The sequence below is a fragment of the Hymenobacter sp. B1770 genome (genome assembly GCF_049896385.1).
GTDB lineage: Bacteria > Bacteroidota > Bacteroidia > Cytophagales > Hymenobacteraceae > Hymenobacter.
On sequence record NZ_JAFCUF010000009.1, the window covers coordinates 56,301 to 110,457 of the forward strand.

The window sequence follows — 54,157 nt, forward strand, 5'->3', positions numbered from 1 at the left end:
TACTACCTCAACGCCGACTATGCCAACGAAGGCACTACCTGGCTCACCGGCGACAAAGAATACACCGAGTACGAAACCACCATTGCCCGTAAGATTGTAGAGGCCGGTATCGAAAAGCAGGTTTTCCTCGCCCGGAAAGGTGATGTTTTCATCTGGCACGCCAACCTGATGCACGGCGGCGAGCCTCACCACGATAAGGCCCAGACTCGGAAAAGCATGGTGTTCCATTATTTCAGTCGGGCCCACATCTGCTACCACGAAATCACGCAGCGGCCTGCTTTAATGGGCTAGTTATTTTTTAGCTGTATAATTTAGAAACGTCCTGCCCAAACGAGCAAAGCTGTTTGCTCCGTTCTGCAGTGTACGCAGGCCTGTAAAACCCTACCCCAGCACCATTTTATAGTGCTGAATATTAGCTTCCTCAAACATCTCCCCTTCTTTCTTGAAGCCATGCCTTTCGTAGAACGGAATGGCGCGCAGCTGCGCATTGAGGTAAACTTCTGCGTCGGGGTGTTCTGCTTCCACGTCGGCCAGCACGGCGTGTAGTAGCGCGGCTCCGATTTCCTGATTGCGGAAATCAGCCAGCACGGCAAAGCGCTCCAGCTTCACCCCGTTTTCGGTTTCGCGCCAGCGGGCGGCGCCGGCGGGCGTGCCATCGGCGGCACGGGCCAGATAGTGGCGAGCGTCGGTGCGGTCGTGCACGTCGTGCTCTTTGGAAGCGGGCACCCCTTGCTCTTCCTGAAAAACTTTTTCGCGGATGGTGAAAGCGGCGTCGAGGTCACGCAGGTCGGTGACGCGGTAGGCAATGGCGGACATGGCACAAAAGAAGTCATCCTGCGCTGGAAAAGAACCTTACCGGAGTGAATGACAAGTTCACCTTCGATAACGGCCTTTCCCAACGCAGGATGACATTGAAAATTAATTAGAGCGGCTGCTCCTGATTCACGGGCAGCTCGGCTACAGGCACTTCGGACTGTTGCTGCTGTAGCTCCAGCAGGCGGCGTTCGTGGCGCTCGTCGCGGCGCTGGCCGCTTTGTTGAGCCTGGCGGCTCATTTCGTCGGTATCGAACTTGTCGTAGGCTTCCACAATTTCCTTCACCAAACGGTGACGTACCACGTCTTCCGACGTCATTTCGACGTAGCCGATGCCCTGCACATTCTTCAGAATGTCCAGCGCCTGCATCAGGCCCGACTTCTGGCGGGTGGGCAAGTCAATCTGGCTACGGTCCCCGTTCACCATCACCTTGGCGGTGGGGCCCATGCGGGTCAGGAACATCTTAAGCTGCGAGGGCGTGGTGTTCTGGGCTTCGTCGAGGAGCACGAAGGCGTTGTTCAGCGTCCGGCCGCGCATGTAGGCGAGCGGGGCGATTTCGATGATTTTGTTTTCCTGGAAGAACTTCAGCTTTTCGGCCGGAATCATGTCTTCCAAGGCATCGTAGATGGGCCGCAGGTAGGGGTCCACCTTTTCCTTCATGTCGCCGGGCAGGAAACCGAGGCTTTCGCCGGCCTCCACCACGGGGCGGGAGATGATGATTTTCTTTACCTCCTTGTTCTTAAGAGCCCGCACAGCCAGGGCCACCGAAATGTAGGTTTTGCCGGTACCGGCCGGGCCCAGCGTGAAGGTCAGGTCGTGCGCCATCACGGCATCAACCAGCTTCTGCTGGTTGGGGGTTTTGGCTTTGATGACGCCGCCTTTGGCGCCAAACAGAATAACGTCGGGGGAGGCGGCCAGCACGCGGCCTTCGGCCTCCTCGCTGGTTGCGGAAAGGTACTGATTGACGGTCTTGTCGGTAATCTGACCGTACTGGTGGTAGTGCTCGATGAGCGAGGAAAGCAGGTCGTTGATGCGGGCAATGACTTCCGTCTGGCCCTGGATTTTTATTTCATTGCCTCGGCTGATGATTTTCGACCCGGGAAAGGCCGCAGCCAGCTGGCGAATGTTCTGATTGTCCGGGCCAAGGAAATCGACCAAGGACATGTTTTCGAGGATGATGATTTTTTCGACCAAGTGGGAAGAGAGGGGGAAAAGAAGTAGGGTAACAAAAAAGGGCCCGTTTTCACCCTAAACCGGCTACTTTTGCCCCGGTTCGAGTGAATGAACAATACTACGAAAAACTGCGGAACAAGGGCATGGGGTTAATAACACTGCTGACTGATTTTGGCTACCGCGACCATTACGTGGCGGCGCTGAAAGCGCGGCTGTTGCAGCTGGCTCCTACTACAACTGTGGTGGATATCAGCCACGGCGTCGAACCCTTCAACATCGCGCACGCCGTTCACGTTCTCCAATCGGTTTTTCGGGATTTCCCTCTGGGCACGGTGCACGTCATTGGGGTCGACGACCATGGCGCCGGACCCGAACCAGGCTGGCAGGCTGCGCTTTTCCAGGGCCATTACTTCGTGGCCGGCGACAACGGCATTATTGCCCTGCTTACCAATAGTGCCCCCGAAGAGCTGGTGGCCCTACCGGCAGCGGTCACCTCCTCGCCTACCCGCGATGTGCTGCTGCCCGCCGCCGTGACCCTCGCTCAGGGCGAGGCACTCTCCAGCCTGGGCCCGCTCATCACCACCTTTCACCAGCTAAACAACCGGCAGTTGCGCCTCCAGGACCACCGCGTTACGGGCCACGTGGCTCACGTAGACCACTACGGCAACCTGGTTACCAACATTTCCCGCACCGCTGTCGACGCCGTGGGCCATGGCCGGAACTTTGCCGTGCACTTCGGCCGCGATGTGGTGAAAGAAGTGCACCCGCACTTTTCGGCCGCTCCTCCCGGCGAGGCCGTGGCCGTGTTCAACAGTCAGGACTGCTTATGCCTGGGCATTTGCCAAGGCAATGCGTCGGAGCTGCTGGGCCTGCATTTTGATTCGCAGATAGACGTACGGTTCCAAGTAGAATAACTGAATTCCAATACAAGCACGAATTCTAAATCGGCAATCATTCGTTCATAACAAGGAACGTCATGCTGAGCTTGCCGAAGCATCTCTACTGCGCTACTAATCCTCTTACTTGGGTTTAGTATTGCGGTAGAGATGCTTCGGCAAGCTCAGCATGACGTTCTTTTTGCCAGCGCTGTAAAGGACCAGTGTTGTTAGATACCGGCGCTAACTCTTACTACTAACTATTTCAGCGCCCCTTTCAAGTCGCTGGTAGCCAAGTTTTGCGCATCTTTTGCTTCGGGTACCACGGCGGCCATGCCGAAGAATTCGTGGGTGGTGCCGTCGTAGAGCTTGTAGTTGACTTTTACACCGGCTGCTTCAAGCTTTTCGGCCAGCGTTTTGCCCTCGCTCAGCAGTGGGTCATACTCAGCGGCGATGATGGTAGTGGGCGGCAAGCCCTTCAAGTTAGCCGCTACCAGGTTGATGCGTGGGTCTTTGCCATCGGCGGGGGTGCGCAGGTAGTGCTTAAAGAACCATTCCATCCCGGCCTTATTCAGGGGCATGGTTTCGGTGTTGCTCTGATAAGAAGGTGTATTCGTGGCCGAGCCAGCAATGGGGTACACCAACAGCTGGTATTTGGGCAGAGCCACTTTCTGGTCGCGCGCCATCATGCTCACGGCGCAGGCCAGGTTGCCGCCGGCACTTTCGCCAGCCAGAGCCACCCGGTTTGGGTCGCCTTTGATGCTGGCGGCGTTTTGCAGCACCCACTTGTAGGCCCCAAACGAGTCGTTGTGGGCGGTGGGAAATTTATTCTCGGGGGCTTGGCGGTAAGCCACAGACACCACTACGGCGCCGGTTTGCTCACAAAGCGCCTGGGCCGAAGCGCCATACGTATCGAGGTTGGCAATTACCCAGCCGCCGCCGTGGTAATACACCACCACCGGATAAGGCGCCGTGCCGCCCTTGGGCGTGTAGATGCGCGCCTTTACTCCGGGCATCAGGGCTTTGCTCATCGTGTCGCAGTTCATGGGCGGGGCGGCAATGTTGCTGACCCGCATTTGCTTCATGGCTGCCTCGGTGGGGCCGGCTTGCTTGCGTGCCTGTGCCGGAGTCAGTTCAGCCAGCGGCTTGGAATTGAAGCTTTTAAGCTGTTCGATAACGGCCTGCATCTCAGGCTCTAGTTTAGGACCCCAGGCTGGCTTCTCGCCGATTGGTTTCACAGAACCGGTTCCGCTGTTCGCATCACTGCCTTCGACGGGGACGCCCGTAGCCGTTTGTTCGGTTTCGGCAGTGGAAGATGGGCTATTACAGCTGCTCAGAAACAGCCCGCCCATCAGGGCCGGAGCAAGCAGCCAGCTTAGTGATGTTGGCTTGATTTGAAATGATTTCATGAAAAAGATGAGTTTGAAGATGGATAATGTTCAGCTTAGAACAAGCTGTACGGGGCCACATGCCCTTAGTTGGCATTATTACCTTTTTATCTTGCACTTAGCATTTTGGGATTTAACTCTAACAGCTAAAAGATGCCGACCCATACGGCTATCTGTCAATCTACTATAGTGTATTTAGCTCGCTAAATGACTGATACCCTACTATTGGGTCCACTTATATTTTCCTTATAGCTGAGCTTATACGGCAGCACTTAATACCGATGCTAACCCACTCAGAGCGAGCAGTCGCTCGCCACTGCCTAGCTCCAACAGAAAGCCCAGCTTCATAACAGAAGCTGGGCTTTCTGTTGGAGCTAGGCAGTGGCCTTAAGGAATGGTTGGGCTAAATAACTTAAACCTAACCTCCCGGCTACCTTTTGTTATCTAAAGACTAGTAATGCTACTAGCGGGTGCCCGCGTCGGTTGCCATGGTATCGGTAGCCGTAGTTGCGGAGCTATCCGAAGCTTCATTCATATCGCTGGGAACTACGGTGGCGGTTTTGTCAGCTTCGGTGGCGGTGGGCTCGCTGTTGCACGAGCTTAATAGCAGGCTGCCAGCTAAAGCAGGAACGAACAGCCAAGCCAGCGCTTTGGAGGAGAAATGCGTGGTACGAATCATAAAATTGAAAACGAGTAAAGAATAGAGAGAGAACTGTAAGAATCAGTGAATACGTAAGAATGCCCGCTTGTGGCTGAAACTAAACCGCTCTGAAGCCGAACCGTACCTTCGTGCCTGCACTATTCCTTTTCAGCTGCATGTTGCTTCGCATCGTTCGCATGACTTTCGACCCGGCCCAGACGGCCGAGTTCTTAACTATTTTTCGGGACTCTGAAGCCCGCATTCGCCAGCAGCCCGGCTGCCGCCATCTCGAGCTGTGGCAGGATGCCGACAACCCGGCCATCTACTGCACCTATAGCCAATGGGATGATGCGGCCGCGCTCGATACCTACCGCAAATCGGCCCTTTTTGGGGAAGTGTGGCCGGCTACCAAGCGGCTGTTCGCCGCGCCGCCCGTGGCCTTTTCGGTCGCTCAGGTGTTGTAGCCGTACTAGCTAACTCTTGCATTCCTGCCGTGTTCCCTGCCCATGCCAACCGACTACTTCGCCTTCTACGGCCTGCCCGAGTCTTTCCAGCCCGACGAAGCCGCCCTCAAGCGTCTTTACTACGCCAAAAGCCGCGAAACTCACCCGGATTTTCACGCCACTTCCTCGGCCGAGAACCAAGCCGACATGCTGCAGCAGGCCACCCTCAACACCGATGCCTACCGCACCCTGAGCGACCCCGACAAGCGCATGGCCTACATCCTGCGCCAGCACGGCCTGCTGGAAGAGGGCAAGCAAGAGCAGCTCCCGCCCGATTTTCTGATGGATATGATGGACCTCAACGAGCAGCTCATGGACCTCGAAACCGACCTTAATGCCGACACAGTGGCCCAAGTTGCGGCCGAAGTGCAGGCCCTGACCGACACGCTGGATGCCGGCATCCAGCCCGTACTGGCTGGCTATGAGGGCCTACCAAGCGACCACCGGCCGGCTGCCCTCCAGCAGATCCGCACCTACTACCTAAAAAAGCGGTATCTGTTGCGCATACAGCAGCAAGTTGCTACCTTTGCAGCCCGCTCCTGATACCGGCAGAGCGGAATCGTTCTAGATTTGCCCAGATGGCGGAACCGGTAGACGCGTTGGTCTCAAACACCAATACCGCAAGGTGTGCCGGTTCGACTCCGGCTCTGGGTACTAGGAAGGTCTAACGACCACCCCCAATTCAAGCCTCAAAAGCTGTAAATCTGTTCGCAGATGCAGTTTTTGAGGCTTTTTTGCGTTCCGCCCAAATGGCATTTACCAACGCTTGTACCTGGACTTACCAACGACTTTCTGCCACCTCCTCTGCCACCTATTTTCTAACCCCCATGAAAATTTCATTTGAGTTGCGGAATGACAAACAGGATAAGACGGGCACGGTGCCCATCTACGTAGTGGCTTGTTTTGACGGGGTGCGGCTGCGCTGCTCGACGAAGGAACGGTGCGAGCCCCGGCATTGGAACGAGAAGGAACAGGAGTTCCGGCGGTCGTTTCCCGGCTATACCTCGGCCAACCTGGGGCTACAGGCCTTAGTGCGCCGGCTGGAAGACAAGTACCGGGAGCTGCGGGCGGCGAACATTGCGCCGAGTGTGGCCCTGATGCGGGAGGTAGTGAATCCGTCGGCCGTGGTAGTGAAAGAGGAACCCGCGCTCGTGGCGCGCTTCATGGAATTTCGAGACGTGCTGGCCGGACGGGGGTATGCCTTTCACACGCTGCGCCATTATAAGACGGCTTGTAATCATTTGGAGACGTTTTTGACCAAGACCAAGCGCAAGGGGCTGCTACTGGCTGGCTACACTTCGGCAGTGCACGACGACTATGTGAGTTACTTGCGGACGGTCTGCGGCTTGTCGGCCAACGGAGTGTACACGTTGCTGAAGGACTTGAAAACGTTTTTGCGGCATGCGCAGGACGAGCGGGGGCTAACGCTGGGCCTGGACTTGAAGCGGCTGGAGGTGAAGTACACCGACCAAGCGAAGACGTATCTGACCGGGGCTGATTTGGCGGCGCTGGTGGCGGTGAAGCTCTCGAAGACGCTGGAGCCGGCGCGGGACGTGTTCTTGTTTTGCTGCTACACGGGCCTGCGCTACTCGGACGTGGCGGCGCTGCACGCGGGCAACCTGCATTTGTTGGGGGCTAATGGCGACGGGGACCGGGTGCTGCGGCTGATACAAACCAAGACGCGGGCCACAGTGAGCATTTACCTGAGCAAGCTGGCGGCGGAAATACTGGACCGGTACGCGACGCCGGAACGCCAATTTGAGGGGGCGCGGCTGCTGCCGGTGTTGGCTAACCAGCCGATGAACCGGTATTTGAAGAAAATAACGCAGCTGGCGGGGCTGTCACGGCCAGTGGAGGTGGTGAGCACGGCCGGCGGGCAGGTGGTGAAAACCGCCGTGCCGCTGCACGAGCTGGTGACCATGCACACGGCTCGCCACACATTTGCGGTACAAAGCCTGCTGCGCGGCATGCCGGTGACGGTGCTGCAGCGGGTGATGGGCCACGCCAAGATTCAAAATACCATGCGCTACGCGCAGGTGGTGGAAGAACTGCAGCACCAGGCCATGCGGGCGGCCTGGGATGGGCCAGCGATGACGGCAGCCAGCGCCACCCTGGATGGGGCGGTTTGCACGGTGATGGTGGCTTGATGCTATAGAAACGCAGAAGTGACAATGCCCGGCCGGAGTGACTTCCTGGCCGGGCATTTTGGTGATTGCGTGGCTGTCGAGGTGGCTACGAGGTGGCTACGAGGTGGCTCGGAGTACGCTCCGAGGTGCCTAGCCCTGCGGTTGCCGCTAGCGGGTGCTGGGGCCGTTAACTACGCAGACCGATGGTTGATGGCGGCGCTTACCTCGGCGGCGTCGAGGCCGGTGAGGCGGCAGAAGTCTTGCACGGTGACGAGGGCCCCGGCGGGTTTGCCGGCGGCCTGGCGGGCTCGGCGCACGAGCCGCTTGGCGGAGTCGTAGCTGCGGCCGGTGAGGGTGGCCACGTCTTTCGGGTAGAGGCAAATGCGGGGCACGGGACTGAGGCGGGGTAGGTGGGAGCTAACCGGGCTATCCGGGGCACTGCGGTTGGATTGTCAAATTTACTTGAAGTATTTCGACTCCACAAACAGCGCCCGGGCTATGATTGCGGGTTTTGGTGCTGGCCGCTATTGGCACTTCAAGCGCAATCAACAACTTACTTTTCACAATGGCACAACAAACAGGAATTTTGGGCCTGCAGGGCACGGTGGGCGGGCTGGTCTTCCGCAAGGATGGCTCGGTTTCGCAGAAGCCGGCCAGCAACAAGGCGGCCTTCGCCAGCGCCCCGAGCCGGGCGCGAACCCGCGAGAACGCGGCCGAATTTGGCTTGGCAGCCAGCTACAGCAAGGTGCTGCGCGACTCGTTGCGGGTGGCCATCGCCGCGGCCAGCGACAGCCGCCTGGCCTCGCGCCTGACCAAGGCCATGCGCGAGGTTATCGGGCTCGACGACACCAACGACCGAGGCCAGCGGGTGTTCGACTCGACCAATTCGGCGCCGCTGCTGGGCTTCAACTTCAACGCGGGCGCCGGCATTGGGCAAACCATGTACTTCCCCTACGAAGTGAGCGGCAACGGTGCGGACGTGACGATGAGCATTCCGGCACTGAATCCGGTTTCGGACGTGGCCGCGCCGCAGGGGGCCACCCACTTCGAGGTGGTGTTTGCCGCTTCATCGCTGGACATGGAGCTGCTGACTTTCACCAACGCCGTAGTGGCGGCTCCGCTGGGCGTGCTGCCCATCAACAGTGCTCCCCTGGCCAACCAGGCGGTGGTGGCCAGCTTCCCGGCGGCTCCGCCCGCGGCCAACCTGGTGGTGGGCGTGGTAGGCATCAATTTTTACCAGCAGGTGAACGGGAAATTGTACCCGCTTAATAACAACAGCACCAACCCGCTGGCCATTGGGTACGTGGCCTAAGTCGCGGCAATGATGCTTGAAACGGCTGGCCTCCTACGGCTGGCCGTTTCTCTTTTCTTTTCAACTTCTAAATCTTCTTCATTATGGCACTTACGGCCTATCAAACCCAATTCAAGCGGCGCATGAAGCGCGCTATCAAGCTTCGCGCTAAAGCCGACCAAAAGGCCCGGCGCTATACCCAGTTGCTGGCCGATGCCATTGGTGCTGCTGAGGACGCGGCCATGCAGATGAACGCGCTGAACCAGATTTATAACGTGGACGTGAGTACCTACACCTTGCTGACGCAGGCGCTGCACGCAAACAGCGGGCAGGAAGTGCTGGTGGACCACCTGGCACAAAGCACGCCGGGCGAGGAGCTGGTTATCTTCAACCAGGTGCCGGACGGCAACGGCGGGCAAGAGCTGCCGTCTAACCCGCTGTTTGGGGAGCTGGTGACGGGCATTCCGATAATCTCGCCTCCGCAAGTTGACGTGCTGCAGGCGTAGCGATGAGTCGCTCTAAAATGAAAAGCCCCGTTTGCAATGCGCAAGCGAGGCTTTTTTCGTGCCAAGGGCGGCGCTTTTAGAGGCCAGGTGGCGAAACAATCAACCGGACTGGCGGTTCGTGGCCGGGCAGACCTTGCTTGTTACGCCTACTAGATGTTGCTTATTACCCCTATAACTGATGGATACTTACCGCAGTCTTATCCCCGAAAACGACGGCCAGCGCTTGGCAGCTTTGCGCGCCTACAACGTGTTGGGGACTGCCCCGGACGGGGTGTTTGACGAAATCGTGCGGCTGACGGCCAAGCTCTTCGGCGTGCCGGTGGCGTTGATTTCGTTGGTGGAGCAGGACCGGGTGGAGTTCAAGGCCAACTATGGGTTGGGCGGGGTGCAGCAGGTGCCCCGCACCGACAGCATATGCTCGGTGGCGGTGCTGCGGGACGAAACGACCGTGTTTGAGAACCTGCACGAAAGCCCCTGCCTGCTGACCAACCCGGCGGCCGCGGAGCTGAACAACTTCGGCTTTTACGCGGGGCACCCGCTGGCCACCCGCGAGGGCCTGAACATCGGGGCGCTGTGCGTGCTGGACCGCAAGCCGAGGGCGGTGTCGGGCCCGGAGCGGGAGCGGCTGGCCACCATGGCCGGCCTGGTGGTGCAGCTTTTTGACCTGCGGGCCCTGCTGGAGCGGCAGCCGGCCACGGGCGTGGCCACCTGGCTGCTCATTTACCGCAGCATTGAAGAGTCACTGGTGCGCATTGACACGCTGCGGGAGCTGGCGCAGTGGGAAGAATCGGACGAAACAGAAGCAGCGCGGCGCTACCGGGCTGCGGTGGACGAGGAGGCGGAGCGGGTGCTGCAGGCCTTGCAGGCGGAGCTGGAAAGCGTGCGGAAGCGGCTGAGCTAAGCCCGGTGCGTGGGGCTGGGTGCGGGGTGCGGGAATTCTAAACCCACGCCTTCCCGGCGCGTACTGTTGATAGAAATCTATTGCTCATGGCCCTGCAAACCCTTTACGACGCGCCGACGCTCACTATCTCCTACGACCACGTCAACAACTGGCTGTACCTGGACTGGCACGGCGCCCTGGACGACGAGTCGGTGATGGCCGGCGCCCTCAAGCTGCTGGAGCTGCTCAAGCAGGAAAATTGCCGCAAGGTGCTGAACGACAACACCCACATCACGGGCCTGTGGGCCGACGCCGCCCAGTGGGGCAGCGACGTGTTTTTCCCGATGTTGCACGAGGCCGGGTGTCGGTACTTTTCGTGGGTGTATTCGCCGGAGCGCTATAGCCAGCTGTCGGCGCAGTTGGCTGTTGAGCACACCACAGCTGGCATCACCATCATGACTTTTCAGACGTTGGACACGGCGGCCGAGTGGCTGCAGCGCATGTAAGCATGCGTACGGCTGTGTTTTTGCCGGTAACTTTGGTACTTACTTATTCCTATGGCCCCTTCGCACTCTGCTCCCGGCACTTTTTACACCTTGTGGCAACTGCCCGAGTACTATCTGCTCCTGGCGCCGGACTTAACCATCTTGGACGCCACTGACCGGTTCCTGGCCGTGACCATGAAAGAGCGAGAGGCCATCGTGGGCCGCGGCGTGTTCGACGTGTTTCCGCGCGACGAGCAGAACGCGTGGAAAGTGTTTGTCGACTCGGTGGACCACGTGCGCGACACGGGCACGTCCCACGAAATGACCCGCATTCGCTACGACCTCCCGCGCCCCGCCGAACAGGGCGGCGGCCTGGAGGAGCGGTACTGGGAAACCACCAACTACCCGCAGCTCGACGCGCAGGGCAACGTGCAGGCCATCCTGATTAAAACCCGCGACGTGACCGCGCAGCACTTTGCCGAAAAGAACGCCCAAACGATGGAGCACAACCTGCGGGAAATCCAGGAGCGCTCGGATTTTATCATCGAGTCGTTGCCGGTGATGGCGTGGACCACCCGCGCCGACGGGTCGGCGGACTACTTCAACCAGCGTTGGCTCACGTTCACGGGCCGGGAACTGGCGCAGGAACTCGAGTCGGGCTGGCTGGAGAGCGTGCACCCCGACGACCGGGCCGCGACCGGCGCGGCGTGGCAACGGGCATACGAGTCGGGTGAATCGTACCAGACGGAGTACCGCCTGCGCTGCGCCGACGGCGACTACCGCTGGGTGCTGGCCCGCGGCATTCCGCGCCGCGATGCGCAGGGCCGGGTGACCATGTGGGTGGGCTGCTCAGCCGACATCCACGACCAAAAAGCTTTGGTGGCCGAACTGCTGCAAGCCAACGAGGAGCAGGCGGCCCTCTCCGACCAAGCCTACCAGGCCCACCAATTGGCCGTGAGCCAGCGCGAGTCGTTCTACGCCTTGTTCATGCAGGCCCCGGCGTTTATTGGGATGCTGCGCGGGCCCGAGCACCGGTACGAGTTCGTGAACCCGCCGTACTACGAGCTGTTTCCGGGCCGGGAGCTGCTGGGGCGGACCATCGCCGAAGCCGTGCCCGAAGTTGTGGAGCAGGGCTTCGGCGCCCTGTTCGACCAGGTGTACCAGACCGGCGAGCCGTGGGTGGGCAACGAGGTGCTGTTTCAGGTGCAGCGCCGCGACACGGGCCTTGTGGAGGACGCGTACTTCAACGCGACGCTCCAAGCCTTGCGGGAGAACGGCGCTATCGTGGGCGTCTCGTCGTTTGCCTTCGAGGTAACTGAGCTGGTGCGCGCGCGCCAGAAGCTGGAGCAACTGCTCAACGACACGACTACCTCCTGAGCGAGCGGTGATGATGGATACTAATTCCCTCGATTTTCAGCAGGCGCGGATTAAGCAGATTCTGTTTAAGTCGCAGCTGCGCTCGGTGCTCTACGGCGTGCGCGAGGCCGACGACGCCTTGTTTTCGCCACAGGGCAACGCGCTGGGGCAGTGGCTGAGCACCGTTATTAAGCCCAAGTTCCCGCTGCGGCCCGAGGTGCGCGAGGCCGAGCGCCTGCTGCAGGACATGCTCCGCACGGGGCACGACCTGGCCGCGCAGTACCGCCGCGGCCACATTGAGGAAGCCCGCCAGGGCCTGACGCGGATTGACCGCATTGGCGAGCAACTGGTGACCGTGCTGCAGCAGCTGGGGCAGGACGCGGGGCGGTTGGGAACAGCGGCTTAACACCGCGCTTTGCCTCCAGGGTTGCGGGGCCTGATGACGGAGGGATGTTCAGCGAAAGCCCTGAGCAGGCGGGTGTACTTTTTACGGCCCTGCTCGAGGAGGCTGGGCGTGGCGGTTAGTTCAACGCGCAAATCGGCGTGCGGGGCCTTCTTCTGCACGTTGATGATGAGGAAGCGCGTGGCCCCGAGTACGGCGAGGTACAGGGCGGCCTGTCGGTCGTAGTCGTTCTGCTCGATGGTAAAGAGGAATTGGGCCAGGTCGGACGCGTGCGTCAGCTCGGCCAGGGTTTATATTATAAGGTTGTGGCAGAAGTGTTGGCAGCGGACGGCGGCCAGCGCTTTGACCAGGGGGCCAGTTGCAGCGCTAGTTGGTGTGGGCGGAGTGATGGGGTTCCAGGGTGGCGGCGTGAAAATGGCTGCCAGCCAGCAACGGCGGACTGGAGCTGCCGCCCAATCCGCTGTTTGGGGAGTTGATAGCGGGTACGCCGATTCTGTCGCCTCCGCAGGTTGACCTTCTGCAGGCATAGCACAAGCTTCCTTCACATAAAAAGCCCCATTTGCATCCTGCAAGCGGAGCTTTTTGCTAGGGTTGGGCCAGCTTTTCCAGGGCCTGCTTGAACTCGGGGGTGTCGTACTCGGCCATGCCGTCGTGGCGGGCGGCTACTTGACCGTCGGGACCAAGGACGACGGTGGAGGGAATCGAGCTGGAATTGAACGGGGCGGGCAGCGGCCCAGTGGGGAAGTAAACCGGGAAGGTGTACCCCCGGCGTTGGACCAGCGCCCGGGCCTTGGCGGGGTTCTCGTCCAATGAAATCATGACGAAGGCCACCTGGGCCGGGTCCATTTTCTGGTAGAGAGCGTGGATGCCGGGCATCTCCGCCACGCAGGGCGGGCACCAGCTGGCCCACAGGTTCACGAAAACGACCTTGCCTTTTAGGTCGCTCAAGTTGACGGACTGGCCGGCTAGGGTGACCAGCGGCAGCTGGTGGGGGTACGTCTGGTTGCCGGCCAGTTGCCCGGGCATTTTAGCGGGAGAAGCAGGGACCTCGGCTTTCCACAGGCCCGTGGCCAGCAGGCCGCGCTGCAGGCCACCGAGCACCGGGGTGCGGAGGTCGGTGAGCATGACCACGGCAAACAGGGCCAGGGGCAGCCACTGCACTATATTCATGCGGCTCATGGGCAGATATGATGAACGTGAGGGAACAAATGTAGGGGCCACCCTTGTATGAATGAACAAATGTTCATAAGTTTGTACGAGTAATGAGCACTTCCCTTTCCTTCGGTCCGGTTGACATGAATCTCACCAGTGAGAAGATGGAAAAGGTGGCCTTTATTCTCAAGACCACGGCCCACCCCACCCGCATTGCCATCGTGCAACTGCTGGCAGCCACCGAAAGCCTCTCGGTGACGGACATCAGCGAGAAGCTGAACGTAGAACAGAGCCTGCTTTCGCACCACCTCTCGGGCATGAAGCTCAAGGGCATTTTGAGCTCGCACCGCGACGGCAAAAACATCTACTACGCGCTGAAAATGCGCGAAGTCATCGACGTGATTCAGTGCCTGGCCGCGTGCACCTTTTTGTAAGGTGCGCGGCTTTTTTTAGCGCAATACATGAACAACCTTTCATAATTTCATACGTCACCCTCCCTCCCCATGTTGGAATACCTCGGCTATTTCGCAGCCATCTTCATTGGCCTTTCCCTGGGCATTATAGGCGGGGGCGGCTCCATTCTCACGGTGCCGGTGCTGGTGTATTTGATGGGCGTGAGCCCGATACTGAGCACGGCCTACTCGCTGTTCGTGGTGGGCTCCACCTCGGTGGTGGGCGCCTCGGGCTACTTCCGCAAGGGCCTGGTGTCCATTCCCACGGCGCTGGTGTTTCTGCTGCCGTCGCTGGCAGCGGTGTTTCTGGTGCGCAAAGTCCTGATGCCGGCCATCCCCCTTGAGCTGTTCACGTTGGGCAGCATCGTCTTCACCAAGGATTTGCTGGTGCTGGTGGCTTTCGCGGTGCTCATGGTGGTGGCGGCCACGTCGATGATTCGCAGCAAGCCGACCGCTGCCGGATTGGACGACGAAGCGGGTCCTGGTGCGCCGCTTAACTACCCCTTGGTTCTGGTCATTGGTCTGGTGGTGGGCATACTCACCGGCTTTGTGGGCGCGGGCGGCGGCTTCCTGATTATTCCGGCCCTGGTGCTGGGCGCCCGCCTGCCCATGAAGCGGGCGGTGGGCACCTCGCTGGCCATCATCGCCCTGAACTCGCTTATCGGCTTCACCGGCGATTTGAGCGCGGGCACGCCCATCGCCTGGTCGTTTTTGCTCGGCTTTCTGGCTTTTGCCCTCGGCGGCATCGTGCTGGGCACCTACCTGGCCCGCTTTATTCCGGGCGCCAAGCTCAAGCCGGCGTTCGGCTGGTTCACGCTGGCCATGGGCACCTTCATTCTGGTGCGCGAGCTGGTGTTTCACTAAGCGCGCCTCCCCTTTGCTACCCAACATTTCACCCCAACCCACTCGTTGTCATGAAAATCGAACAGTTTGAAGACCAGGGCCTGTCGCATTTCTCCTACGCCATTCTGAGCAAAGAGACCCGCGAAATCGTGCTGGTGGACCCGGCCCGCAACCCGCAGCAATACTACGACTTCGCTAAAGCCAACGACGCCAAAATTGTCGCCGTCATCGAAACGCACCCCCACGCCGATTTCGTGAGCAGCCATGCGGAAATTGCCCGGGCATCCGGGGCCACTGTCCGCGTTAGCAAGCTGTTGGGCGCGGGCTATCCGCACCAGGCCTTCGACGAAGGCGACACGCTGACCCTTGGCAAGCTCACCTTCCGGGCACTGAACACGCCCGGCCACTCGCCCGACTCCCTCAGCATCGTGCTCGCCCGCGAGGGAAAGGACCAAGCCGTATTCACCGGCGATACCCTGCTCATTGGGGACGTGGGCCGGCCCGACCTGCGCGAAAACGCCGGCAACCTGACCGCCAAGCGCGAGGAGCTGGCCAAGCAGCTGTACCACTCCACCCGTGACAAGCTCATGAAGCTCGCCGATGACGTGCAGGTGTACCCGGCCCACGGCGCGGGCTCGCTCTGCAGCAAGGGCAAAGGCGGGGCCAGCAGCAGTACCATAGGCACCGAGAAAAGCGGCAACTACGCCTTGCGTCCCCTAAGCGAGGAGGACTTCGTGCAGGAGCTGCTGGCCGACCAGTCCTTCATCCCCCAGTACTTCGGCTACAACGTGGAGCTAAACAAAGCCGGCGCGCCCGACTTCGCGCCCAGCGTGGCCAAAGTAGCCCACCTGGCTTCCGGCGCGGACCTGGAACCGGGCGCGCTGGTAATCGACGCCCGCCCCGAAGCCGACTTCAAACAAGGCCACCACGCGGGCGCCCTCAACGTGCAGCAGGGCGGTAAGTTTGAAACCTGGCTGGGCTCCCTCGTGAGCCCCGAAGAGCGGTTCTACCTGGTCGCGCCCGACGAGCAGACGCGGAAAGACCTAATTGCGAAAACGGCCAAGATTGGCTATGAATCCCTGATTCAAGGGGCAATGGTGGGCACGCCGTCCACGGAAACCACTTTGCCCAAGCTGGACGTGGACGCTTTTCGCGCTCACCCCGAGCGCTACACGATTGTGGACATCCGCAACGCGTCGGAAACCAAAGCCGAACCCTTGTTTGCCAACGCCCTCAACATTCCGCTGCCCGAGCTGCGCGGGCGGGCCGCTGAAATCCCCACCGATAAGCCCGTGGTGGTGCACTGCGCCGGCGGCTACCGCTCGGCGGCAGGCAGCAGCATCGTGGCCCCCGCGCTGCCCGGCACCGAGGTGTTCGACTTGGGCGAGGCCGTGAAAACGTTTCTCCCCGCGGCCCACTAATTCGGTTGGGGCGACGACTAGCAGTAGCTACCGCCTCATCCTTTTATTTTCCTTCATGTTTAGCTACTCCCTTTTACTTTCCCTCCTTGCCATGTTTGGTCTTTTTCAACCCACGCCGCCTGCCCACCACAACCTGACCCCTGCGCAGTTTGCCGAGGGCCTGCGCCGGTCCGGCGCAGTGCTCGTGGACGTGCGCCGCCCCGACGAGTACGCCCTGGGGTACATTCCCGGCTCCGTCAACATTGATGTTACGGCCGCCGACTTTGCCCAGCGCGTAGCCACGCTCGACAAAACCACGCCCACCTACGTGTACTGCCGCAGCGGAGCCCGCTCCGCGAAAGCGGCCGCGCAGCTCAGCGCCGCCGGCTTCACCGACGTGCACAACCTGCTCGGTGGGGTGCTCGACTGGCCCACGCCCCTCACCAGCTAAACTAACCCACCTTCATGCTGGACTTCTTGCATCAACCCTGGCCCTGGTACGTGGCCGGGCCCCTTATTGGCCTCACGGTGCCGGCGCTGCTGCTGCTGGGCAACAAGGCGCTGGGCATCAGCTCCGCGCTGCGCCACGTGTGCGCGGCTTGCGTGCCGGCCGGCATTCCCTTCCTGACCTACAACTGGCGGGCCGAAATCTGGAACCTGGTGTTCGTGGTAGGCATTGCCCTGGGCGGCTTCATCGGCTACCAGCTGCTGGGCCACCCCGACACCATCGCCATTTCGCCCGCTACCGTGCGTGACCTGAAGGCTGAAATGAGGCTAACCGACTTCTCGGGCCTGCTGCCCCGCGAGCTGTTCGCCTTGGATAACCTCGCCAACTGGAAAGGCTGGGTGTTTCTGGTGCTCGGCGGCTTTCTGGTCGGCTTCGGCACGCGCTACGCCGGCGGCTGCACCTCGGGCCACGCCATCTCGGGCCTCTCGAACCTGCAGTGGGTGTCGCTGGTGGCCGTGGTCGGCTTTTTTGCCGGCGGCCTGCTCATGACCTGGGTTATCTACCCCCTGATGTTTTAATCTACTGTTATGAAATACGTTAAGTACCTGGTGCTGGGCGCCTTGTTTGGCATCATTCTCACCAAGAGCGAAGTCATCAGCTGGTGGCGCATCCAGGAGATGTTTCGCTTCCAAAGCTTCCACATGTACGGCGTCATCGGCTCGGCCGTGGTGGTGGGCATGGTCTCCATCCAGCTCATCAAGCGCAACCGCCTCAAAAGCCTTGATGGCGAGCTCATCACCCTGGCCGACAAGAAGTACAACCACGGCACCTGGATAGGCGGCACCATTTTCGGCCTGGGCTGGGCCCTGACCGGCGCCTGCCCCGGCCCATTGTTCGCCCAGATTGGCGCCGGCGTGGGCGTGGGCGCGGTGGCCGTCCTCATCTTGGCTGCCCTGGCCGGCACCTGGACCTACAGCGCCCTGCGCGAGAAGCTGCCCCACTAGCTTTCGAAAATCATAACCCACCGCTTGAGTGAAGCTGTTCCTTGATGCACACCCCACAGCCAGGACATAACTATACGCTGTGGGCAATACAAAAAAGCCCGCTGGCAAATTGCCAGCGGGCTTTTTTTGTGGCAAGTAGTACGGCTAGCTCAGGTCCTGTACTTGCGCCTCGGGGGCTTCGCGGATGACGACTTGGAGGCCGTGGTCGCGGGCCTGGGCGGTGGTGTACTTTTCGCTGCGGCCGATGATTTCGCCGTTGGTGGCCACGTGGTTGAAGCCGTACTGGCCGGCGGTGAAGAACGACTCGAAGCGCTGGGGCTGGCAGTTGGCTTTGACGCTCTGGATGCCGTTTTCGCAGCCGGCTTTGCTGGTGTAGCCTTCGCCGGACTGAATAATCTCGCCGTTGTCGGCGCGTAAGCGGTACCAGTACTGGCCGCTGGTGTGAGAAATTTGAAAAGTTGCCATGGGAAAGGTGTTGAAATGGAAGGTGGTGTTAGGCTGCGTGCGCCAGGAGCTGGGGAGTGACCGGAAGCCTGGCGGCAGCTGGCATACGGTGATTTTGCCGGGCGTGGTGCCGCAGCAAGGTGCTGTACTTCTTGCGGCCCTGCTCCAGCAGGCCGGGCATGGCGGTTAGCTCGACGCGCCACACGGCGTGCGGCACCTTTTTCTGCACCCCAATGATGAGGAAGCGCGTGGCACCTAATACGTCAAAATATAAGGCGGCTTGGCGGTCGTAATCGTACTTCTCGATGGTGGTGAGTAAGTGGGCGAGGTCTGGGCTGCTGGTGGTTTTGAAGTCGATGAGCGTGAGCTGGCGGCCGGCGCGGCTGCGTACCAACAGGTCGGGGCGCAGCTTCACTCCTACCCCGGTGGCCGTGTGGGTGGCGGTGTATGACTGTTCAGCCTGGCCGCGGTAAAGCAGGTCGCGGCAGTAGCGTTGGCGGCGCACCTGGCGGGCCAGGGTTTCCAGGTCGGCCCACCGGATGCCGCGCTCGTCGGTGCGCTGGTAGTGCGGGGGCTCCAGCACAGCCGTGTGGAAGTGCGAGCCAAAGGCCAGGGCTACGGGGTTGAGCTGGCGGGGCTGGCCGAGCAAATCGTTTTTCAGGGTACTCAGGTCGGTGTTGCTGACGTGCGGCAGGGCGCGATGCTGGGCCTGGGTCAGGTCGGGGTGATGTGTGAGGGCGTGAAACATGAGCAATAAGAGTTAGAAGCTATGGATTAGGACTAGGGCTAGGGCTAGAATTAGGGCTACTTCGGCCCGCTGGGGCCGCCCACTCCGGAATGAAGCAGGCGGCCGGTGGGCGGTGCGGCTAGGCGGCCATAGGCAGTGCGGCCGCTTCGGCGGCAGGCTCGGGGTCATCCTCGGTGGGCACGGTGTAGCCGTGCTGGATGCGCACGTCGGCAGCTCCGGTGTAAGTCTCAGCGCGCCAGATGGGGAAGTCGCGGGCGAAGTCGCGGCGGGCTGCTACCTCGGCCGCGTCGGCGGCTTCGTAGCTGAACTGGGCGATGTAGTAGGTGGCCGTCTTGCCGTCCTTAGTGGTCTGCTTCTTCTCGGCGGTGACCTTCACCGTGACGTCGGCCAGGGTCAGGTCGTCGTAGAACAGTGGCTCGATGAGGCGGTACAAGTTTTCCACGCTGTAGCCGTGGAAGAGCACGGCGCAGATGGCGCCCTTGTCGTCGGCAAAAAACAGCTCGGCCCACAGCTTGCGGCCCATGTTGAGAATGTCGTCCTGGAATACGCGCCAGGCCAGCGGGATGAAGCTGAGCGCGCTACCTAGGGGCACGGTACCGTTGATGTTGAACTGGCCGGCCTTCGCATCGAAACGCACTTGGCGCGGGTGGCCAGGCAGGTAGCGGAAGCGGTTCGACCAAGTTTCTTCACCGGTGCTCTCGTCCACGCCGGCGACGAGGTAGGCCGGGCGGGAGCTGACGGTGAGAGTGGCGGCCGACTCGGTAACGAGGACGGCGGGGGTAGCATTAGCGGCGGTTTTGGAGGTGGTGGCGGTGGCCATAATGAGAAAAGGTTGGGAAGTGAAAAAAGTGGGACCAGTTGATGGCCGGCCCCTGCGCCGTTTTTGGTTGGGTCTAGCGGAATTGCTGGTCGTGGCACACAATTGCGCGGCCCACGATGGAATCCTGGCCCCGCGCCTCGGGCTGGTGCTGGTACCAGAGGTAAGTGGCCAGCAGGTTGAGGTAGGCCGGGTTGCGGAACTTGCCCTCGTCGTCGATGATGAGAATGAGTTCGGGGCTGAGGCGCACCACGTCGACGGTTTGGCAGTCGAGCAGGGCGTATAGCTCAGGCAGCTTGAAGTTGCGGCCGTTGGCCGGGCTGACTGGCTGCGGCTGGGCACTGTGCGGGTCCAGCAAATGCGGCTGATAGGTAGTAACGGTTTGGGGCATGATGGGGGCTTATGGGGCCCGCGCCTAATGGGCGCGGGCCTGGTGGCTAAAAGCGGGGGTACTTGGCGCGGGCGGCCTGCAAAGCGGCACCGGCGGGGCTGGCGTGGAAGGCGGCGGCAGCAGCGGAGTAGGCGACCTGGGCCTCGCGGCAGCGCAGGATGGCGGCGCGCAGCTGAGCAAAGCGGCCGGGCCCGGAGCGGTAATCATCGCGCAGCGCATACTTGGCGGCGCGGGCATTACATAGGGCCGAATGAGTACGGGCCAGCGCGGCGGTGGCGGCCACGGCAGCCGGCGAAACGGGCGCCGGGGCGGGCCGGGGGGCTGCTGGTGAGCGGGGTGGGTACTTGGCTTCCAGCCGGGCCAGGGTGACGCGCAGGGCAGCTAGCTTGCCGACAGCCGCACCCGGAGCGGGCGCGGCTGGGGCTAGGACTAGGCTAAGCATGAGCGGGGACGCCGGCAAACTCATCCTCCGCCTTAATAACCTCCCACACGGCGGCGAAGGCATAGGCAGGGTGCGCGGCCCGCAAAGCGCGGAAGGCCAGGCGCAGCGCCTCAAACGGGCAGGGCGACATGCCGGCGAACCCACCGGCGGGCTGGCACTCCGGCCGCGCAGCCAGGCTGAGCATGACGTGCCAGGAGGTGCGGCCCTGGCCATAGGTGGCGGCGGACTGCGAAATGTAGATGCCCGAAAACGAGCACAGGGCGGGGCCTTTCCAGGCGGCAGCGGCGAGCTGCAAAAGTTGATTGGGTTGCATGGCTGTAGGAATTAGCCGTGGGTGCCCGCGCCGTAGGCCTCCGGGTGGGCAAGTAGCCAGGGCCTTCCCGACTACAAACCAAAGATACAAACTTACTTGAACTATAACAACTACTTTGACAAATAAATATGCTTGTTTGCCAACTTTATTTGCTGTATCTTGTAGTATGGAAAAACACAAAAACAAGGCGGTGGCGGTGGTGGGCAGCCGGGGTGTGAAAAGCTGCGCGGCCCTGGCCCGGCGGCTGGCCGAGCTGGCCCCGGCGGAAGTGGTGAGCGGCGGGGCTGCCGGCGTGGACGCCCTGGCCGCCAGCTGGGCCCGGGCCCACGGGGTGCCGCTAACCGAGCTGCGGCCCGACTATGCCGCCCACGGCCCCACGGCGGCCACCCACGTGCGCAACGCCGAGATAGTGAAGCGGGCCGCCCTGGTGCTGGTGGTGTGGGACGGCCGGAGCAAGGGCACGCTGAGCACCTTGAAGGCCGCCCGACGCCTGGGCCGCCCGGTGGAGCTGCTGCCCCTGGACTGAGGCGGCCCCTACCCGACTGGAAACGGCCCTGGGCAGGCGCCAGAACAACCACTAAAAGCCTTTTTTAGGGGGTTTGGGGCTGGCCCCAACTGTTACTCGGCGGAGCCGGCCGCTTGAGGGTGGAGCGGCCGACCAACGGGAGGCTGCGGAGGCCGAGGAAGATGACCGGGCGTTAGCCGGGGCATGGTGGCGGGGGTTTGGGGTACTCCCCAGTGAGACCCTCCGCGAAGCGGGCCTTGCTTCTGCCTGCGTGGCTCGAACGCAAGCTTTATGGGCAGGTGGCAGGCTTTTTCCGGCCTGTGGCCTGCTGCCGAATCAGGGGGGTGGTGACGGGCGGCGTGGGGCCTTTTTTCGGGCCTCATGCGGCCCGGCGGCGGTGCGGGGGTTGGTCGTGGGGGTGAGTCTTGGGGGGTCGATGGTGGCTTGGGAATCGGTGCGGTGGGCTGAGGGGCGGGACGAGGCTGGAATGACCGGAGCGACTAGAGCGCAGCAAGCGGAGAGAACGAGGAGCGCAGCAGGGCGCAGCGACGAATGAACGGAGCGCCGCGTGGCGGAGGGAGTGCAGGGAATGGAAGCCTTGGCCGGCCCCGGGCGGGTGCGGTAGCTGACGGGCGGCGTGGGGCCTTTTTTCGGGCCCTGCGCGGCCTGGCAGCGTGGGTGAATGAGGCTGGAGAATCAGCTGAAACGGGAGTTGAGCTGAGGGATGGGAAGGGCGCGACCAAAGGGAGCGGTGCGCAGCACGGGAGCGCAGCGCACCCCTGGACAGCCCGACCCCGGCCCGTAGCAGCGCGGAGGGCCGGGGGCAGCCCCGAAAAATCATCTTGCTTGAATTAATGCAAAATCTATGTAGACCATAAAGGCGTGTTGTTCGTACAACAAACTTGATAAATCATAGCTTTGTCAAATAAGTTTTACTAAAACAATACACGCCATGTTTAGCAGCACGAAAGCAGGACATATTTCTCACATTGTGACCACGGCGTTGCTGGGGCAAGTGGTGAGCAGCGGGCTTACGCCTCCCGACCCATCGAAAATTGAGCACTATGGGCAGTTGATAATTCAGGCGCTGGTGGCCTTGGTTACCATTTGGGCCACGGTGCGCAAGGCGTTGCAAAAACCGGTGGAAGTGGTGCCGCAGGAGAAGACTGGAAACAGCAGCGCAGGGAGCAATGGAAACGGGGCTGAGTAGCACGTCGACGGGGCCGCGCGTAGTCAGGTCGGTATTGGCAAGGGCGGTGCCGAGGCTGAGCAAGGTGCAGCAGCGCATCCAGGATGCCAGGCTGGCGCAGGCGGTACCGAGTCTCGGGGCAGCGTATGCGCAGGCCCTGGCGCGGTGGCTGGGCGACCCGGTGCTGCGGCTGGCCGGGGTACCGTTTGTGACGGAGTGCTACCGCAGTCCGGAGCGGCAGGAGGAGTTGTATAAGCAGGGACGCAGCAAGCCGGGGCCCATCGTGACGTACAAGCGTGGTGGGGAATCGAAGCACAACCGCCTCCCCTGCCCGGCGCTGGACATGGCGTTTCTGCTGGCTGATGGGGAGGTGTCGTGGTCGGGGCTGCTGCTGAGCAAGTTTGCGCGGCTGATGAAGGCGGCCGATGCGCGGGTGCGGTGGGGCGGTGACTGGCCGGGGTTCAAGGACCGGCCGCATTTTGAGGTGTAGGGTGGAAACGAGCGGGCCAGAAGGTCCGCTCGTTTTTTTATCGGGGAAAGGGGCAATGACAAGCGTGAATTAGGGCTGGGGCTGGAGGTGCTGGATGGCGGCCTGAATTTGCTGCTGCAGGGTTGTAGCGATGTCGGCCGCTTCTTTCCGGCGCGCGGCCTGGTAGTTGAGGGCGGCCGGGTTATTGGGGGCCGGTTCTCCCTGCCGAAGCTCGGCGAGGGCGTCGAGCCGGCCGATGGAGTCGGCAATGGCGAGGTAGATGGCGGGCCACAGCGCCGGGGCCGGGCCGGGCGAGGCAGCCAAGGCCACCTGCAGGTCGAGCAGCCGCAGGGCCACGTCGGCTAGCTCACGGAGCAGCACGGCCTCTTCGGGCTCCAAGAAGCGGGGTTCGCGGTCGATGACGCACAAGGTGCCCACGGCTTCGCCGGCCGCGGTGAGCATGGGGAAGCCGGCGTAGAAGCGCAGGCCGAGGTCGTCGACGGCGGTGGGGTCGATGAGGGCGCAGGGGCGGTCGGCCAGGTCCTGAAACATGGTAGTCTCGTCGCTGAGCACGGCCACCGAGCAGAGGCTCCCGCCGCGAGGCACCCGCTCAGGGGCCTCTTCCAGACCCGCGTTGCCGCGAAACCAGACCGTGTCGGCCTCGACCAAGGAAACCAAGGCAATGGGCACCTGAAACAGCTTACCGGTGAGGCGCACGAACTCGTCGAAGAAAGGGACATCGCCGGCTACCTGGTAGGCTTGCAAGGCGGCCAGGCGTTGGGTTTCGTTAGGGGCAAACAGGTGGGACGGAGTACGCATAGCGGGAACACAAAAGCAGGCGAAGGTGCTGGTCGCAACCCAGCGCAAAGATGCAACGTGCATTTTGCCGTTGGCGTTTTTCCGACCCCGGGGCTGAGGGGCGGGCAGCCGGCGCGACTGCGCAAAACGGCCGATACTGACCAGCGCTTCTTAACAGAATAAACGCATAATTCTTAGTTACTTCTGCGCGATACAGGCCCCCTCGTGTACCTAATGAGCAACACCAGCAAGACGGACGTTTATTCATGTTTGGGGCAGTTACCCTCCTACCCTTTTTCCCAGGGCCTTGCTGTAGGCCGGCCCGGGATAAAAACCGTTCGCATACGGAAGTGTGGGGTTGCCAGCCGCCAATGGGTAGCACGTGTGGCACACTACGGCGGTGCTTATCCCGGCCTAGCGTTTGGAGTTAAAGGGAAAACGAAACGCTGGGCCAGTACATACGGCGCCAATAAGCGGTACCTTGACCCTCCTCCCTCCTCAGTTTCCACATGAGTTCCGCCATGAAAACCCCTGCCGAAAGCTTAACCCTCGAACAAGAAAACGCGGCCCTGCGGGAAGAAAACCGGCGGCTGCGGGCCGGCCGGACGGTGGCGCGGGCGGAGCAGGCCGAATCCGACGACCGGGAGCAGCAGCAGGAACGGTTCCGGACGGTGTTTGAGAACTCGCCGTTCGGGCAGAAAATCATCACCCCGGATTTGGTGATTCACCAGGCCAACCGGGCGGTGGTGGAAATGCTGGGCTGCGTGCACCTGGACGAGGTGGTGGGGCACCAGATTCGGGAGTTTGCCCACCCCGACCACGAGGCGGACTGGCACTTTCTGCAGGAACGGCTCTGGGCCCACAAGCTGCCGAGCTTCACGCTGGAAACCCGGCTGGTGCGGGCCGATGGGTCGTCGTTCTGGTGCCAGGTAACGTCCATTCGCTTTCCCGATGGCGACGTGGGCGAGGAATTGGGCTACACCCTGCTGGAAGATATCAGCGACCGGCGGGCCCTGGAGCTGTCCTTGAAACGGCTGTATGACGCGCAGGAAACCATTCTGCACCTGGTGACGCACGACTTAAAGGCGCCCGTGGGTCACATTCAGTTGCTGACCGACCTGCTGCAGCGCCAGGTGGACGCGGCCACGTTTGCCACGGACGATACGGCGGACACGGTGAAGTACCTGGGCCTGATTCAGGCGGCCTGCGCCACGGCTTACAAGCTGCTGCAGGACGTGCTGCTGCTGGGCTCGCTGGACGCGGCCGACTTGAAAAAGGAGCCCACCGACCTGGGGGCACTGCTACAGGAGCGGCTGGCCGCGCACGAGCTGGCGGCTCGGGAAAAGGGGCTGGCTTTGGAATTGAACCTGCCGGCAGAGGCACAGGAGGCCAACCTGAACGCCGACACGTTTGGGCGGGTGGTGGACAATCTGGTGAGCAACGCGCTGAAGTTCACCCCGACTGGAGGCCGCGTGACGGTGGGGTTGGAAGAGTGCCCCGGCTGCGTGCGCCTGACGGTGCGCGACACCGGCATAGGCATTCCGGAAGCGCTGCAGGCCGACCTGTTTGAAAAGTTCAGCCAGTCGGCCCGCCTGGGCGTGGGCGGCGAGGCCAGCACGGGGCTGGGGCTGTTCATCACCAAGCAGATTGTGCAGCTGCACCGGGGCAAGGTGTGGGTGGAAAGCCAAGAAGGCGAAGGGGCGTGCTTTGTGGTGGAGCTGCATTAAGGGGCCCATTCCGGTGGGCAAGGCGTGGGCAGACCGGCCCTTGAGCAGGCAGCTCGGGCAGGCTCATCAGTCTTTTTGAAGCCAGCCCTGACTGATGGCGGCCTTTACCAGCGCAGCGGTGTTTTTGGTGCCGGTTTTATATATAATGTTCTGGCGGTGGGTTTCGATGGTGCGCTTGCTGGTGAAGAGCTGGTCGGCAATCTCGGCGTTGGTCAGGCCGTTGACCACCAACTGCAGGATTTCCTGCTCGCGCGCCGAAAGGCGACTCGCAGCCGTGTGGTCGGGCGTGGGCGTCCCGGCCAGCACCTTTTCCAGCATGGCCAGGCCCAACTCGGAGCTCAGATACCGCTGACCGTCGGCCACGGTCTGCACGGCAGCTACGAATTCGTGTCGGCCGGCGTTTTTCAGGACGTAGCCCGAAGCCCCGGCCGCCAGCACCTCCCCGATGGCCGGCGCGTGGGCGGCCATGGAGAGGATGAGGATGCGCACGTCGGGGAACTCGGCGTGCAGCCGCCGGGTGGTGGCCAGCCCGTCCAGGACCGGCATGTCCAGGTCGAGCAGCACCACGTCGCAGGGCGTGGCGGGCAACCGGGCCAGCAGCTGCTCGCCGTTCTCGGCTTCGCCGACCACCTGCAGCCAGGCTTCCGGCTCTAGCAGTGCGCGCAGTCCCTGGCGCAGTATGGCGTGGTCGTCGACGAGAAACAGGCGTATCATGGGGCTAAGGTAGGGGCGGTGGAAAAAGGCGGCGGCGGGGTGAGGCAACTAACACAAGACGCGGTTGGTCAGCGCGATTTTTAACAAGCGGGTTTGCAGCGCAAACGGGCCGCAAAGGCCAAGGTTACTATGGTGAAGAGCCCCCGGGGCGAAAGCTGGCCGGCTGCTGAGGGATGGGGTGGAAAAGAAACGAGCGGGCCAGATGGTCCGCTCGTTGTTGATTAAGCAGCTACCTCCATTAGATGGCGGGGCAGAATGGCCGAAATACTGCGGTAGCACCTGCTTGTTTTGTCGCGGGCGAGGTAGCCCGAGCGGGTACTCGTCAAACCCGAGCCGTACAAAACGAACGACTTTACGGTTCAGGTTAGCTCTATGAAAAAGGTGGTGCCCTCGTTCTCCTTGCTTTCGAGCCAGATGTTGCCGTGGTGCATTTCCACAATTTGCTTGGTGATGAACAAGCCCAGGCCCGTGGTGGTGTCGCCGTACAGGCCCGCGCGCGAGGCCTTGCTGAACTTGTCGAACACGTGGGGCTGCAGGTCTTCGGGAATGCCCAAGCCGGTGTCCTGCACCACCAGGCGAACGCGGCCTTTGAGCTGGCGCAGGGCCACGCGAATGGTGCCCCCGGCAAATGTGAAGTTCAGGGCATTGGTGAGCAGGTTGTCGAGGATGCGGCCAAACTGGTCGGTGTCGATGTCGGCGTGAACCGGTGATTTGGGCAATTCCAGGTGCAGGTGAATTTCCTTTTCCTGGGCCGCGAGGCGAAACACCTGCAGGCGCTTGTCGAGCAGGGCCCCTAGGTTGGTGCGGTGCTTCCGGGCGCGGGTGGCCTGCATCTGCCCGAGAAACAGCACGTCGCCCAGCAGCGCGTTGGCCGTGCCGCAGGCTTGCTCCACTAGGACCAGCATCTGCTCCACCTCCTGCCGGTCGGCTTCGGGTTCGATGCGGCGCACGCCGTCGTGGCGCCGCAGCACGTCCATCAGCAGCTGGATGTGGGCCACGGGCGTGCGCAGGTCGTGGGCGGCCAGGTGCAGCATGGTTTCCTGCGTGTCGTAGAGGCGCTGGTTGGCCAGCTCGAGTTCCTTGCGCGCGGTGATGTCTTCCAGCGTGGTGTAGCCCATCTCGCCTTCGTCGTCGGGGAAGAGCACCGAAGTAACCCGGCACCAGAACGAGGACTTGTCCGCGCGGATAAGGCAGGTTTCCAGCGCAAACCAGGGCTTTTTGTGGGCCCAAAGCTGCTCCTGCAAGTGCTGCCAGTCCTGGACAAAGTCGGGGTGGGCAAAGTCGAGGATTTTGCGGCCTTCGACTTTCTTCACGGTTTTCAGACCCAACATGGTGGCCAGGGCCTGGTTGGCCTGGCGGATGCACAGGTCCGGGTCAATGATTTTCTGGCCCATCGGCGAGTTCTCGAACACGGCCCGGAACCGTTCCTGGCTGTGCTGGTAGCGCTCATCGACGGCCTTTTGCCGCTCGGCTTCGACCTTCTGCTGGCGCAGGCGGGTGTTTTTCTGCTGCAGGGATTTCACCTGCTTCTTTTCGGGGGTGGACGACGCCGGAGTGGACGGGGGGGAAGGCATAAAAGAAACGGAATACCGAAGGGGTAACGGCCGCCGGGAGCGGGATGAAGGTAGCGGCGCAGGGCCCAAATATCCGCGAAACGACGCGCCCACGCGCCGTTCCCCTTCGCGGTGGCCGATGGTGGACGCTACTAGGGCCCCTTTTGGGGCGGAAAGTGGTCGGCCAACACCTGGGCGACCTTCTCCTCGGTGAGGGGCTTGGAAAGGAAACCGTCGACGGGCAAACCTTGCAGGCGCGACTGGTCGCGGGGGCTGACGGAGCTGGTGAGCATGAAGATGACCACGCCCTGCCGCTCGGTTTCCGGCACCTGCTGATAGGCTTGCAGGAACTCAAACCCGTCCATGAGGGGCATGTTGATGTCGAGCAAGACGAGGGCCGGGCGGCTGGGCGCGGGCGGGTGGCAGTGAGTGCGCAGCAGGTCGAGCCCTTCTCGGCCGTTGAGGGCCGTGAGCACCTGCACGTCCGGGTCGAGGTAGCGCAGCAGCTTGGTGTTGAGAAAGTTGACGGTGTAGTCGTCGTCGATTAACAGAATGAGGGGCAGGGCGGGCATGCGGGTGGCGGGTGGATAGGCGTCAGGACGCCGGGTGTACGGGGAAAAAGACGGTGAAGGCGGTGCCCTCCCCTATCTGGCTGGCTACGTCGATGCGCCCGCCGGCGTTTTCGACTATCTTCTTGACCATGTGGAGCCCGATGCCCGAGCCCTCCACGTGGGTGTGCAGGCGCTGGAACATGCCGTAGAGCTTGGCCTCGGACGTGGCCGCGTCGAAGCCGAGGCCGTCGTCCTGCACGCGCAGCACGTGGTGCTGGTTTTGCCGGTGGTAGGTGAGTTGCACGTCGGGCGTCCGGTCGGGGTGGCGGTACTTAAGGGCGTTGCTGAGCAGGTTGTAGACCACCGAGCGCAGGTTCTTTTCGGAGAACGGCAAGTGGGCATCGGCGGGCACGTTAACGGTGAGGCGGGCCTGCGTTTGCTGCAGCAGCGGCAGTAGGTCGAGCCGTACTTCTTCGACTACGGCGGCCAGCGGCACCTGCGTAGCGGGCTGGGCGTGGGCCTGCTGCAGCTTGCTCACGTCGGTGAGGTGAGCAATGGTGCGCTTGAAGCGGTCCACGGAGTCCTGCATGAGCCGGAGCATTTCGGGCACGTCGCCGACCCGGGCCGTCGGGGGCAGTTCCCGGCCAAAGGCCTGCAACAGGCCCTCGATGTTGACGATGGGGACCCGCAGGTCGTGGGAAGCGGTGTAGATGAAGTTATCGAGGTCGACGTTGGTGCGCGTGAGCTGGTGGTTGGCGGCGGCCAGCTCGGCGTTGGACGCGGCCAGCTGCTCGTTGAGTTCCTGCACCTGCTGGCGGTCCCGGACCTGGCCTGTGACGTCGGTGCCCACCGCCGCCACGCGCGTAATGGTGCCGTCGGCGTCGCGCAGGGGCTGGTACACGTAGTTCAGGTACACTGTTTGGACGGCGTCGCCGCGCAGAAACTGGGCGGCGACGCCCTCGGCCACGAAGGCCTCGCCGCTTTGGCGCACCTCGTCGAGCAGCTCCTTAAAGCCCTGGTCGCGCGCTTCGGGCAGGGCCTCGAACACGGGGCGGCCCAGCACGTCGGCCGGGGTGCGGCCCCATACCTGGGCCACCAGCGGGTTGGCCACTTCCACCACGTAGTCGGGCCCGCGCAGGATGCTGATGGCCACCGGGGCCTGCTCAAACAGGTCCTGCAGCTGCTGGCGTTGCGCCTCGCGTTCCTGGCGGGCCAGCACCTGCTCGGTGACGTCCAGGGCAAAGATGGAAACGCCCACAATCCGGTCGTCTTCGCGGTAGGCCTGGTAGGTGAAGGTGAAGTAGAGGGTGCGGGGCGGCTCGCCGTTGACCGGCACGGGCGCGAAGGGCAGCTCGACGCCAAAGTAGGTTTCGCCGGTTTGATACACGCGGTCGAGCAGCGCCCCAAACCCTTGCACGACCAGTTCAGGCGCCACGTCGGCGACCTCGCGGCCCGCCAGCTGGCCCCCGGGAAAGAAGGCCTGGTAGGCGGGGTTGACGTACTCGAAGCGGTGGCCGGGGCCGCGCAGCAAGGCCACCGGGGCTGGAGTCTGCTCGAACACCTGGTAGAGCCGGGCCTGCTGCTCGGTCTGTTGCCGGGCGGCGGCGAGCAGGTCGGCCTGCAGGGCCAAGGCGGCCCGGGTGCGCTCGTCGACGCGCGCTTCGAGTTCCTGGTTGAGCTGTTGGACCTGTTGGCGCGCCACGACTTGCTCGGTGACGTCCAGGCCCACCGTGATGAGGCCCGTGACGCGCCCCTGGGCGTCGTGCAGGGGCTGGTAGGTAAAGTTGTAGTAGCCCAGCGCCGGCGGGCCGGCCGGGTCGCGGGCCAATAGCGTCGGGCGTTCCTGGAAGACCACCGGCTCGCCGGTGCGCAGCGCCCGGGCCAGCAGCTCCTCCAGCCCCTGCCCGGCCAGGTCGGGCAAGGCTTCGAACAGGGGGCGGCCCAGCGCGGGCCCGACCGGTCGGCCCCACAGCTCGCCGAGCGAGGGATTGGCCAGCTCGACGATGAACTCGGGCCCCCGCAGAATGGCAATGGATACCGGCGCCTGCTCGAAAGCACGGCCCAGCGCCGCCCGCTGCTCGTCGGCGTCGGCGCGGGCGGCTTGCTCGGCGGCCTGGCTTTCGCGCAGCTGCTGGTCGGTCACGCGGCGGGCGGTGATGTCGGTGGCGGCGTGCAGCACGTGGGTGACGCGGCCATCGGCATCGAGCGCGGGGCGGTTGGTGCACAGCCAGTGGCGTTCGATGAAGTGCCCCGGCCGGTCTGGGTCGGGCACGTCGTAGTGCTGCGGGGCCATCTGGTGGGGCTGGCCCGTGGCCAGCACCTGGGCCAGGGAGGCGCGCAGGTTGCGGGTGCCGTGGGCCTCGGGCGCGGCGGGGTTGTCGGGGAAGGCCTCAAAGACCACACGGCCCACCAACTGCTCTCGGGTGGTGAGAGTGGCAGCGAGGTAGTCGTCGCTGACGGCCTCAATCACGGCCTCAGGCGTGAGCAGCAGGTAGGCCCCGGGGAGGATGTTGAAGACGGGCGCGGGCAGCAAGTCGGGCGAAGGCATCAAAACAGCGTTGGGGCGGAGTTGTCAATACGGAAGTCGGACTTATGGGGCCAAGGCGGGGGCACAAAGAAACGAGCGGGCTAGGTGGTCCGCTCGGGCTGTTCGACTCGTTGCCAGTGATTAACCAGCGGTGGCGGAGTGGCCGAAGTGCTCCTGCAGCACCTGGGTGATTTTGTCGCGGGTGAGAGGCTTGGTGAGGTAGCCCTTGATGGGCAGGCCCTGCATCTGCTCCACGTCGCGGGGGTTGACGGAGGTGGTGAGCATGATGATGACCACCGTGGGGTTTTCCCGGGTGGGGCGCTGAGCGTAGGCTTTCAGGAAGTCGATGCCGTTCATGAGCGGCATGTTGATGTCGAGCAGGATGAGGGCCGGGCAGGTGGGCGACGTGGGCAACTCGCAGTGGGCGTGCAGCAGGTCGAGGGCCTGCTGGCCATTGCCGGCCACCAGCACTTGGTCGCTGACGGCCATGCGCTGGAGCAGTTTTTGGTTGAGGAAGTTGGTGGTGTCGTCGTCGTCGACAAGCAGGGTGCAGGAAATGGCAGCCATCGGTCTAGGAAGGAGAGAAAGCGGGAAAAGGGGCCGCGCCGGCACGGCCCGCGTGGGGCAGGAAGACATAAAAGGTGGTACCGGCGCCGAGCTGGGAATGGACTTCGAGGCGGCCGCCGGCGTTCTCGACCATGCGCTTGACCATGTAGAGCCCGATGCCCGTGCCCTCGACGTGGTCGTGGAAGCGCCGGAACATGCCAAAAAGCTGGGGCAACTGGTGGGCGGCGATGCCGAGGCCGTTGTCGTGCACTTCGAGCACGGTGTGGCCCGGGCGCACGTGGCCCCGCACGTCGACGCGGGGCGCGCGGTCGGGCGAGCGGTACTTGACGGCGTTGCTGAGCAGGTTATAAATCACCGAGCGCAGGTTTTTCTCCGAGAACTGCACGGGCGGCAGGGCGGCCACGTCAATAAACAGCTTGGCCCCCGCTTCCTGCAGCAGGGGCTGCAGGTCCTGGCGCACGCCTTCGAGGACGGCGGCCAGGTTGACCTGGGTGGTGGCGGGTTCGTGCTCTTTCTGGAGCTTGGACACGTCGGTGAGGTGTTCGATGGTGCGCTTGAAGCGTTCCACTGCCTCCAGCATGCGCGTAAGCGTGGGGCCAATCTCGGGGCCCTGGGCCACCGCCGGGGGCAGCTCCTCCTGCAGCAAGTAGAGCAGGCCCTCGATGTTGGAGATGGGGGCTTTGAGGTCGTGGGAGGCGGTGTAGATGAAGTTGTCGAGGTCCACGTTGGTGCGCGTGAGCTGCTCGTTGGCGTGCTTGAGGTCGGTAATGTCGATGGCCGAGCCCACGTAGCCGTAGAGCTCGCCACCCGCGAGGAAGCTTGGGGCGCCCTGGGACAGCAGCCAGCGGTACTGCCCGTCGTGGCGCCGCATGCGGTGTTCCAGCACGAAGGGCCGGCGCTCGGCGATGGCCTGCGACAGGGCCTGTTGGGTCTGGGCGAGTTCCTCGGGGTGGAGGTAGGGCCCCCAGCCCGTGGCCGCGTATTCCTGCTCGGTGCGCAGGCCCACAAAGTCGAGAAAGGCGCGGTTGATGTAGCGGATGGTGGAATCGGGGTTTACGGCCCACACCTGGTTGGGGGCGGCATCGGCCATGGTGCGGAAGCGGGCCTCGCTCTCCTGCAGCTCCGCCACAAAGCGTTTCTGCTCGGTGATGTCGCGGGCAATGGCAAACAGGTAGGGCTGGCCGTTGAGTTGCAGCCCGCCCATGCTCACCTCGACGGGATAGATGTGGCCGTCCTTGCGCCGGTGCAGCGTTTCGAACTGCGGAATCCTGCCGCGCTGCGCCTGGGCAAAGGCCTCGTTGAATACGGCGTCCTGGTAGATGGGGTCCACGTCGGGTACCCGCAGGCGGGTGCTTTCCTCGGCCGAGTAGCCCCAGGCATCCAGGGCTTTGGGGTTGAGGTAGGCGAAGGTGCCGTCTTCGCGCATGAGGATGAAGGCGTCGCGGGCCTGGTCGGCCATAAACTGAAAGCGCTTGAGTTGCTCCCGGCTTTCTTCGGCCCGCTGCCGGGCCTGCACCTGCTCGGTGACTTCGAACGCGAACACCAGGGCGCCGTCGACGCGGCCGTGCTCGTCGCGCCGTCCTTGGTACACAAAGGAGAAGTACCGGTCCTCCAGCACGCCATCGGCGGGCCGGACGATGGGAATGAGCAGGGCCTTTTCCTCGTGCGTTTGGCCCGTGGCGTACACCCGCCGCAGCAGCGCTTCCACGGGGGTGCCGACGAGTTCGGGCAGGGCCTCAAAAGTGGACTGGCCCAGCCGCGCCCGGCCGTGCACCAGCTGCTGGTAGGTGGGGTTCACAAACTCGTACACCAGCTCGGGCCCGGCCAGGATGCAGATGGCGGCCGGGGCCTCGGTGAACAAGTGCAGCAGCTGCTGGCGCTGGGCTTCGCGCTGCTGGCGGGCCTGCACCTGCTCGGTTACGTCGTAGGCAAACACGGACACCCCCGCAATCTGGCCGGCTTCGCGGTAGGCCTGGTAGGTGAAATTGAAATACGTTTCCTTGCGCCCTCCGGCCGGCTGCTCGATGTCGAGCTGCACTTCCCGCCCAACAAAGGTTTCCCCGGTGCGGTACACGCCGTCGAGCAGCGCCACGAAGCCTTGCTCGGCGGCGTCCGGCTGAATTTGGGCAATGGTCAGGCCCCGCATGTGGCGGCCGGGAAACAGCTCCTGGTACGCTTGGTTGTGGTACTCGACCACGTGTTCCGGCCCGCGCAGCAGCACGATGCTGGCCGGGGTTTGCTCAAACACCTGGTAGAAGGTTTCGCGCTGCTGCGCCTGCTGCCGGGCGGCGGCGAGCAGGTCGGCCTGCAGGGCCAACCCGGCTTGCGTGCGCTCCTGCACGCGGGCCTCGAGCTCCTGGTTGAGCTGCTGCACCTGCTGGCGGGTCCGCACCTGCTCGGTGACGTCGTACGAGAAGTTGAGCAGGCCGTCGACGCGCCCCTGCGCGTCGCGCAGCGGGTGCAGGCAGAGGTTGAAAAACAGCTGCTGGGGCGCCCCCGTGTCCTCGAAATCGAACCAGCCCTCCATCTCGTACCCGTAGTAGGGCTCCCCGGACCGGTAGACCTGGTCGAACAGGTCCGCCACCCCCAGCGCGATGGCCTCCGGCATGCTTTCGCGGAACGGCCGGCCGGGAAAGGCGCGGTGCGGGAACATGCGCTGGTAAGACGGGTTGACGAACTGGCAGCGGTGGTCGGGCCCCTGGTACACGGCCACGTAGGCGGGCAGCCGCTGGAGCGCCTCGTGGAAGCGCTGGCGCAGGGCGTCGGCGTCGGCGCGGGCGGCTTGTTCGGCGGCCTGGCTCTCGCGCAGTTGCCGCTCGGCTAGTACGCCCGCCGTAATGTCCTGCACGGACTGAATGAGGTACTGCACCTGCCCGGCGGCGTCGAGCACGGGCGTGTGGCGCGGCTTCCAGTGGCGTTCGACGAAGTGGCCGGGCCGGTCGGGGTCGGGCACATCGTGGTGCTGCAGGGGCGGTTCGTGCGGCTGTTTGGTGGCCCGCGCGGTTTCCAAGGAAGCGCGGATGTTGGCCCCGCCGTTGGCCTCGGGCGTCTCGGGGTTGTCGGGAAAGGCGTCGAAGAGGTTCTGCCCGACGAGGGTGGCCCGGTCGGCGAGGGTGGCGGCCAGGTAGTCGTCGCTGGCGCCGAGTATCACGAACTCCGGGGACAGCAGCAGGTTGGCGCCGGGCAGGGTGTTGAAAATGGACAGCAGGTCGAGTGGTGGCAGGGCCATAGGCGTTGGGGCAGCAGTGGAGGCGGTTTGTCAATACGAGAGCCGGAACTACGGGGCTAAGGCAGGGGCACAAAAAAACGAGCGGACCAGTTGGTACGCTCGTTTTGGTATGGGACAACGGGTGGATGGTGACGCTACCCGGCCGCTACCAGCGGGCCGAAGTGGCGGTGCAGCAGGGTATTGATTTTTTCCTGGTTCAGGGGCTTATCCAGGAAGCCGGCAATGGGCAGAGCGTTGGCCCGGCCCAAGTCCTGGGGGCTAAGCGAGGAGGTGAGGACGACCACCACGGCGCCCTCCTGCTGGGCCAGGGGCAGGGTCTGGAACGCCTCCAAAAATTGAAACCCGTTCATGACGGGCATGTTGAGGTCGAGCAGGACCAGCACGGGGTTGGCGGTGCCGAACGTGTTACCTGGCTGAGACAAGATTTCCAGGGCTTTGCGGCCGTTGGTGGCTACCAGCACCTGGTCGGCGGCGTCGAGGCGGGTCAGCAGCCGCTGGTGAAGAAAATTGGTGGTGTCGTCGTCGTCGACCAACAGAATGGTGGGAATTCGGCGCATAGCAAGCATAAAATAAGGAACGGGGGCAGGCCTCTAGAAGCAGGTTTAGCAGGATAATTAAGCAGCCAGGGGTGTCGGGACCGGCGCGGGGAGCATGATGGTGAAGGTGGTACCCACGTCGGGCGTGCTCTGCACGGCGATGGTGCCGCCGGCGTTTTCCACGATGCGCTTGACCATGTAGAGGCCGATGCCCGAGCCCTCGACGTGGTCGTGCAGGCGACGGAACAAGCCAAAGAGCTGGCCCTGTTGAGTATCATTCAAGCCGAGGCCGTTGTCCTGCACGTCGAGCACCACGGTACCGTCTTCGGCACTGCGGCAGCGCAGTTCTACCCGCGGCGGGCGGTCGGGGTCGCGGTACTTGAGGGCGTTGCTGAGCAGGTTGTAGACGATGCTGCGCAGGTTTTTGGGCGCGAAGGACACCCGCGGGCAGGCGGTCACTTCCACGGTGAAATGGGCATCGGTGAGTTGATGGACCAAATCGAGGGAGATGTCGTTCACCAAGGTGGTCAGGTCCACGGATTCGGTTGGTTGGTCGGCGGCCCGCTGCAGCCGCGTCAGGTCGGTGAGCTGGGCAATGGTGAGCTTGAAGCGGTCCACGGCCAGCTGCATGCGGTCGAGCAGCGGGGGCACGTGGGGGGCCTGCAACAGGTCGGCGGGCAGCTCTTCGCACAGGGCGTGCAGCAGGCCTTCGAGGTTGGTGATGGGGGTTTTGAGGTCGTGCGAGGCCGTGTAGATGAACGTGTCCAGGTCGTCGTTGGTGCAGGTGAGCTGGCGGTTGCTTTCGGTCAGGGCCCGGTTGGCGGCCTGCAACTGCCGCTGCTGGGCCTCGCGCTCGCGCCGGGCCAGCACCTGCTGGGTCACGTTGAACCCGAAGATGGAAACGCCCGCCACCGCGCCGCCTTCGCGGAAGGCCTGGAAGGTGAAGTTGTAGTACTCCCGGCGGGCCGGCTGGCCGTCGGTGGGCGCCACCCGCACGGGCAGCTCGGCGCCGAAGTAGGTTTCGCCGGTGCGGTACACGCGGTCGAGCAGGTCGATGGTGCCCCGGGCCTGGAGCTCGGGCAGGTCCACGACTACGTCGCGGCCCGCAAACAGCTGGCCTGGAAACAGGGCCTGGAGGGCGGGGTTGACGTATTCGATGCGGTGGTCGAGCTGGCGCAACAGGGCCACCAGGGCCGGCGTTTGCTCGAACACCTCGTGGAAAGTGTCGCGCTCGGTGAGCTGCTGCCGGGCGGCGCCGAGCACCTCGGCCTGCAGGGTTTCGGCGCGGCGGCGGGCCAGCACGGCGTCCGTCACGTCGTAGGCGAAGATGGACACGCCCGCCGTGCGGCCGTGCTCCTGGTAGGCGTCGAAGGAAAAGGTGAAGTAATGCGTGCGGGCCGGCTGGTCGTCGGCGGGCGCGAGGGACAGGGGCCGTTCGATGCCGAAGTACGACGTGCCGGTGCGGTACACGCGCCCCAACCGGGCCGCGAGGCCCTGCTGCAGGGCTTTGGGCAACACGTCCGCCAGCGGGCTGCCGGACGGCAGCGGGCGGCCCGCCAGCCGCTCAAACGTGGGGTTGGCGTAGTCGAGCACTTGGGCCGGGCCGCGCAGCACGCAGATGGCGGCATGGGTCCGGCCGAGGTAGCGCATCAGGGTGGCGCGCTGCTGCTGGGCGTCGGCGCGGGCCACGGTCTCGGCGGCCTGGCTTTCGCGCAGGGCCGTTTCCACGGCGGTGCACGGGTCGCCGGCCCGGTCGGTGAAGCTGGCCGCCAGCAGCGGGCCCTGGCGCTGGGCGGTTATCCGCACGTAGCGGCCCGGGCCGTCGGCCGGGTGGTCCACCTCGAAATGGTCGGCCTCCTCGGCGGCAAACACGCGGCAGCAGAAGGCAAACAGGCCGTTTTCGCGGGCGTCGGGGAAGAGCGTGAGGAAGGTTTCGGCGGGCCGTTCGGGCTGGCCGAGCAGGAGCTGGCCGGCAGGGTTCAGGTACGTGCAGGCAAAGTCCGTGAGGGTAGTGCCATCGGGGCCGTAGTGGGGGCGCCACAGGGCCAGAGCGGTGAGTGAAACCGCCAGCAGGGCCCGGAGGTCGGTGGCGGAGGGGATTGGTGGAACGGCCAGATTAGAAGCCATACGAAGCGTAAAAAGGCCGGAGCCCGAAATAAGAGTGAACCTTTCGGACGGGCCGAGGGCTGCCCGAGCGTCAGCACGGAACGGGTGGGGAGGTATTGGGGAATTAGAGCCAGGAGGACTACTCTGCGGCTTAATCCGGTGCGGGGAGGCTTAGCACGGGACCGAAACCTAAGCGTACTTCGACCTGGTCAAGCGTCAACTCGCCCCACACAAAACGGTCCAGCAACTCTCGCTCGTAGACCGAGGGTGCAAAGTGGGTGTTCTCGGTCAAGGTAAGGACTGCGGCCAGCGCGCGCCGACGTCCATTTTCAGTTGCCAATAGGCTATTTTTCATCCACAAAGAAACACCAATGACGAGCCGGTGTTGCCAGAGAAAACACGTAATTTGGAGGGGGCACTACGGAGCAATTGTACGTATTTTGAGTTCCATGCCCGCCAAAAAGCCCTTTTCGTAAACGGGTGAGTTGCTTAACCGGAGTGTACTGAAAACGCAATCGAGCGGGCTAGGTGGTCCGCTTGTTGCGGTTGTGACCACCAGCAATGGCCTTGTTGCAACGATGCTGGAGCATCATGCCAATAGGAATGAGGAAAGAAGTTTGCACATAGGCAAGCTAATTTGACAGCGCCTGTGGCATTTTACTAATATTATTGACATAAGCACAACTAATATTATTAGTAATGCCGTATACTTGCATCCCGAAACAGGGCGTAAGCATATGGAAAACGTGATTTTACTTGGTGAGGCCCGGATGGAAGCCGTGCTGCTGCCCTTCATCAATACGCTGCTCTCGTGCGGGTTTCCCTCGCCGGCGGCGGACTACGAATCGGAGCTGGTGGACCTGAACCAGTTGATGCTGCGGCACCCGGACGCCTCTTTTCTAGCGCGGGCCCACGGCGACAGCATGACGGGGGCGGGCATTCACGACGGGGACGTGCTGGCGGTGGACCGCAGCATGCGGGCGCAGGACGGCGACATTGTGGTGGCCTGCGTGGAAGGCGAGCACACGGTGAAGCGGCTGCGCAAGCGGCTGGACTCGGTGGTGCTGGAGGCGGAGAATCCGGGGTACAAACCTATTGTGGTTAGCAACCCGGATGAGCTTAGAATATTTGGCGTGGTGGTGCTGGTGCTGCACCCGCTGGTGACGGAGGGGCGGCGGGGACTGAGCTACGTGCGGGCCAAGTAGCGGGGGACCTCACGGGACCCTTATGGTACGGCCCTGATTCGCTTAATGCGCTAAGTCGTTGGAGAGGGGCGCCTGATTACTAACAAATTATACTAACCTGGCACCCCTCTATGACGGGAGCCTACTACCCTAATGCCTCATGTTCGGCCTGGTTGATGCTAATAATTTCTACGCCTCGTGCGAGCGGGTTTTTCGGCCGGCGCTGGAGGGGCGGCCGGTGGTGGTGCTTTCGAATAACGACGGCTGCGTAGTGGCGCGGTCGCAGGAAGCCAAGGCGCTGGGGCTGAAAATGGGGGTGCCCTACTTCCAGGTGCGGGAGCAGTTTGAAAAGCAGGGCGGGGTGGCGTGCTCCTCGAACTACGAGCTGTACGGGGATTTGAGCCGGCGTTTGATGTGGTATTTGCAGCAGGTGGCGCCGGCGGTGGAGGTGTACTCGGTGGACGAGGCCTTTCTGGATTTGCACGGCATGCAGCGGCATTACAACCTGGCCAACTGGGCTGGGGACGTGCGCGGGGCTGTAAAGCAGCGAACCGGCCTGCCGGTGTGCGTGGGCGTGGCCCCGACTAAGACGCTGGCCAAGGTGGCGAATCGGCTGGCGAAAAAGGCGGCTATTGCCGGGTCGGGCTCGGGGGTGCTGGTGCTGGAGGACGAGGCGCAGCGGCGCGAGGCCTTGGCGCAGGTGGCCGTGGAAGACGTGTGGGGCGTGGGCCGGCAGTCGGCCGCCAAGCTCTACGCGGTGGGGGTGCGAACGGCAGCGCAGCTGGCGGGGGTGGGCGATGCCTGGGCTCGCAAGAACCTAGGCGGCGTGGTGGGGGCGCGGCTGCTGCACGAGCTGCGGGGGTTGTCGTGCTCGCGGGTGACGGTGGAGGACGAGGCGCGCAAGTCGCTGTGCTGCTCGCGGTCCTTTGGGAAGGTGCTGACGGAATTTGAGGACGTGGCCGGGGCGGTGGCCACCCACGCGGCGCGGGCCGGCGAGAAGCTGCGAGGCCAGGGCCTAGCGGCGCAGCTGCTGACGGTGTTTGTGGAAACCAGCCGGTTTGCGGGCACTCCCCCGCCCTACTCGTACTCTTCGCAGCTGACGCTGACCCTGGCCACGGATGATACGCTGACGCTAACCAAGGCGGCCCGGCGGGGGCTGGAGCGGATATGGCGGCCGGGCCTGCGCTACGTGAAAGCGGGCGTGCTGCTGGACGGGCTGGAGCGGGCGGGCAGCGGGCCGCAGGCCACGCTGTTTGAGGAGGCGAAGCGGGTGCCGGAGCGGGCGAAGCTGATGGCGGCGCTGGATGCGCTGAACGGGCGGTACGGGGCGGGCGCGGTTAAGGTGGGCGCGGCGGTGGCGGCGCCGGGCAAGCCGGAGCCCTGGGCCATGAAGCGGGACGCGAAGAGCCCGGCGTTTACGACGAAGTGGGCGGAACTGTGGGGCGTGAAGTGCTGACGGGGCGGCTATTTATTCTATACCAACAAGGTTATGGCAAACGCTCGAATGCTGATGGGGGCCCGGGTTGCGGGCAGGCCGGGACAGGGCCGCACCATGGAAATTACGCGGCCGGGCAAAGCACCGTGGCGTACGCTGCTGCCGGCGGAGCTGGACCGGGACGGGGCAACGCCGGCCCTGGTGGACTATGTGACGGCGCAGTACCTGGTGGACCTGCCCAAGGAAGGCCTTCGGCTGGGGTGGGAAACCATCTACGGGCTGGTGCGGACGACGCTGATGGAAACGGACGACCCGGCCACCGACTCGGCGGGGGAAGTGGCGCGGCCAACTGAATAGAACCAGAAAACAGATTTTCAACTCATTTACCCTCACTCTTATGGCTCATCCTACTCCTCCTGCTCACCTGCCCGGCAGCCTGCCCCACTATGAAACCCGACGCGGCGTGGTGCGGCGCCTGCACAACCGGCGCGTGATGATGCTCATCACGCCGGAAGGCGACTACCAGATACAGATTGCCAAGGCGCTGGCCCCGGGCGAGGCGGCCGAGCTACGCCGGCTCGGGCACCGGGATGCCGTGGACGACTTCATTTTGCGGGACCGGGCGCGGTACTCCATTGTGCAGCTCACGGCCGAGGCGTTTGAGGCGGCGGTGTCGTGCTATGAGCAGCTGAAGGGCCGGCGACAGCGGAAGAAGTAGCGGGGAACCGCTGCTCACACGCTGCAATGGGATATGCTAAAAAAAGCCCTGGCTCCTGAATAAGATGAAAGCAATGACCTTTCCCCTACGTAAATAGATGTGCAAGAAGGCACTTGTTGCGAAAAGGATGCTAGAAACCGTCAAAAAAAAACTGCCACTACGGGATGCAGTGGCAGTTTTGCTAGATTTAGTACCGGAGGCGAGTTCGATTTGTAATGCGCTGCGCTGGTATTAATACACGAACTGGGTCGTAAATGCGCACATCAGTTTTATCATGTTCCAATGTGGCAACCAAGGCATAACGTTGAAAGGAATCTTCGCCCGAAAAGCGTTTATGACTTCCTACCAGTACATGAAATTTGCGGGCTCTTCCGCCGACCGCGAGTTTACTACCAAGTTTTGCTTCAAACGAGGCAGATTGGACAGTAGACCATTCTAATCGGGTTTCGGTGGGCGTTAAGCTTTCGGATTTAATTTTGTGACCTACAGGCAATGTTCCAGCCATAAGACTTTGTATTTGAGATACTGTCTTATCCCTAAACAACTCAAACCACATTGTTTTGCCAATGTATTCTTTCCTTGAACCCCGAACAGGCGGGTCATAAGCAAGCGTGAATCGAATACGGCGCCGGTCATTCCCTGCAATAAACTCTTCTGGAAGCTTCAATTCATAGAGCTGGTACTGGTCATCTGCTATTTCATCTTCAGCATAAAGCACAACCCTTGTATCCGAAGAGAAAAGCGCTCTCTCAGCGTTGGGCTTCCCATAACCCATCGCACGCAATACACTTAGCTCAGTGTCTGCAGGCCGGTGTCCAGAGATAAAATCTATAGCAGCCTGTGTATGCCTTGCACTATTTACAACTAATGCCCTAATAAGATTTAGCGATGCGACGCGGCCACGTTTCCTAAATTGATGCTCAACCCTAGCGGCTATGTGTGTTACAAAAGGTGCTGCAAAACTTGTTCCACAAGCTGCTGCAAAGGGTCTGCCGCTACTTGCAAAATTGAAAGCAAGAGAGGGTTCACCAAGATGGGGGTCATTACCAGCCCATTTGTAAGGTGGAATAGCAAGATTTAGTAGATAATTCCCTCCATAAGCGACTAGCTCAGGCTTAATACTTCGGTGTAGCCCTCCCCCTCGGCCTTCACATATACCGGTTCGGGTAAATGCCGAAGGTGCTTCTTCAGGTGAGGCAACGGGCGGAAATGTTTCGGTTGGAAATCGTAAGTTGGAGGCAGCAGGCTGCTCACTTCTTGCGACTGAACCAACGGTTAACGCGTTTGCTGCGGTTGCTGGGTCTATAAGAGAATGGTCAGTACCGTAAATGTTTTCCAATACGCCTTTACGAAGGTCAGCTCGAGTACTTGCTGAGGGAACTGCTGGCGATTGGTTGTTACCTGCTGATACCACAATTACGATATTCAGTTCACTGGCTAACTTATCAATTAGGAGTGCCCATGGCAGCTGGTGACCACGGCTGTACTTTCTAGCTAAATTGCCTAGAGACAAATTAAAAACTCTACACTCATAAGCTGAAGCCGCCCATCTTATGGCGTCCTCAATTTGTGTTTCAGCACGTTTTTCATCGGTAAACTCTGCACCTCCGAAAGGCCCTTTATGCAACACCTTTGCATTAATAACACGGACTTTTGGCTCCCATATATTGCGTGGAATACATTTCGCAACATCACCATAAACCACGATGCCCGCCACGTGAGTGCCATGGCCAACCGTATCGACGGATGTTCCATCGCCCGAATCGAAATCATTAGAATCAACGACTGCCCCCCTTAACAAAGGGTGTCCTGGCATAATACCTGAGTCGACCACGCAGGCTAAAGGCATATCTTCCTCAAAGTCTAATGTATCTGGTAAACTGGTGTTTCCAAAGACATCAAATAATTGAGGTGGCAAACTTGGAGGCAAATCGAGTCGTGAAACTCTGTCGTAAGCCAATAGCTTTCTAGCTACTTCCTCGTTGCCTTCGACTCGTGCAATGATGAGCATGTCACCAATAGCCTTGATGTCGGTAACACGACCACCTGCTTCCTGGATTACGTTCCTAGCATTTAATTTTTCCGCATTTACATCCTCTCCTGTATGCCACAGGTCAAGGTCGAAAAAGAAGTCATCTGCTGGAAAACCAACTTCTTGCAATTTTGCACCGAGCCGGTCTTGGGAGGAAACAATACCAATACTAACAAATGCATCAAAGAGCAATGCTCGTTGAATAGTAGTTAGCCGAATCTGGCTTGCTCCCTGTCTATAGTTAGACAACTCCGCATTAAAGCGTCCTATCGATGCCTCATCATGAAATTGAATAAGCGTTCTGTAAAACGTTTCCCGTTCTTTCTTAGAAAAATCAGAAAATTTCCACCCGACCCCTATTGCACTTCTCTCTAGCAGGCTCTTAAATAGAACAGCATCCTCCTTGCTTCTAAAAACAAAGCGTACTTTTTTAGGGTCGTCTTGACCAACATTAGTACGCACAGATTCAACTGACTTAACCTTTAATCGTGCTAGGTCTAATCCGTTTAGCAATTGACCTTTGGTACGAGTTCTAAGACTGAGCGCGTCAATAGTAAATATTGGCTCATCTAGCTCCTCCTCAACAGCTACCTCAGATAATATGTGTAGACCTAAACGGTCTTCGAGAGTAGTTCGTGTTTCCGAATCAATCAGAGATGTAAACTCTAGCACCAACATTTGAGTTGGGCTTAGCCCCAACTTCTGCCTTTCATCCTGTATGATGCTCAGAGCACTATTGATGCCTTCTTCAAGTGCCCTCCCATGTGTGGGTTGGTTCCTAACGGGTAAAGAAGGAGGTGTGAAATTTCCAGATTTACGTCTTGCAGTTGGAATATCCAGCCTCTGCCAGGGTAGATGGGCGTAGTCAGGCATCTTAATCAGGGTCAATGGATGGCGGTTCAGCCAAACCGGGGCGGACAAGTAAATGCTTACGCCGTTGTTGGCGTTGAACAGCGCTGGTTAATAAGTTTGGAGTCATTACTCTTTTCCCTTCCAACGCTAAACGTTTTTGCACATCAAGACACACGCGTTCAGCGTCTGCAAAACTCATCCCGAGCAAACTAGTTGCTGCAGTTTCAAGAGTTTCTTGTGGGGGTCGCAAATGATGAAGACGACGTTCTAAAAGGAATATCAGTTGCTCATGAGAAGGTTTATCGAAACGAATAACTTCGTCAAACCTACGCCATAAAGCTACATCTAGTGCTTGTTCAAAATTGGTGGCAGCAATTATGAGGGAACGGCCTTTAAAACTGTCAAGCAATTGTAAAAAGGCATTTACCACACGCTTTAACTCACCGTGTTCAGTGGGGTCATCACGCGAACGGCCAACGGCATCGAACTCGTCGAATAGTATTACCCATGAACCATTCGCAGCATAGTCAAATACTCGACGCAGATTAGCAGACGTTTCGCCCAAGAGGCTCGAAACTACCGCATCAAAACGTATATAAAGAAGTGGGAGACCTATTTCACACGCGATGGCCTCCGCCGTGGCAGTTTTACCACAGCCAGGCGGTCCGCAAAAAAGCATTTTTTGACTTGCAGCAAGCCCGTTCATTTCGAGTAATTCCCAATGCCGAAATTCCTCGAGGACAAGACCTAATGATTCACGCTGCTCATTCGATAGTACTAGTTGGTCAAGTGGCTGATTCGGCCACCTTACTTCCATTAATGGGGTTCCTCTGTCAGGGTCTTTAGGTAATGGTTCTAAGCCATTACTCGGTTTCGGCGACCGAGAGGTGCTGGTATTCTTTAAAATTCGGGTCAGTTCATTAGCTAATACGACATGGTGTTTTTTCCGCTCTTCCTCTGCAATAACCGTAGCAGTGGCGATGAACGACTCATTATCTCCTCGTTTGTAACTGAGGAACAATTCTTTGATTAAGTCCCCTCGTGCCATTATCTGTTTCGTTACTACCCTTGGTAAACAATCAACACAACGCTTGTCAAAGTCGTCGAATCTTTGCGGAGTAGGTTTCAAAGGTAACACTTACCTCTTGCTAAAGATGCCCGCACTTTAGCTATTTAAGTTAGTAAAAATCAATATCATAGAATAGGAGTTCAGTGCGTTAGTATTTTCGCTATATAATCTTAATTATCAAATTATTAACTCGCGAACATTATTAGCACAGCAGAATTCTTAATTGAGTACTGCAGTTCGCATGCCAACCACGGCGTTCCTTGCGCTGGGGGCTTGGTGCTCCTCAAGACGCTGCTCAGTTGCTTGCTCGGGGGTGATGAGACCACGGACCACGCAGGCCTTAGTCATGGTGAACTTCTGGCTGAAGGTCGTGATGTTAAGGCGTGTGTGCGCGGCATAACGGGTGTCTCCAAATTTTAGTAATAGGTTAATATTTGACGGCAACGTTCGAGGAAGTGAGGTTTGAGAAAGTACCCCGACGCATGGAGCAAGCAGCAATGACTTCGTCGGTGGCGCCGTTGCGGTGCTTGGCGATGTCGAACAGGACGGTATCGGCGGTGGCGGTGCCGTTCTCGTACTCGGCGATGTTGTAGTATTCGCCGCGCCACATGAACACGATGCAGTCGGCGTCCTGCTCCAAGCTGCCGGATTCGCGCAGGTCCGAGAGTAACGGGCGCTTCTCTCCTCCCCTTTTTTCCACGTCGCGGGAAAGCTGGCTGAGGGCGATGACGGGGGCGTTGAGCTCCTTGGCTAGTTCCTTGAGGCCGCGGCTGATGCTGCCGACTTCCTGCTCGCGGTTGCCTTTGGTGTCGCCACGCATGAGCTGGATGTAGTCGACCAGGACCAGGCCCAAGGGGTGCTGGGCGTGGAGGCGGGCGCATTTGGCGCGCAGCTGCTGGATGCTGAGGCCGGGGGTGTCGTCGAGGTGCAGGGCGTGGCCGTGGGTGCGCAGGCGCTGGGCTTGCTCGCGGATGTGGGCCACTTGCTCCAAGCCGCCGGGGAGGTTGCCGCGGCGCAGGTCGGAGTTGGAGTAGCCGGGAACTTCGCTGGCCACCATGCGCTGCATGAGCTGCAGGGTGGGCATTTCGAGACTGAAAATGGCGGTGTGGTGGCCGTGGTCGAGGGCGGCGGTGCGGGCGAAGTGCAGCAGGGCGGCCGTTTTGCCCATCGCGGGGCGGGCGGCGAGGAGCACCAGGTCGCCGGGCTGCCAGCCGCCGGTGAGGCCGTCGAGGGCAGTGAGGCCGGTGGGGATGCCGGTGAGGCCGCACTGTTGGACGGCTTGGGCGAGGCGGTCGAAGGTGGGGTCGAAGGCAGCGGCGGCGGTTTGGCCGGGGCGAGTTTCGAGGGTGCGGTGGAGGCTGGTGAGGCGGTTTTGGGCGTCGGCCAGCAGCTCCAAGGGGTCGCGGGTCTGGTCGTAGCCGTGGGCGGTTAGCTCGGTGCCGACGCGGATGACGACGCGGCGCGCGTGCTGCTCCTGCAGCAGGCGGCAGTGGGTTTCGAGGTGAGCCGCCGAGTTGATGCGGCTGGTGAGGCCGGCGACGAAGTGGGGGCCGCCGGTGCGCGCCAGGGTGCCGCGGTGGCGCAGTTGGGCCACGACGGTGAGCAGGTCGGCGTGGCTGCCTTGCTGCACCAGGTCGCGGATGGCCAGGTACACCTGCTGGTGGGCGGTGTAGTAGAAGACTTCCTCGTTGGGCAGCAGGGCCAGCAGGGTGCGCTGGGCGTCGGCTTCGAGCATGGCGGCGCCTAGCACGGCGGCTTCGAGGTCGAGGGCCTGGGGTGGCAGGTGGCCGCCGGCGGGCGCGGAAATGGCGGGACGGCGGGCGGCGTAGGGTTGGAGTTGATTTTCGGACATGACGAGTGGGATTAGCTCCAGCGAGTGGGGTCTAGGGGTTTGGGAGACGTGCGGGCCCGGGTTGGGACCGGTGGGCCGCTGCCGTGGCGGGCGGCAGCCGAGGCCTGGAATTGGGGGCGGCGTCGCATCCAGTTGCGGAAGGCGGCGCGCCAGTTGACCATGGGGGTTTTGCCGCTCACGCGCCAGCCGTTGCTTTCGTAGTGGTCGCAGAAGGCGGCGGCCTCGGTTTGGGCGTCGGCGCTGTCGGGGTGCTGCGCGGCGGCGTAGGCTTGAACCTCGGCCAGCGTGGGAACAGGGTTTTTATTATTCGCAGACGTGAGTGCGGGTGTGGGGGCGTCAGCCTTTTCGCCTCTCTCTACTTCTTTAGAAGTAGTGAAACTGAAATTAGAAGCCTTTACAATTGCTTTCGATTTTGGGGGCTTTTGCTTTTTGCTGGAAAGCTTTTGCTTAGCCGGGGAAAGCAATTGCTTTGCGGGTGAAGCTGGGGGCGCGGCGGGCAGATTTTGGGAAACCAGTTGGTTATTTTCAGCAAGCAATTGCTTTTCGGGCCGGCCGCCTTTGCGGCCGTTGGCAGCCAGGCGTTGGCGCTTTAGGAGCTGCTTTACGGCTTCTTGCACCAGGCGCGGGTTGTGGCGGTGGGTGGGGTCGTCGGGAGCCAGCGGGAACTTGCTCAGCAGCAGCTCGCGGCTGATGGCCCACTGCTCGGTGGTGAGGCGGGCGGTGCGGCGGATGCGGTGCTCGTCGTCGGGCAGGTAGCCGGGGCGGTCGGACTGCCAGGAATTGAACAGCAACAGGCAATAGGCCCCGACCTCATGCACTTCCATGAGCTGCACATCGGGCGAACTCAGAAAGTCGCCCGTGTAAAACATAAATGCGGGGGCCTTCATGCTAGCGGGCCACCGTTAGCTGGTGGGGCGCGGCGGCCGGCTGCTCGAACAAGTCGAGCTGGCGGTAGTCGGTGCATTTGCCGCGCAGGGCGGCTTCGACCTCGGCCAGGGCCTCCAGCAGCTCGGTTTCGAGCAGGGGCGCGTAGGGGTAGTTGCCCTGCTCGTCGTCGAAGGATTGGTAGGGCGTGGTGAGATTGAGCACCCGGCCACCGGTTAGCTCGCGCTGGCCGATGAGCGTGACACCACCCTGGTGATGGCCCATGGAGAAGCCGGTGACGGTGAACTGGGCGAATAGCGCCGGGAGTTCTTCGGCGGTGTCGGGCCAGTAGTTGGGCGTTTCGGTCAGCTGCTCGGCGAGCAGGCACAGGTGGGGCACCAGGCGGCTGAGGCGGTGGGTCAGGTCGGGGTGCACGAGCTCGGCGCAGGTGAGGGCAAAGGAACGGGGCGGGGCGTCGTCGGCGCGCTGCTCGGTGAACTCGCAGGTAAGGTGCTGGTCTTTGAGCTTCACCTTTTGAATGGTGATGATGGAGCGAGTGGCCGCGGCGGGGTTGGGTTCGGCCGCAGCAGGACCAACCAGGGAGAGTAGCTGGGACATTGGGAAAGGGTGGTTAGGCGGCGACCTTCATCGTCGGGGATGCCGTGGGTGGTGGGCCGTCGAGCGGGCGGCGGTTGTAGCGGGACAGGTAGCGGTCGAGCTCGGACTGGCGGAAGCCCCACTCCTTCTCGTTGAGGCGCAGGCCGGCCAGGCGGCCGGCGCGGCGGGCGTTGCGGACGCCTTCGGGCTTGAGGCGCATGTAGTGGGCGGCTTCGCGCACCGTGTGGATGCGGTCGGGCGGGGGCGGTGGAGCTTGCGGGGCGCGGGCGACGTCGGCTTCGGTGGACTTGAGGCGCTGCACGTCGGCCAGCAGCTGCCGCCACTCCTGTTCGGGGACTAGCAGGGCAACTTGCATGGCTTAGGCGGGGGTTGGGGTGGCGGCAGCGGCGAGGTTTTGGCGGTTGGCGAGGGCTTCGAGGTCGGCCCGGCGCTTTACTTCGGCATCCAGCTCCTCAAAAAAGGCTTCGGCCACGTCCATGTTGAAGTAGCGGCCGGACACGACATTGTAGACCTGCTGGCGCGTAAATGCTTTACCCTTAGCTTCTAAGTTGGTGAGGATGCGAGCGGCGTAGTCGCTGCGCTTACCAAAAAGATGGCGCTGCTCTGAAATTTTCTTTGCTATGTGTTCCATTTTGTTTGCCGGTTGTTTAACTTTGTTTTCGAGACAGGGCAATTTTACGACAACAAGTTTGAACTGCCAAATAAGTTTTAACAGACAAGTAAAACAAAATGGACGAGCAAAAGCAAATTGGTGACCGTTTAGCGTCTATAATTGAGCATTATGGCGACTCTGTCTATGGTGCTGCAAAGAAACTTGGACACGACCGACCCACTAAACTTTACAACTTTATTGGACACAAATTCAAGCCCGGCTTTGACACGCTGGTGGAGGTGCTGGAGCATTACCCGGAGGTAAACCCGGGCTGGCTACTGCTGGGCAAGGGCGACATGCTGGACATCCCGACCGACGCGAAACCAGACGCGGCCAAGCCCAAGAGCCAACCGGAGCATAAGGAGGGCCACCGCTACGGAGGGCTACACGCCCCGGCGGTTATCACGCTGGACAAGTCGGGCCAGGAAGGCATCATGCTCGTGCCCACGCCGGCGCAGGCCGGCTACCAGCTGTCGCGGGAGCGGCCGGAGGTGCTGACCGAAATGGACCTGGAGCTGTTGACCATGCCGCAGTTCTCGGGCAAGTCGCATCGGGCCTTCGAGGTGGAAGGCTCCAGCATGGAGCCAACGCTGTGGACCAGCGACGTGGTGGTGGCGCGCTGCGTGGACAACTGGCGCATGGTGAAGCCCCGCCACGTGTACGTGGTGGTGACCGAGGAGAACATGATGGTGAAGCGCATTCCGCGGCCGATTCAGGACGAAGACCAGGAAGTGGAGCTGCTGTCGGACAACGCGTACTTCTCGCCCCACGTCATCCCCCGCGAAACCATCTGGGAAATCTGGGAGGTGCGGGGCATCCTAACCACGCGGGTACCGGCCAACAAGGAAGAAGCTTTCGAGCGGGTGGCGGGCCTGCTGGAGGTGATGGCGCGTGACTCCCACGACGTGCGCGGGCGGCTGCTGGAACTGATGGACCGGGTGGCCACGCGGCCGGAAGAGCAACTGCGGCTGAAGTAACCTCTCCCCTATTGTAGGGCCAAAAAGGCAGTTCAGTGGGTTATGCGCCCTGGCGTGCCACCTGTTTGAAGTAACACCAAATTTATTTGAAGATTACCAGCAGTCAATCAAAGGGTTAGCGTCTCGTTTTTGAGGCTGGACGCTACCCCGGCTCTGGGTACTTGTAGAGGTTGACTCCCCTACCAAAAAAGCAAGCCTCAAAAGCTGAATATCTGTTTTGCAGATGCAGCTTTTGAGGCTTTTGTTTTTCCACAGCCCCTAAGCCCAACAAGGTATTATGACTGCAGTTGACCACCTGTGCTGGCGATGCCTGGCTACCCACCTGGTCGTTTGCCAAGTATTTAGCTGCGCTTAGTCGGCCTTGGGGCAGCCGGCATTCTCAGCCGTGCCGGGCGTATCGGGGCACTTGTCCTCGGCGTCGGGCACGCCGTCGGCGTCTTTATCGGGAGAAGTTGCAGGTGTGGTGGCCGGCGCAGTTGCAGGAGCAGCAGCCGGCACAACGTCAGATGAAGGAGAAGAAGCGGGCTGAGCGTCCTGCACAGGAGTAGCTGCAGGCGCAGGAACTGCGGCATCTGGCGTAGCAGCTGGAACCACGGGGGCCGGGCAGCCCTTATACTCCCAGCTTCCTTTCACTTTGGGGCACTTATCGAGCTTGTTGCTGACCTGGTCGTTGTCTTTGTCTTTGTGGCGCTTCTTGTGAAGGGCCAGGGAAAGGCCAAAGTAGAGGTCGGCGCCGGTGGTGGTGGTGAGGCCCATCAGGCCCCCCAGGTTGTCGGAACCAACGACTAGAGGACCCAGCCGGACCATGGCGCCCAGCTGCAGCTTGCGGTAGTTGTTCGCCAGCATAATCGGAGCGGCTACTTCGGCGCGGGCAAACTCGATGCGAGGCGTAAGCGCCAGGCTGCTAAGGCTGCGCTGGCCAATCGTATTAGCCGGCAGCAGGTTCTGCGTCCAAAGCAAGCCGGCAAATAGGTGGTTTACCAGCCGGTAGTCGCCCGTCAGGCGCAGCGTGGTGGGCAGGTAGCTGGTGAAGCGGGTGGTTTGCTCGCTCAGTCCAATCAGGCGCTGGAAGGTGGGACTAATGTCGTTGGCATCGTCAATATCCACGTCGTCAAAGTCTAGTTTGACCACGCCGTTGTTTGCAATGCGGGCCTGCTGCACGTATCGCTCGTTGCCGTAGCGAATGGCTCCGATGTCGGTGAGAGCCAAGCCAACCCGCATGCGGTACTTGTTTCTGGAGGGGTCGGTCCAGTCCTTGCCATCCATGTGGTACTGGTACTTATCGTACTTGGGCCGCCACTCATACATTACTCCCAGGTCGAAGCCGAAGCCGCTGCCTAAACGCTGGCTGCCGAAGGGGGTGCCAGCGCCAAAGCCGGACTGGTCATAAAAGTCAGGATTCGTGAAGCCGTAGCTCAGCTTGCGGTCGCGGAGCTCCACGCTGTTGTCGTCGTACACGTGGTATTCAGTGCCTTCGTTCAGCAGAAAGGCGCCGCCCAGCCCCACCAGATACTTCACCGTTCCCCCAACTTTGAGAAAATGTTGCGTATTGGGGGTGAGCGTGCGGCCATAAGACAGCGCAAACTCATGGTAAGAGCCGCCGCTGAAGTTGAAATTATTGTCCGACGACAGCTGATTCAAACCCAGCCGGCTGGCCGTATCAAACCCATTAAAGGCGAGCCGGGCGAGGTTTTCGCTGACGTTGTTTGCCTGAACAAAGGCGCGCACCCGATTTGTGAAGGCCAGTCCTTGGTTCGGGCCCAGCGAAAACATGAAAGACGGCAGACGTCCTTCTCCCGTGACGCTGGCAAACTTGGCTTCGCCACTGAGTTGCTCCTTCAGGTATTCCTTGCGGATTTCGAGGTCGCCGTTGATGAACTCCCTTGCGGGTGCGGGTAATTCCAGCTGCAGGTAGGTATTGTAAAAATTGACATTGGCGGCCCCTAGGTTCAGGTAAAACCTGTGCCGGGAATCGGCCAGCGAAGCCGGATTGATGTAGAGGTTATTGGTGCCGCCGTAGTTGCTGTGCGCCAGTCCCGTCCAGCCCTGGCCGGCCCCGGTGCGGGCCCCCAGTAACAGCATGGCAAACAGAAGGGGCCGTGGCCAGTGCTTAAGTACAGGTGTATGCATAGAGCAGAAATAAGGTATTAAGAAAAGCGGAGGAGTGAATAAGTGACTTTGCCTGAGCGAAATGCTGAGTTAGCATGGCCGCTAAACCGCCTACCTGGGTGTGCGGCGTATTAGCCCAGTGGGCATGAAGGAATCAAAGAGCAACCCGAGAGTTGCTGCAACCGTGGTCGACTATTATAAGAATTGCCTTGTTCTACGTAAAAAATAGACCTCCAGAAGCGGTAGAGCGTATTCTGCATAGCTGGGCCTATTTATTGGATCGATTTCAAATCACAAAGCTTCGAGGCTTCTGCTCTCTTCACAATACCCACTTTTCAGTATTTGCCCTGAGCAGGCACGGCGCACTGTTTATTCTGCCGAATAATCAATACCCCAAATAGGGTATTTTTATTTGATATATTATGACGATTTAGATTTTTTTCTACCCTATATAAGTTTATCACCACTATATCAGGTCAAAAGCACGAGCGTATTCGGTCAACTCATAAGAGGTCCGAATGCCCAACTTCCGGCGCAGGTTGCGTCGATGAGTTTCTACGGTGGCAGCCGATAAGAATAGCTCTGCCGCAATCTCGGGGGCACTCAGGCCCAAGGCCAGCCGGCGCAGCACCTCTCGCTCCCGGGCCGTAAGCGTGCTAAAGCTGGCAGAATGCTGGCGCAGGAAGTTATTTTCTTCCAACAGCCGGCTCACCTTGTGCGTGACGTGATGCAGGGGGTCGATGGGACATGCCGTCGTAATCAGCAGCAGCGGCGAGCCATCGGTATCGCGCAGCAACACCCGGCTCAGCGAAAAATACCAGGAGTATTCAGGACTTTGCGTGGTGCGCACCTGTTGAAAAAAGCTGACCATTGCCCAGGGGTCGGACGAGCCTGCCATCTCAAGTATTTTGGGCAAATAATCCGAAACATCGGTTGGGTTGAAGAACACCTTATGATACTCGGGCCCCATTGCGCGCAACGCCGGCAAAGTCGTTTGCAGCAACACCATGCCTTGGCGCGACATGTACTCCACTGAATCAGTCAGGATGTTGTGGATGATAGTAACCCCCGGATGCAAATCCGCAGTAGCAGCCACCTCGGCCACCGCATAGGCCATGCGGTTTTGTTGTAAGAGCGTACGTGCGTTTGTTTCAGAGCCGGAAGAAGCCAATGCCGTTATTGCAGAAGTATTCTCAGAAATCATAGTAAGCCAGCTAATGATTTGCAATATACCTGCTTCCAATCATCCTGAAAGGATGTTAAGTGCGCTTGATGAGGGAATTATTGCACTTTTGTAGCTCATCCCTAACATCTGCGTTTATGATGGTTTTCCTCGCCCGATCTACCTCTTTTTTTATAATCGGCGGCATTTGTCTGCTTACAGCAGCTGCTCTGCTGGGTTGCGCAAGGCCAGCGAGCAGTTCGAAGGCGCAGGACTACCTGGTGTATGTGGGCACCAACGTGGCTTCGGCAGAGGAGAACACGATTTTCCTTTACCGCCTCTCTCCTGCCACCGGCGCCCTCACGCGCGTAAGCGCCCAGCGTGGCGGGGCCAGCCCCACTTACCTGGCCTTGTCGAAGGGGCAGCGCTTTTTGTACGCGGTCAACGAAACCCAAACGTTTCGGGGAGAGAAAAGCGGGAGCGTGAGTTCCTACGCCGTGGACCGGCGCACCGGCAACCTCACCCTGCTCAACGAGCAGCCCTCGATGGGAGCTTTGCCCTGTTTCATTAGCCTTGACCGAGGCAGCAAATCGGCGTTGGTTGCCAACTATGCGGGTGGCAATGTGGCCGTGCTGCCACTGCTCGCCGATGGCACGCTGGCACCGCCTGCATCCACCAGCCAGCACGAAGGCAAGGGGCCTCACAAAAACCAGGACGGCCCGCACGCCCACTGCATCATTGCAGACCCCGCCAATGCCTATGCCTTAGCTGTAGACTTGGGCACCGACCAAGTGTACCGATATCGGCTGAACGCTCGTACAGGCCAACTCACGCAGATGGCCGAGCCCGCCTTTGTGGCCCGTCCCGGCGCCGGCCCCCGGCACCTCACCTTTCATCCCAACGGCAAGCGCGCTTACCTCATCAACGAGTTGAACTCAACCGTTACGGCGCTGGAATATGAGGCAGCGGCTGGACAGTTCCGCGAGCTCCAGACGGTGTCGGCGCTGCCCGCGGGCTACGAGGGGGCCAATTCCTGCGCCGATGTTCACATTTCGCCCAATGGCCGGTTTCTGTACGCCTCCAACCGGGGACACAACAGCATAGCCGTATTTACTATCGACGAAGCCACCGGCGCGCTGGCCATAATTCAGCACGTTGAAACACAAGGAAAGACGCCCCGCAACTTCACTCTCGACCCCTCTGGGAGCCTGCTGCTCGTGGCCAATCAAAACTCCAACAACGTGGTGACGTTCCGCGTGGACCAGGCG

The 54,157-nt window shown here is 61.3% G+C and carries 58 protein-coding genes and 1 tRNA gene (2 of these 59 only partly in view); 28 read left to right on the plus strand and 31 right to left on the minus strand.

All coding sequences use genetic code 11. The annotated features are described in order from the left end of the window. Positions 1–291: the 3' end of a phytanoyl-CoA dioxygenase family protein gene (locus tag ACP7AJ_RS17300; protein WP_426061450.1), read on the plus strand. 648 nt of this gene lie to the left of the window's left edge; only the last 291 of its 939 coding nucleotides appear in the window; the start codon falls outside the window, past its left edge; it ends in the stop codon at positions 289–291. A 90-nt stretch (positions 292–381) separates the two neighbouring features. On the opposite strand, the gene ACP7AJ_RS17305 is transcribed toward ACP7AJ_RS17300, so the two are convergent. After that, positions 382–816, minus strand: a complete 435-nt coding sequence (locus ACP7AJ_RS17305) for a GNAT family N-acetyltransferase (protein WP_426061451.1) — start codon at positions 814–816, stop codon at positions 382–384. Between the two features lie 106 nt (positions 817–922). Continuing rightward, the gene (locus tag ACP7AJ_RS17310; protein ID WP_092669786.1) at positions 923–2,008 is read right to left on the minus strand and encodes a PhoH family protein; all 1,086 of its coding nucleotides are present in this window, start codon (positions 2,006–2,008) and stop codon (positions 923–925) included. Between the two features lie 122 nt (positions 2,009–2,130). Between ACP7AJ_RS17310 and ACP7AJ_RS17315 the strand changes: the two genes are divergently transcribed. Then, positions 2,131–2,901 (plus strand): SAM hydrolase/SAM-dependent halogenase family protein, encoded by a 771-nt coding sequence (locus ACP7AJ_RS17315; RefSeq protein WP_426061452.1) that lies wholly within the window; start codon positions 2,131–2,133, stop codon positions 2,899–2,901. Positions 2,902–3,122: 221 nt separating this feature from the next. On the opposite strand, the gene ACP7AJ_RS17320 is transcribed toward ACP7AJ_RS17315, so the two are convergent. Both ACP7AJ_RS17320 and ACP7AJ_RS17325 read right to left on the minus strand, forming a co-directional pair. Next, complete coding sequence (locus ACP7AJ_RS17320; RefSeq protein ID WP_426061453.1) at positions 3,123–4,271, minus strand: alpha/beta hydrolase; 1,149 nt, start codon at positions 4,269–4,271, stop codon at positions 3,123–3,125. A 442-nt stretch (positions 4,272–4,713) separates the two neighbouring features. Further along, complete coding sequence (locus ACP7AJ_RS17325) at positions 4,714–4,929, minus strand: hypothetical protein (RefSeq protein WP_426061454.1); 216 nt, start codon at positions 4,927–4,929, stop codon at positions 4,714–4,716. 137 nt (positions 4,930–5,066) lie between these two features. Here ACP7AJ_RS17325 and ACP7AJ_RS17330 point away from each other — a divergent pair, with 137 nt between their 5' ends. The 4 genes from ACP7AJ_RS17330 to ACP7AJ_RS17345 all read left to right on the plus strand — a co-directional run bounded on the left by ACP7AJ_RS17330 (position 5,067) and on the right by ACP7AJ_RS17345 (position 7,540). Next, a complete protein-coding gene (locus tag ACP7AJ_RS17330) occupies positions 5,067–5,354 on the plus strand; it encodes a putative quinol monooxygenase (protein WP_426061455.1) in 288 nt (95 codons plus the stop codon). Positions 5,355–5,396: 42 nt separating this feature from the next. Further along, positions 5,397–5,936, plus strand: a complete 540-nt coding sequence (locus ACP7AJ_RS17335; protein ID WP_426061456.1) for an iron-sulfur cluster co-chaperone HscB C-terminal domain-containing protein — start codon at positions 5,397–5,399, stop codon at positions 5,934–5,936. Between the two features lie 29 nt (positions 5,937–5,965). Further along, positions 5,966–6,047, plus strand: a tRNA-Leu gene (locus tag ACP7AJ_RS17340). 173 nt (positions 6,048–6,220) lie between these two features. Continuing rightward, on the plus strand, positions 6,221–7,540 hold the full coding sequence (locus tag ACP7AJ_RS17345) for a tyrosine-type recombinase/integrase (protein WP_426061457.1): 1,320 nt from the start codon (positions 6,221–6,223) through the stop codon (positions 7,538–7,540). A 170-nt stretch (positions 7,541–7,710) separates the two neighbouring features. On the opposite strand, the gene ACP7AJ_RS17350 is transcribed toward ACP7AJ_RS17345, so the two are convergent. After that, the gene (locus ACP7AJ_RS17350; RefSeq protein ID WP_426061458.1) at positions 7,711–7,911 is read right to left on the minus strand and encodes a hypothetical protein; all 201 of its coding nucleotides are present in this window, start codon (positions 7,909–7,911) and stop codon (positions 7,711–7,713) included. A 173-nt stretch (positions 7,912–8,084) separates the two neighbouring features. On the opposite strand from ACP7AJ_RS17350, the gene ACP7AJ_RS17355 reads away from it, so the two are divergent. From ACP7AJ_RS17355 to ACP7AJ_RS17380, 6 genes are all read left to right on the plus strand, one after another. Continuing rightward, entirely contained in the window at positions 8,085–8,831 is a 747-nt protein-coding gene (locus ACP7AJ_RS17355) for a hypothetical protein (protein WP_426061459.1), read from the plus strand. A gap of 83 nt (positions 8,832–8,914) precedes the next feature. Next, a complete protein-coding gene (locus ACP7AJ_RS17360) occupies positions 8,915–9,316 on the plus strand; it encodes a hypothetical protein (RefSeq protein WP_426061460.1) in 402 nt (133 codons plus the stop codon). A 178-nt stretch (positions 9,317–9,494) separates the two neighbouring features. Then, positions 9,495–10,217, plus strand: a complete 723-nt coding sequence (locus tag ACP7AJ_RS17365; protein WP_426061461.1) for a GAF domain-containing protein — start codon at positions 9,495–9,497, stop codon at positions 10,215–10,217. Between the two features lie 86 nt (positions 10,218–10,303). Next, positions 10,304–10,702 (plus strand): hypothetical protein, encoded by a 399-nt coding sequence (locus ACP7AJ_RS17370; protein WP_426061462.1) that lies wholly within the window; start codon positions 10,304–10,306, stop codon positions 10,700–10,702. Positions 10,703–10,753: 51 nt separating this feature from the next. Then, a complete protein-coding gene (locus ACP7AJ_RS17375) occupies positions 10,754–12,058 on the plus strand; it encodes a PAS domain-containing protein (protein WP_426061463.1) in 1,305 nt (434 codons plus the stop codon). Positions 12,059–12,068: 10 nt separating this feature from the next. After that, a complete protein-coding gene (locus tag ACP7AJ_RS17380; RefSeq protein ID WP_426061464.1) occupies positions 12,069–12,443 on the plus strand; it encodes a hypothetical protein in 375 nt (124 codons plus the stop codon). Positions 12,444–13,025: 582 nt separating this feature from the next. Here the strand turns inward: ACP7AJ_RS17380 and ACP7AJ_RS17385 are convergent. Beyond that, on the minus strand, positions 13,026–13,619 hold the full coding sequence (locus ACP7AJ_RS17385; protein WP_426061465.1) for a TlpA family protein disulfide reductase: 594 nt from the start codon (positions 13,617–13,619) through the stop codon (positions 13,026–13,028). 83 nt (positions 13,620–13,702) lie between these two features. On the opposite strand from ACP7AJ_RS17385, the gene ACP7AJ_RS17390 reads away from it, so the two are divergent. The 6 genes from ACP7AJ_RS17390 (at position 13,703) to ACP7AJ_RS17415 (ending at position 17,739) form a co-directional block, all read left to right on the plus strand. Next, positions 13,703–14,026, plus strand: coding sequence for an ArsR/SmtB family transcription factor (locus ACP7AJ_RS17390; protein WP_426061466.1), 324 nt, complete (start codon positions 13,703–13,705; stop codon positions 14,024–14,026). Positions 14,027–14,095: 69 nt separating this feature from the next. Then, positions 14,096–14,908, plus strand: coding sequence for a sulfite exporter TauE/SafE family protein (locus ACP7AJ_RS17395; protein WP_426061467.1), 813 nt, complete (start codon positions 14,096–14,098; stop codon positions 14,906–14,908). A 50-nt stretch (positions 14,909–14,958) separates the two neighbouring features. Next, the gene (locus ACP7AJ_RS17400) at positions 14,959–16,308 is read left to right on the plus strand and encodes an MBL fold metallo-hydrolase (RefSeq protein WP_426061468.1); all 1,350 of its coding nucleotides are present in this window, start codon (positions 14,959–14,961) and stop codon (positions 16,306–16,308) included. Positions 16,309–16,399: 91 nt separating this feature from the next. Then, a complete protein-coding gene (locus ACP7AJ_RS17405; RefSeq protein WP_426061469.1) occupies positions 16,400–16,738 on the plus strand; it encodes a rhodanese-like domain-containing protein in 339 nt (112 codons plus the stop codon). A 14-nt stretch (positions 16,739–16,752) separates the two neighbouring features. Further along, on the plus strand, positions 16,753–17,313 hold the full coding sequence (locus ACP7AJ_RS17410) for a YeeE/YedE family protein (RefSeq protein WP_426061470.1): 561 nt from the start codon (positions 16,753–16,755) through the stop codon (positions 17,311–17,313). 9 nt (positions 17,314–17,322) lie between these two features. Continuing rightward, on the plus strand, positions 17,323–17,739 hold the full coding sequence (locus ACP7AJ_RS17415; RefSeq protein WP_426061471.1) for a DUF6691 family protein: 417 nt from the start codon (positions 17,323–17,325) through the stop codon (positions 17,737–17,739). A 144-nt stretch (positions 17,740–17,883) separates the two neighbouring features. On the opposite strand, the gene ACP7AJ_RS17420 is transcribed toward ACP7AJ_RS17415, so the two are convergent. The 6 genes from ACP7AJ_RS17420 to ACP7AJ_RS17445 all read right to left on the minus strand — a co-directional run bounded on the left by ACP7AJ_RS17420 (position 17,884) and on the right by ACP7AJ_RS17445 (position 20,894). After that, entirely contained in the window at positions 17,884–18,204 is a 321-nt protein-coding gene (locus ACP7AJ_RS17420; RefSeq protein ID WP_426061472.1) for a YegP family protein, read from the minus strand. Positions 18,205–18,232: 28 nt separating this feature from the next. Further along, positions 18,233–18,931 (minus strand): PD-(D/E)XK nuclease-like domain-containing protein, encoded by a 699-nt coding sequence (locus ACP7AJ_RS17425; RefSeq protein WP_426061473.1) that lies wholly within the window; start codon positions 18,929–18,931, stop codon positions 18,233–18,235. 118 nt (positions 18,932–19,049) lie between these two features. Then, positions 19,050–19,751 (minus strand): hypothetical protein, encoded by a 702-nt coding sequence (locus ACP7AJ_RS17430; protein ID WP_426061474.1) that lies wholly within the window; start codon positions 19,749–19,751, stop codon positions 19,050–19,052. A gap of 73 nt (positions 19,752–19,824) precedes the next feature. Continuing rightward, a complete protein-coding gene (locus ACP7AJ_RS17435; protein WP_426061475.1) occupies positions 19,825–20,139 on the minus strand; it encodes a DUF3846 domain-containing protein in 315 nt (104 codons plus the stop codon). Between the two features lie 46 nt (positions 20,140–20,185). After that, entirely contained in the window at positions 20,186–20,581 is a 396-nt protein-coding gene (locus ACP7AJ_RS17440; RefSeq protein ID WP_426061476.1) for a hypothetical protein, read from the minus strand. Continuing rightward, the gene (locus tag ACP7AJ_RS17445; RefSeq protein WP_426061477.1) at positions 20,574–20,894 is read right to left on the minus strand and encodes a hypothetical protein; all 321 of its coding nucleotides are present in this window, start codon (positions 20,892–20,894) and stop codon (positions 20,574–20,576) included. Before ACP7AJ_RS17445 ends, ACP7AJ_RS17440 begins: the two co-directional genes overlap by 8 nt. Before the next feature lie 166 nt (positions 20,895–21,060). Here ACP7AJ_RS17445 and ACP7AJ_RS17450 point away from each other — a divergent pair, with 166 nt between their 5' ends. The 3 genes from ACP7AJ_RS17450 (at position 21,061) to ACP7AJ_RS17460 (ending at position 23,078) form a co-directional block, all read left to right on the plus strand. After that, positions 21,061–21,420: an SLOG family protein gene (locus ACP7AJ_RS17450; RefSeq protein WP_426061478.1), complete on the plus strand. Its 360-nt coding sequence runs from the start codon at positions 21,061–21,063 to the stop codon at positions 21,418–21,420. Positions 21,421–22,351: 931 nt separating this feature from the next. After that, positions 22,352–22,609, plus strand: coding sequence for a hypothetical protein (locus tag ACP7AJ_RS17455; protein WP_426061479.1), 258 nt, complete (start codon positions 22,352–22,354; stop codon positions 22,607–22,609). Between the two features lie 46 nt (positions 22,610–22,655). Next, complete coding sequence (locus ACP7AJ_RS17460; protein WP_426061480.1) at positions 22,656–23,078, plus strand: M15 family metallopeptidase; 423 nt, start codon at positions 22,656–22,658, stop codon at positions 23,076–23,078. Positions 23,079–23,147: 69 nt separating this feature from the next. Here ACP7AJ_RS17460 and ACP7AJ_RS17465 read toward each other — a convergent pair whose 3' ends face one another. Continuing rightward, on the minus strand, positions 23,148–23,876 hold the full coding sequence (locus tag ACP7AJ_RS17465) for a GAF domain-containing protein (protein ID WP_426061481.1): 729 nt from the start codon (positions 23,874–23,876) through the stop codon (positions 23,148–23,150). A gap of 500 nt (positions 23,877–24,376) precedes the next feature. On the opposite strand from ACP7AJ_RS17465, the gene ACP7AJ_RS17470 reads away from it, so the two are divergent. After that, positions 24,377–25,582 (plus strand): PAS domain-containing sensor histidine kinase, encoded by a 1,206-nt coding sequence (locus tag ACP7AJ_RS17470; RefSeq protein WP_426061482.1) that lies wholly within the window; start codon positions 24,377–24,379, stop codon positions 25,580–25,582. Positions 25,583–25,648: 66 nt separating this feature from the next. Here ACP7AJ_RS17470 and ACP7AJ_RS17475 read toward each other — a convergent pair whose 3' ends face one another. From ACP7AJ_RS17475 to ACP7AJ_RS17515, 9 genes are all read right to left on the minus strand, one after another. Beyond that, positions 25,649–26,296 carry a response regulator gene (locus ACP7AJ_RS17475; protein ID WP_426061483.1) on the minus strand — a complete coding sequence of 216 codons (648 nt, stop codon included), beginning with the start codon at positions 26,294–26,296 and terminating at the stop codon, positions 25,649–25,651. Between the two features lie 359 nt (positions 26,297–26,655). Then, positions 26,656–27,870 carry a PAS domain-containing sensor histidine kinase gene (locus ACP7AJ_RS17480; RefSeq protein WP_426061484.1) on the minus strand — a complete coding sequence of 405 codons (1,215 nt, stop codon included), beginning with the start codon at positions 27,868–27,870 and terminating at the stop codon, positions 26,656–26,658. Between the two features lie 131 nt (positions 27,871–28,001). Then, positions 28,002–28,421: a response regulator gene (locus ACP7AJ_RS17485; protein ID WP_426061485.1), complete on the minus strand. Its 420-nt coding sequence runs from the start codon at positions 28,419–28,421 to the stop codon at positions 28,002–28,004. Positions 28,422–28,443: 22 nt separating this feature from the next. Next, entirely contained in the window at positions 28,444–30,948 is a 2,505-nt protein-coding gene (locus ACP7AJ_RS17490; protein WP_426061486.1) for a PAS domain-containing protein, read from the minus strand. Between the two features lie 120 nt (positions 30,949–31,068). Continuing rightward, positions 31,069–31,494, minus strand: coding sequence for a response regulator (locus ACP7AJ_RS17495; protein ID WP_426061487.1), 426 nt, complete (start codon positions 31,492–31,494; stop codon positions 31,069–31,071). Between the two features lie 4 nt (positions 31,495–31,498). Further along, on the minus strand, positions 31,499–34,723 hold the full coding sequence (locus ACP7AJ_RS17500) for a PAS domain-containing protein (RefSeq protein WP_426061488.1): 3,225 nt from the start codon (positions 34,721–34,723) through the stop codon (positions 31,499–31,501). Between the two features lie 134 nt (positions 34,724–34,857). Then, on the minus strand, positions 34,858–35,280 hold the full coding sequence (locus tag ACP7AJ_RS17505; protein ID WP_426061489.1) for a response regulator: 423 nt from the start codon (positions 35,278–35,280) through the stop codon (positions 34,858–34,860). A gap of 57 nt (positions 35,281–35,337) precedes the next feature. Continuing rightward, on the minus strand, positions 35,338–37,386 hold the full coding sequence (locus ACP7AJ_RS17510; RefSeq protein ID WP_426061490.1) for a sensor histidine kinase: 2,049 nt from the start codon (positions 37,384–37,386) through the stop codon (positions 35,338–35,340). 130 nt (positions 37,387–37,516) lie between these two features. Next, positions 37,517–37,720 carry a hypothetical protein gene (locus ACP7AJ_RS17515; RefSeq protein WP_426061491.1) on the minus strand — a complete coding sequence of 68 codons (204 nt, stop codon included), beginning with the start codon at positions 37,718–37,720 and terminating at the stop codon, positions 37,517–37,519. A 391-nt stretch (positions 37,721–38,111) separates the two neighbouring features. Between ACP7AJ_RS17515 and umuD the strand changes: the two genes are divergently transcribed. The 4 genes from umuD (at position 38,112) to ACP7AJ_RS17535 (ending at position 40,702) form a co-directional block, all read left to right on the plus strand. Further along, complete coding sequence (gene umuD / locus ACP7AJ_RS17520) at positions 38,112–38,570, plus strand: translesion error-prone DNA polymerase V autoproteolytic subunit (protein WP_426061492.1); 459 nt, start codon at positions 38,112–38,114, stop codon at positions 38,568–38,570. Positions 38,571–38,709: 139 nt separating this feature from the next. After that, positions 38,710–40,005: a Y-family DNA polymerase gene (locus tag ACP7AJ_RS17525; RefSeq protein ID WP_426061493.1), complete on the plus strand. Its 1,296-nt coding sequence runs from the start codon at positions 38,710–38,712 to the stop codon at positions 40,003–40,005. 33 nt (positions 40,006–40,038) lie between these two features. Next, the gene (locus ACP7AJ_RS17530; protein WP_426061494.1) at positions 40,039–40,341 is read left to right on the plus strand and encodes a hypothetical protein; all 303 of its coding nucleotides are present in this window, start codon (positions 40,039–40,041) and stop codon (positions 40,339–40,341) included. 40 nt (positions 40,342–40,381) lie between these two features. After that, the gene (locus ACP7AJ_RS17535) at positions 40,382–40,702 is read left to right on the plus strand and encodes a hypothetical protein (protein WP_426061495.1); all 321 of its coding nucleotides are present in this window, start codon (positions 40,382–40,384) and stop codon (positions 40,700–40,702) included. 187 nt (positions 40,703–40,889) lie between these two features. Here ACP7AJ_RS17535 and ACP7AJ_RS17540 read toward each other — a convergent pair whose 3' ends face one another. The 7 genes from ACP7AJ_RS17540 to ACP7AJ_RS17570 all read right to left on the minus strand — a co-directional run bounded on the left by ACP7AJ_RS17540 (position 40,890) and on the right by ACP7AJ_RS17570 (position 48,620). Beyond that, positions 40,890–43,412, minus strand: coding sequence for a S8 family peptidase (locus tag ACP7AJ_RS17540; protein ID WP_426061496.1), 2,523 nt, complete (start codon positions 43,410–43,412; stop codon positions 40,890–40,892). Between the two features lie 196 nt (positions 43,413–43,608). Further along, positions 43,609–44,715 (minus strand): AAA family ATPase, encoded by a 1,107-nt coding sequence (locus ACP7AJ_RS17545; protein WP_426061497.1) that lies wholly within the window; start codon positions 44,713–44,715, stop codon positions 43,609–43,611. 367 nt (positions 44,716–45,082) lie between these two features. Further along, on the minus strand, positions 45,083–46,507 hold the full coding sequence (gene dnaB, locus ACP7AJ_RS17550; protein WP_426061498.1) for a replicative DNA helicase: 1,425 nt from the start codon (positions 46,505–46,507) through the stop codon (positions 45,083–45,085). Positions 46,508–46,518: 11 nt separating this feature from the next. Then, positions 46,519–47,394: a DUF1376 domain-containing protein gene (locus ACP7AJ_RS17555; protein WP_426061499.1), complete on the minus strand. Its 876-nt coding sequence runs from the start codon at positions 47,392–47,394 to the stop codon at positions 46,519–46,521. A 1-nt stretch (position 47,395) separates the two neighbouring features. Further along, a complete protein-coding gene (locus tag ACP7AJ_RS17560; RefSeq protein WP_426061500.1) occupies positions 47,396–47,989 on the minus strand; it encodes a hypothetical protein in 594 nt (197 codons plus the stop codon). 13 nt (positions 47,990–48,002) lie between these two features. Continuing rightward, the gene (locus ACP7AJ_RS17565) at positions 48,003–48,344 is read right to left on the minus strand and encodes a helix-turn-helix domain-containing protein (protein ID WP_426061501.1); all 342 of its coding nucleotides are present in this window, start codon (positions 48,342–48,344) and stop codon (positions 48,003–48,005) included. A gap of 3 nt (positions 48,345–48,347) precedes the next feature. Next, on the minus strand, positions 48,348–48,620 hold the full coding sequence (locus ACP7AJ_RS17570; protein ID WP_426061502.1) for a hypothetical protein: 273 nt from the start codon (positions 48,618–48,620) through the stop codon (positions 48,348–48,350). 98 nt (positions 48,621–48,718) lie between these two features. Here ACP7AJ_RS17570 and ACP7AJ_RS17575 point away from each other — a divergent pair, with 98 nt between their 5' ends. Then, positions 48,719–49,618 (plus strand): S24 family peptidase, encoded by a 900-nt coding sequence (locus ACP7AJ_RS17575; RefSeq protein ID WP_426061503.1) that lies wholly within the window; start codon positions 48,719–48,721, stop codon positions 49,616–49,618. Positions 49,619–49,969: 351 nt separating this feature from the next. On the opposite strand, the gene ACP7AJ_RS17580 is transcribed toward ACP7AJ_RS17575, so the two are convergent. After that, positions 49,970–51,748, minus strand: coding sequence for a DUF5723 family protein (locus ACP7AJ_RS17580; protein WP_426061504.1), 1,779 nt, complete (start codon positions 51,746–51,748; stop codon positions 49,970–49,972). 445 nt (positions 51,749–52,193) lie between these two features. Beyond that, complete coding sequence (locus ACP7AJ_RS17585; protein ID WP_426061505.1) at positions 52,194–52,931, minus strand: response regulator transcription factor; 738 nt, start codon at positions 52,929–52,931, stop codon at positions 52,194–52,196. Positions 52,932–53,047: 116 nt separating this feature from the next. Here ACP7AJ_RS17585 and ACP7AJ_RS17590 point away from each other — a divergent pair, with 116 nt between their 5' ends. Then, a protein-coding gene (locus ACP7AJ_RS17590) for a lactonase family protein (RefSeq protein WP_426061506.1) crosses the window boundary here: on the plus strand, positions 53,048–54,157 show its 5' portion. Its footprint extends 84 nt past the window's final position; 1,110 of the gene's 1,194 nt are visible here — the first part of the coding sequence; it begins with the start codon at positions 53,048–53,050; the stop codon falls past the right edge of the window.

Bases quoted from the DNA above. Each gene is read 5' to 3' on its own strand.
- ACP7AJ_RS17305 (WP_426061451.1), bottom strand. From the start codon at position 816: ATGTCCGCCATTGCCTACCGCGTCACCGACCTGCGTGACCTCGACGCC.
- ACP7AJ_RS17315 (WP_426061452.1), top strand. From the start codon at position 2,131: ATGGGGTTAATAACACTGCTGACTGATTTTGGCTACCGCGACCATTAC.
- ACP7AJ_RS17320 (WP_426061453.1), bottom strand. From the start codon at position 4,271: ATGAAATCATTTCAAATCAAGCCAACATCACTAAGCTGGCTGCTTGCT.
- ACP7AJ_RS17325 (WP_426061454.1), bottom strand. From the start codon at position 4,929: ATGATTCGTACCACGCATTTCTCCTCCAAAGCGCTGGCTTGGCTGTTC.
- ACP7AJ_RS17330 (WP_426061455.1), top strand. From the start codon at position 5,067: ATGTTGCTTCGCATCGTTCGCATGACTTTCGACCCGGCCCAGACGGCC.
- ACP7AJ_RS17335 (WP_426061456.1), top strand. From the start codon at position 5,397: ATGCCAACCGACTACTTCGCCTTCTACGGCCTGCCCGAGTCTTTCCAG.
- ACP7AJ_RS17345 (WP_426061457.1), top strand. From the start codon at position 6,221: ATGAAAATTTCATTTGAGTTGCGGAATGACAAACAGGATAAGACGGGC.
- ACP7AJ_RS17355 (WP_426061459.1), top strand. From the start codon at position 8,085: ATGGCACAACAAACAGGAATTTTGGGCCTGCAGGGCACGGTGGGCGGG.
- ACP7AJ_RS17360 (WP_426061460.1), top strand. From the start codon at position 8,915: ATGGCACTTACGGCCTATCAAACCCAATTCAAGCGGCGCATGAAGCGC.
- ACP7AJ_RS17365 (WP_426061461.1), top strand. From the start codon at position 9,495: ATGGATACTTACCGCAGTCTTATCCCCGAAAACGACGGCCAGCGCTTG.
- ACP7AJ_RS17370 (WP_426061462.1), top strand. From the start codon at position 10,304: ATGGCCCTGCAAACCCTTTACGACGCGCCGACGCTCACTATCTCCTAC.
- ACP7AJ_RS17375 (WP_426061463.1), top strand. From the start codon at position 10,754: ATGGCCCCTTCGCACTCTGCTCCCGGCACTTTTTACACCTTGTGGCAA.
- ACP7AJ_RS17380 (WP_426061464.1), top strand. From the start codon at position 12,069: ATGATGGATACTAATTCCCTCGATTTTCAGCAGGCGCGGATTAAGCAG.
- ACP7AJ_RS17385 (WP_426061465.1), bottom strand. From the start codon at position 13,619: ATGAGCCGCATGAATATAGTGCAGTGGCTGCCCCTGGCCCTGTTTGCC.
- ACP7AJ_RS17390 (WP_426061466.1), top strand. From the start codon at position 13,703: ATGAGCACTTCCCTTTCCTTCGGTCCGGTTGACATGAATCTCACCAGT.
- ACP7AJ_RS17395 (WP_426061467.1), top strand. From the start codon at position 14,096: ATGTTGGAATACCTCGGCTATTTCGCAGCCATCTTCATTGGCCTTTCC.
- ACP7AJ_RS17400 (WP_426061468.1), top strand. From the start codon at position 14,959: ATGAAAATCGAACAGTTTGAAGACCAGGGCCTGTCGCATTTCTCCTAC.
- ACP7AJ_RS17405 (WP_426061469.1), top strand. From the start codon at position 16,400: ATGTTTGGTCTTTTTCAACCCACGCCGCCTGCCCACCACAACCTGACC.
- ACP7AJ_RS17410 (WP_426061470.1), top strand. From the start codon at position 16,753: ATGCTGGACTTCTTGCATCAACCCTGGCCCTGGTACGTGGCCGGGCCC.
- ACP7AJ_RS17415 (WP_426061471.1), top strand. From the start codon at position 17,323: ATGAAATACGTTAAGTACCTGGTGCTGGGCGCCTTGTTTGGCATCATT.
- ACP7AJ_RS17420 (WP_426061472.1), bottom strand. From the start codon at position 18,204: ATGGCAACTTTTCAAATTTCTCACACCAGCGGCCAGTACTGGTACCGC.
- ACP7AJ_RS17425 (WP_426061473.1), bottom strand. From the start codon at position 18,931: ATGTTTCACGCCCTCACACATCACCCCGACCTGACCCAGGCCCAGCAT.
- ACP7AJ_RS17430 (WP_426061474.1), bottom strand. From the start codon at position 19,751: ATGGCCACCGCCACCACCTCCAAAACCGCCGCTAATGCTACCCCCGCC.
- ACP7AJ_RS17435 (WP_426061475.1), bottom strand. From the start codon at position 20,139: ATGCCCCAAACCGTTACTACCTATCAGCCGCATTTGCTGGACCCGCAC.
- ACP7AJ_RS17440 (WP_426061476.1), bottom strand. From the start codon at position 20,581: ATGCTTAGCCTAGTCCTAGCCCCAGCCGCGCCCGCTCCGGGTGCGGCT.
- ACP7AJ_RS17445 (WP_426061477.1), bottom strand. From the start codon at position 20,894: ATGCAACCCAATCAACTTTTGCAGCTCGCCGCTGCCGCCTGGAAAGGC.
- ACP7AJ_RS17450 (WP_426061478.1), top strand. From the start codon at position 21,061: ATGGAAAAACACAAAAACAAGGCGGTGGCGGTGGTGGGCAGCCGGGGT.
- ACP7AJ_RS17455 (WP_426061479.1), top strand. From the start codon at position 22,352: ATGTTTAGCAGCACGAAAGCAGGACATATTTCTCACATTGTGACCACG.
- ACP7AJ_RS17465 (WP_426061481.1), bottom strand. From the start codon at position 23,876: ATGCGTACTCCGTCCCACCTGTTTGCCCCTAACGAAACCCAACGCCTG.
- ACP7AJ_RS17470 (WP_426061482.1), top strand. From the start codon at position 24,377: ATGAAAACCCCTGCCGAAAGCTTAACCCTCGAACAAGAAAACGCGGCC.
- ACP7AJ_RS17475 (WP_426061483.1), bottom strand. From the start codon at position 26,296: ATGATACGCCTGTTTCTCGTCGACGACCACGCCATACTGCGCCAGGGA.
- ACP7AJ_RS17480 (WP_426061484.1), bottom strand. From the start codon at position 27,870: ATGCCTTCCCCCCCGTCCACTCCGGCGTCGTCCACCCCCGAAAAGAAG.
- ACP7AJ_RS17485 (WP_426061485.1), bottom strand. From the start codon at position 28,421: ATGCCCGCCCTGCCCCTCATTCTGTTAATCGACGACGACTACACCGTC.
- ACP7AJ_RS17490 (WP_426061486.1), bottom strand. From the start codon at position 30,948: ATGCCTTCGCCCGACTTGCTGCCCGCGCCCGTCTTCAACATCCTCCCC.
- ACP7AJ_RS17495 (WP_426061487.1), bottom strand. From the start codon at position 31,494: ATGGCTGCCATTTCCTGCACCCTGCTTGTCGACGACGACGACACCACC.
- ACP7AJ_RS17500 (WP_426061488.1), bottom strand. From the start codon at position 34,723: ATGGCCCTGCCACCACTCGACCTGCTGTCCATTTTCAACACCCTGCCC.
- ACP7AJ_RS17505 (WP_426061489.1), bottom strand. From the start codon at position 35,280: ATGCGCCGAATTCCCACCATTCTGTTGGTCGACGACGACGACACCACC.
- ACP7AJ_RS17510 (WP_426061490.1), bottom strand. From the start codon at position 37,386: ATGGCTTCTAATCTGGCCGTTCCACCAATCCCCTCCGCCACCGACCTC.
- ACP7AJ_RS17515 (WP_426061491.1), bottom strand. From the start codon at position 37,720: ATGAAAAATAGCCTATTGGCAACTGAAAATGGACGTCGGCGCGCGCTG.
- ACP7AJ_RS17525 (WP_426061493.1), top strand. From the start codon at position 38,710: ATGTTCGGCCTGGTTGATGCTAATAATTTCTACGCCTCGTGCGAGCGG.
- ACP7AJ_RS17530 (WP_426061494.1), top strand. From the start codon at position 40,039: ATGGCAAACGCTCGAATGCTGATGGGGGCCCGGGTTGCGGGCAGGCCG.
- ACP7AJ_RS17535 (WP_426061495.1), top strand. From the start codon at position 40,382: ATGGCTCATCCTACTCCTCCTGCTCACCTGCCCGGCAGCCTGCCCCAC.
- ACP7AJ_RS17540 (WP_426061496.1), bottom strand. From the start codon at position 43,412: ATGTTGGTGCTAGAGTTTACATCTCTGATTGATTCGGAAACACGAACT.
- dnaB (WP_426061498.1), bottom strand. From the start codon at position 46,507: ATGTCCGAAAATCAACTCCAACCCTACGCCGCCCGCCGTCCCGCCATT.
- ACP7AJ_RS17555 (WP_426061499.1), bottom strand. From the start codon at position 47,394: ATGAAGGCCCCCGCATTTATGTTTTACACGGGCGACTTTCTGAGTTCG.
- ACP7AJ_RS17560 (WP_426061500.1), bottom strand. From the start codon at position 47,989: ATGTCCCAGCTACTCTCCCTGGTTGGTCCTGCTGCGGCCGAACCCAAC.
- ACP7AJ_RS17565 (WP_426061501.1), bottom strand. From the start codon at position 48,344: ATGCAAGTTGCCCTGCTAGTCCCCGAACAGGAGTGGCGGCAGCTGCTG.
- ACP7AJ_RS17570 (WP_426061502.1), bottom strand. From the start codon at position 48,620: ATGGAACACATAGCAAAGAAAATTTCAGAGCAGCGCCATCTTTTTGGT.
- ACP7AJ_RS17575 (WP_426061503.1), top strand. From the start codon at position 48,719: ATGGACGAGCAAAAGCAAATTGGTGACCGTTTAGCGTCTATAATTGAG.
- ACP7AJ_RS17580 (WP_426061504.1), bottom strand. From the start codon at position 51,748: ATGCATACACCTGTACTTAAGCACTGGCCACGGCCCCTTCTGTTTGCC.
- ACP7AJ_RS17585 (WP_426061505.1), bottom strand. From the start codon at position 52,931: ATGATTTCTGAGAATACTTCTGCAATAACGGCATTGGCTTCTTCCGGC.